This window comes from Vandammella animalimorsus, assembly GCF_002288875.1.
In the GTDB taxonomy this organism is placed as follows: Bacteria; Pseudomonadota; Gammaproteobacteria; order Burkholderiales; family Burkholderiaceae_C; genus Lampropedia; species Lampropedia animalimorsus.
On record NZ_NTBH01000003.1, the window covers coordinates 227435 to 282108 of the forward strand.

50 protein-coding genes and 2 tRNA genes (2 of these 52 running past the window's edge) are annotated in these 54674 nt (G+C 66.2%); 26 read left to right on the forward strand and 26 right to left on the reverse strand.

Annotated features, from left to right (window positions below):
- The 7 genes from hcaB to CLI93_RS06530 form a co-directional block, all read right to left on the reverse strand.
- On the reverse strand, positions 1-140 hold the 5' end (the start) of the coding sequence (hcaB, locus tag CLI93_RS06500; RefSeq protein WP_095542132.1) for a 3-(cis-5,6-dihydroxycyclohexa-1,3-dien-1-yl)propanoate dehydrogenase. Its footprint begins 673 nt before the window's first position; 140 of the gene's 813 nt are visible here — the first part of the coding sequence; its start codon is at positions 138-140; its stop codon lies beyond the left edge, outside the window.
- Positions 141-152: 12 nt separating this feature from the next.
- The gene (locus tag CLI93_RS06505) at positions 153-716 is read right to left on the reverse strand and encodes a 3-phenylpropionate/cinnamic acid dioxygenase subunit beta (RefSeq protein ID WP_095542133.1); all 564 of its coding nucleotides are present in this window, start codon (positions 714-716) and stop codon (positions 153-155) included.
- Positions 713-2131, reverse strand: a complete 1419-nt coding sequence (locus tag CLI93_RS06510; protein WP_095542134.1) for an aromatic ring-hydroxylating dioxygenase subunit alpha — start codon at positions 2129-2131, stop codon at positions 713-715. Before CLI93_RS06510 ends, CLI93_RS06505 begins: the two co-directional genes overlap by 4 nt.
- Before the next feature lie 22 nt (positions 2132-2153).
- Positions 2154-2501, reverse strand: a complete 348-nt coding sequence (locus CLI93_RS06515) for a non-heme iron oxygenase ferredoxin subunit (protein ID WP_095542135.1) — start codon at positions 2499-2501, stop codon at positions 2154-2156.
- 25 nt (positions 2502-2526) lie between these two features.
- A complete protein-coding gene (locus tag CLI93_RS06520) occupies positions 2527-3366 on the reverse strand; it encodes a DODA-type extradiol aromatic ring-opening family dioxygenase (RefSeq protein WP_095542136.1) in 840 nt (279 codons plus the stop codon).
- A 92-nt stretch (positions 3367-3458) separates the two neighbouring features.
- Complete coding sequence (locus tag CLI93_RS06525; protein WP_095539988.1) at positions 3459-3755, reverse strand: extradiol ring-cleavage dioxygenase; 297 nt, start codon at positions 3753-3755, stop codon at positions 3459-3461.
- A gap of 4 nt (positions 3756-3759) precedes the next feature.
- Positions 3760-4578, reverse strand: coding sequence for an alpha/beta fold hydrolase (locus CLI93_RS06530; RefSeq protein WP_238944928.1), 819 nt, complete (start codon positions 4576-4578; stop codon positions 3760-3762).
- Positions 4579-4738: 160 nt separating this feature from the next.
- Here CLI93_RS06530 and CLI93_RS06535 point away from each other — a divergent pair, with 160 nt between their 5' ends.
- On the forward strand, positions 4739-5407 hold the full coding sequence (locus CLI93_RS06535) for a TetR/AcrR family transcriptional regulator (RefSeq protein ID WP_095542180.1): 669 nt from the start codon (positions 4739-4741) through the stop codon (positions 5405-5407).
- A gap of 42 nt (positions 5408-5449) precedes the next feature.
- Here the strand turns inward: CLI93_RS06535 and CLI93_RS06540 are convergent, their stop codons facing one another.
- From CLI93_RS06540 to CLI93_RS06560, 5 genes are all read right to left on the reverse strand, one after another.
- Positions 5450-6001, reverse strand: coding sequence for a retropepsin-like aspartic protease family protein (locus CLI93_RS06540; protein WP_172424250.1), 552 nt, complete (start codon positions 5999-6001; stop codon positions 5450-5452).
- 42 nt (positions 6002-6043) lie between these two features.
- The gene (locus CLI93_RS06545; protein ID WP_095542139.1) at positions 6044-6493 is read right to left on the reverse strand and encodes an NUDIX domain-containing protein; all 450 of its coding nucleotides are present in this window, start codon (positions 6491-6493) and stop codon (positions 6044-6046) included.
- Positions 6493-7491: an ATP-binding protein gene (locus tag CLI93_RS06550; protein WP_095542140.1), complete on the reverse strand. Its 999-nt coding sequence runs from the start codon at positions 7489-7491 to the stop codon at positions 6493-6495. The genes CLI93_RS06545 and CLI93_RS06550 overlap by 1 nt, the downstream gene beginning before the upstream one ends.
- Entirely contained in the window at positions 7488-8735 is a 1248-nt protein-coding gene (argJ, locus tag CLI93_RS06555; protein ID WP_095995905.1) for a bifunctional glutamate N-acetyltransferase/amino-acid acetyltransferase ArgJ, read from the reverse strand. The genes CLI93_RS06550 and argJ overlap by 4 nt, the downstream gene beginning before the upstream one ends.
- Positions 8736-8894: 159 nt before the next feature.
- On the reverse strand, positions 8895-9782 hold the full coding sequence (locus CLI93_RS06560) for a LysR family transcriptional regulator (protein WP_095995910.1): 888 nt from the start codon (positions 9780-9782) through the stop codon (positions 8895-8897).
- 108 nt (positions 9783-9890) lie between these two features.
- On the opposite strand from CLI93_RS06560, the gene CLI93_RS06565 reads away from it, so the two are divergent.
- From CLI93_RS06565 to CLI93_RS06580, 4 genes are all read left to right on the forward strand, one after another.
- Positions 9891-10544, forward strand: a complete 654-nt coding sequence (locus CLI93_RS06565; protein WP_143326990.1) for a hypothetical protein — start codon at positions 9891-9893, stop codon at positions 10542-10544.
- On the forward strand, positions 10541-10777 hold the full coding sequence (locus CLI93_RS06570; protein ID WP_095995907.1) for a DUF2798 domain-containing protein: 237 nt from the start codon (positions 10541-10543) through the stop codon (positions 10775-10777). The genes CLI93_RS06565 and CLI93_RS06570 overlap by 4 nt, the downstream gene beginning before the upstream one ends.
- A 110-nt stretch (positions 10778-10887) precedes the next feature.
- Complete coding sequence (locus tag CLI93_RS06575) at positions 10888-12765, forward strand: glutamine--tRNA ligase/YqeY domain fusion protein (protein ID WP_095995908.1); 1878 nt, start codon at positions 10888-10890, stop codon at positions 12763-12765.
- A 24-nt stretch (positions 12766-12789) separates the two neighbouring features.
- The gene (locus CLI93_RS06580) at positions 12790-14427 is read left to right on the forward strand and encodes an AIPR family protein (protein ID WP_095542145.1); all 1638 of its coding nucleotides are present in this window, start codon (positions 12790-12792) and stop codon (positions 14425-14427) included.
- 50 nt (positions 14428-14477) lie between these two features.
- Here CLI93_RS06580 and CLI93_RS06585 read toward each other — a convergent pair whose 3' ends face one another.
- The 4 genes from CLI93_RS06585 to CLI93_RS06600 form a co-directional block, all read right to left on the reverse strand.
- A complete protein-coding gene (locus tag CLI93_RS06585) occupies positions 14478-15275 on the reverse strand; it encodes an IS3 family transposase (protein WP_095542060.1) in 798 nt (265 codons plus the stop codon).
- A 20-nt stretch (positions 15276-15295) separates the two neighbouring features.
- Positions 15296-15613: a DUF1153 domain-containing protein gene (locus CLI93_RS06590; RefSeq protein ID WP_095542061.1), complete on the reverse strand. Its 318-nt coding sequence runs from the start codon at positions 15611-15613 to the stop codon at positions 15296-15298.
- 726 nt (positions 15614-16339) lie between these two features.
- On the reverse strand, positions 16340-16597 hold the full coding sequence (locus CLI93_RS14815; RefSeq protein WP_143326372.1) for a hypothetical protein: 258 nt from the start codon (positions 16595-16597) through the stop codon (positions 16340-16342).
- A 19-nt stretch (positions 16598-16616) separates the two neighbouring features.
- Positions 16617-17780, reverse strand: a complete 1164-nt coding sequence (locus CLI93_RS06600; RefSeq protein WP_095542147.1) for a Fic family protein — start codon at positions 17778-17780, stop codon at positions 16617-16619.
- A 588-nt stretch (positions 17781-18368) separates the two neighbouring features.
- Here CLI93_RS06600 and CLI93_RS06605 point away from each other — a divergent pair.
- Positions 18369-19220, forward strand: a complete 852-nt coding sequence (locus tag CLI93_RS06605; protein ID WP_095542148.1) for a symmetrical bis(5'-nucleosyl)-tetraphosphatase — start codon at positions 18369-18371, stop codon at positions 19218-19220.
- Between the two features lie 95 nt (positions 19221-19315).
- Positions 19316-21784, forward strand: coding sequence for an endopeptidase La (gene lon / locus CLI93_RS06610; protein WP_095542149.1), 2469 nt, complete (start codon positions 19316-19318; stop codon positions 21782-21784).
- Positions 21785-21943: 159 nt separating this feature from the next.
- On the opposite strand, the gene CLI93_RS06615 is transcribed toward lon, so the two are convergent.
- On the reverse strand, positions 21944-22846 hold the full coding sequence (locus CLI93_RS06615) for a DMT family transporter (RefSeq protein WP_095542150.1): 903 nt from the start codon (positions 22844-22846) through the stop codon (positions 21944-21946).
- A gap of 314 nt (positions 22847-23160) precedes the next feature.
- Here CLI93_RS06615 and CLI93_RS06620 point away from each other — a divergent pair, with 314 nt between their 5' ends.
- Genes CLI93_RS06620 through phnE form a run of 4 tightly spaced genes read left to right on the forward strand, consistent with a single transcriptional unit; the run spans position 23161 to position 26727 of the window.
- Entirely contained in the window at positions 23161-24018 is an 858-nt protein-coding gene (locus tag CLI93_RS06620; RefSeq protein WP_420823113.1) for a putative selenate ABC transporter substrate-binding protein, read from the forward strand.
- Between the two features lie 27 nt (positions 24019-24045).
- A complete protein-coding gene (locus CLI93_RS06625) occupies positions 24046-24930 on the forward strand; it encodes a phosphonate ABC transporter ATP-binding protein (RefSeq protein ID WP_095996001.1) in 885 nt (294 codons plus the stop codon).
- A 16-nt stretch (positions 24931-24946) separates the two neighbouring features.
- Positions 24947-25843 carry a PhnE/PtxC family ABC transporter permease gene (locus CLI93_RS06630; RefSeq protein ID WP_095542153.1) on the forward strand — a complete coding sequence of 299 codons (897 nt, stop codon included), beginning with the start codon at positions 24947-24949 and terminating at the stop codon, positions 25841-25843.
- Between the two features lie 14 nt (positions 25844-25857).
- On the forward strand, positions 25858-26727 hold the full coding sequence (gene phnE / locus CLI93_RS06635) for a phosphonate ABC transporter, permease protein PhnE (RefSeq protein WP_095542154.1): 870 nt from the start codon (positions 25858-25860) through the stop codon (positions 26725-26727).
- A gap of 30 nt (positions 26728-26757) precedes the next feature.
- Here the strand turns inward: phnE and ubiM are convergent, their stop codons facing one another.
- Positions 26758-27927: a 5-demethoxyubiquinol-8 5-hydroxylase UbiM gene (gene ubiM, locus CLI93_RS06640; protein WP_095542155.1), complete on the reverse strand. Its 1170-nt coding sequence runs from the start codon at positions 27925-27927 to the stop codon at positions 26758-26760.
- A 154-nt stretch (positions 27928-28081) separates the two neighbouring features.
- The gene (locus tag CLI93_RS06645) at positions 28082-28483 is read right to left on the reverse strand and encodes a hypothetical protein (RefSeq protein ID WP_143326373.1); all 402 of its coding nucleotides are present in this window, start codon (positions 28481-28483) and stop codon (positions 28082-28084) included.
- Positions 28484-28739: 256 nt separating this feature from the next.
- Here CLI93_RS06645 and htpG point away from each other — a divergent pair, with 256 nt between their 5' ends.
- The 3 genes from htpG (at position 28740) to hpnE (ending at position 33332) form a co-directional block, all read left to right on the forward strand.
- Positions 28740-30773 carry a molecular chaperone HtpG gene (gene htpG / locus CLI93_RS06650; protein WP_095996000.1) on the forward strand — a complete coding sequence of 678 codons (2034 nt, stop codon included), beginning with the start codon at positions 28740-28742 and terminating at the stop codon, positions 30771-30773.
- A 221-nt stretch (positions 30774-30994) separates the two neighbouring features.
- Entirely contained in the window at positions 30995-31840 is an 846-nt protein-coding gene (hpnD, locus tag CLI93_RS06655; RefSeq protein ID WP_095542158.1) for a presqualene diphosphate synthase HpnD, read from the forward strand.
- 34 nt (positions 31841-31874) lie between these two features.
- Complete coding sequence (hpnE, locus tag CLI93_RS06660) at positions 31875-33332, forward strand: hydroxysqualene dehydroxylase HpnE (RefSeq protein ID WP_095995999.1); 1458 nt, start codon at positions 31875-31877, stop codon at positions 33330-33332.
- A gap of 355 nt (positions 33333-33687) precedes the next feature.
- Here hpnE and CLI93_RS06665 read toward each other — a convergent pair whose 3' ends face one another.
- From CLI93_RS06665 to CLI93_RS06680, 4 genes are read right to left on the reverse strand one after another with little or no spacing between them, the layout of a single operon-like run.
- The gene (locus tag CLI93_RS06665; protein ID WP_172425533.1) at positions 33688-37617 is read right to left on the reverse strand and encodes an AAA family ATPase; all 3930 of its coding nucleotides are present in this window, start codon (positions 37615-37617) and stop codon (positions 33688-33690) included.
- Positions 37618-37630: 13 nt separating this feature from the next.
- Positions 37631-38962: an exonuclease SbcCD subunit D C-terminal domain-containing protein gene (locus CLI93_RS06670; RefSeq protein ID WP_095542951.1), complete on the reverse strand. Its 1332-nt coding sequence runs from the start codon at positions 38960-38962 to the stop codon at positions 37631-37633.
- Between the two features lie 33 nt (positions 38963-38995).
- Entirely contained in the window at positions 38996-39388 is a 393-nt protein-coding gene (locus tag CLI93_RS06675) for a chorismate mutase (protein WP_095542950.1), read from the reverse strand.
- Positions 39385-40926, reverse strand: a complete 1542-nt coding sequence (locus CLI93_RS06680; RefSeq protein WP_095542949.1) for an anthranilate synthase component I family protein — start codon at positions 40924-40926, stop codon at positions 39385-39387. The genes CLI93_RS06675 and CLI93_RS06680 overlap by 4 nt, the downstream gene beginning before the upstream one ends.
- 275 nt (positions 40927-41201) lie before the next feature.
- Here CLI93_RS06680 and CLI93_RS06685 point away from each other — a divergent pair, with 275 nt between their 5' ends.
- The 10 genes from CLI93_RS06685 to CLI93_RS06730 all read left to right on the forward strand — a co-directional run bounded on the left by CLI93_RS06685 (position 41202) and on the right by CLI93_RS06730 (position 50194).
- Positions 41202-41531, forward strand: coding sequence for a DUF485 domain-containing protein (locus CLI93_RS06685; protein WP_095542948.1), 330 nt, complete (start codon positions 41202-41204; stop codon positions 41529-41531).
- Complete coding sequence (locus tag CLI93_RS06690; RefSeq protein ID WP_095995998.1) at positions 41528-43222, forward strand: cation acetate symporter; 1695 nt, start codon at positions 41528-41530, stop codon at positions 43220-43222. The genes CLI93_RS06685 and CLI93_RS06690 overlap by 4 nt, the downstream gene beginning before the upstream one ends.
- Before the next feature lie 96 nt (positions 43223-43318).
- Positions 43319-45295 carry an acetate--CoA ligase gene (gene acs, locus CLI93_RS06695; protein ID WP_420823115.1) on the forward strand — a complete coding sequence of 659 codons (1977 nt, stop codon included), beginning with the start codon at positions 43319-43321 and terminating at the stop codon, positions 45293-45295.
- Positions 45296-45407: 112 nt separating this feature from the next.
- Positions 45408-45680 (forward strand): DUF5666 domain-containing protein, encoded by a 273-nt coding sequence (locus tag CLI93_RS06700; RefSeq protein ID WP_095542945.1) that lies wholly within the window; start codon positions 45408-45410, stop codon positions 45678-45680.
- A gap of 59 nt (positions 45681-45739) precedes the next feature.
- Positions 45740-46030: a DUF5666 domain-containing protein gene (locus CLI93_RS06705; RefSeq protein WP_095539843.1), complete on the forward strand. Its 291-nt coding sequence runs from the start codon at positions 45740-45742 to the stop codon at positions 46028-46030.
- 227 nt (positions 46031-46257) lie between these two features.
- Positions 46258-46345: transfer RNA gene (locus tag CLI93_RS06710), tRNA-Leu, on the forward strand.
- 115 nt (positions 46346-46460) lie between these two features.
- A complete protein-coding gene (gene tig, locus CLI93_RS06715; RefSeq protein WP_095542944.1) occupies positions 46461-47813 on the forward strand; it encodes a trigger factor in 1353 nt (450 codons plus the stop codon).
- A gap of 242 nt (positions 47814-48055) precedes the next feature.
- Positions 48056-48682, forward strand: coding sequence for an ATP-dependent Clp endopeptidase proteolytic subunit ClpP (clpP, locus tag CLI93_RS06720; RefSeq protein ID WP_095542943.1), 627 nt, complete (start codon positions 48056-48058; stop codon positions 48680-48682).
- An 85-nt stretch (positions 48683-48767) separates the two neighbouring features.
- Complete coding sequence (gene clpX, locus CLI93_RS06725; RefSeq protein WP_095542942.1) at positions 48768-50054, forward strand: ATP-dependent Clp protease ATP-binding subunit ClpX; 1287 nt, start codon at positions 48768-48770, stop codon at positions 50052-50054.
- Between the two features lie 66 nt (positions 50055-50120).
- Positions 50121-50194, forward strand: a tRNA-Cys gene (locus tag CLI93_RS06730).
- 88 nt (positions 50195-50282) lie between these two features.
- Here the strand turns inward: CLI93_RS06730 and CLI93_RS06735 are convergent.
- Positions 50283-51485: a class I SAM-dependent methyltransferase gene (locus CLI93_RS06735; protein WP_095542941.1), complete on the reverse strand. Its 1203-nt coding sequence runs from the start codon at positions 51483-51485 to the stop codon at positions 50283-50285.
- A gap of 22 nt (positions 51486-51507) precedes the next feature.
- Between CLI93_RS06735 and CLI93_RS06740 the strand changes: the two genes are divergently transcribed.
- Positions 51508-52371, forward strand: coding sequence for an SDR family oxidoreductase (locus tag CLI93_RS06740; protein ID WP_095542962.1), 864 nt, complete (start codon positions 51508-51510; stop codon positions 52369-52371).
- 24 nt (positions 52372-52395) lie between these two features.
- Here CLI93_RS06740 and CLI93_RS06745 read toward each other — a convergent pair whose 3' ends face one another.
- Positions 52396-52653, reverse strand: coding sequence for a hypothetical protein (locus CLI93_RS06745; RefSeq protein ID WP_124856064.1), 258 nt, complete (start codon positions 52651-52653; stop codon positions 52396-52398).
- A gap of 135 nt (positions 52654-52788) precedes the next feature.
- Here CLI93_RS06745 and CLI93_RS06750 point away from each other — a divergent pair, with 135 nt between their 5' ends.
- Entirely contained in the window at positions 52789-53967 is a 1179-nt protein-coding gene (locus CLI93_RS06750; RefSeq protein ID WP_095542939.1) for a DUF72 domain-containing protein, read from the forward strand.
- Between the two features lie 66 nt (positions 53968-54033).
- Here CLI93_RS06750 and CLI93_RS06755 read toward each other — a convergent pair whose 3' ends face one another.
- Positions 54034-54674: the 3' portion of a methyltransferase domain-containing protein gene (locus tag CLI93_RS06755; protein ID WP_095542961.1), read on the reverse strand. 253 nt of this gene lie beyond the right edge of the window; only the last 641 of its 894 coding nucleotides appear in the window; the start codon falls outside the window, past its right edge; the stop codon is at positions 54034-54036.

Sequence of the window (54674 nt, forward strand, 5' to 3'; positions counted from 1 at the left end):
AGCGAGGCCACGTGCTCGTCGCTGCGCACCAGCGCGCCCACGCCGCGCGCGCCTTCGTCCAGAAATCGCTTGAGCACGGCGCGCCCGATGCCTGAGCCAGCCCCTGTGACCAGGGCCACATCATCTTGAAGCCATTGCATGCCGACCTCCGCTTACAAGAAGGTGTTGAGGTTTTTGGACATGAACAGCGATTGCGTGATGAGGATGGTGCGCCGCGCCAGCCGCCAGCCGTCCTCGGTTTCGCGCCAGAGGTCTTCGCGGCGGCCCACCAGCATGTCGTTGTCGGCCTCGCCCCGGCTGCGGTAGTTGACGAAGTTGGAATGCACGCGGTATTCGCCCTCGACTTCGGTGCGAAAGCACTCCACATTGCTGATGACGTGCACGCAGCGCGTGGCCGGGTCTTCGGCCCAGGCCGATGGCTGCTTGAAGCGCGAGACGCGGATGGTCAGCTCGCGCAGGCTGTCGTCGTAGTACGCGCCGCGCCCGGGCTCCCAGGCGCCGAGCTTGTCGGCGCGGCGGCGGTTTTCCACGGCGGGCATCCAGTAGTGGATGTCTTCGGCCATCAGGGCCAGCCATTGATCCCACTTTTCCTCATCCAGCAGGCGCGCTTCGCGGTAGAGCAGTTGCTCAATGCGGCGCGCCAGTTCGGCGTCCACGGGGATTTCGGCGGGGGCGGCAGCGGCTGTGCCGGGGGTGTTGGTGGCGGGCTTGTTCATGCGGCCTCCTGCGGGGCGTCGTGGTGGAAGGCGGATTCGTCCAGGCGGTTGGGGTCGCGCACGGGCACGTCGGCCCAGCTTTGCGCTTGCATCAAGTCCAGCCAGCGGCGGTAGAAGGCGCGCTGGTTGGCTTCGTTGACCTGGTTGCGATAGACGTTGCAGGGCAGCTCGGTGTCTTGCAGGCGCGTGCCCAGTCCCAGGCCCATGTACAGGTTTTGCTGGCGGGTGAGAAAGCCGGCGTTGGTGCGGGTGGAGAACTCGAAGTTCTCGCCATCGTCCATCTCGAAAATGCCGCTGGGCGAGAAGGTCAGCATGGCCCCTTTGCGCCAGCGCTCCTTGATGTCCTGCGGGGCGGATTTGTTCACCAGCGTCCAGGTGTGCAATTCGATGCGGCCCGGCCCGCGCGGTTGCCAGACGCGGAAGGTGTTTTGCCCCGGCAGGAACGACATGTTGGGAAACACGCTGCACGAGGAGATGGCGCCAATCATCTTGGAGCGCAGCTCGCCCAGGCGCGCGGCCACGGTGGGCTGGATGCCGTAGAGGTATTTGCGCAGCTCCTTGTCGCCCAGCGTGGCGCAGTTGCCCACGGTGTCGAGGTTGAACTCCCAGCCGTGGCCGTTGTGGTTGACGTGGAAGGAGTGCTCGTCCTTGTACACCTCGGCCACGGCGCCGCCGAGCACGGCGCGGGCGGCGCTGTCGTGCGTCCACAGCGCGTGGTAGATGTCGCCAATGAAGTTTTCGGTGGGTACCTTCCAGTTGCAGTGGATGACCGATTTGACCGGGCCGCCGACGAACTCCGTGCCCTGGCCGTCCATGTCCAGCATCACATCCAGGTAGTAGCGGAAGTCGCCCAGGTATTCCGACAGCGGCGGAGCGTTCGGGTCCATGTTGCCGAAGACCAGCCCCTTGTAGGAGGCCACTTGCGCCACGGGGTGCAGGCCGTGCTCGGCGCTTTTCATGCCGCTGGCGTCGAACAGCTCTTGCCCGGCCATGCCTTTGAGCGCGCCGTCGATGCCAAAGCTCCAGCCGTGGTAGTTGCACACGAAGCTGCGGGCGTTGCCAAAGTCGCTGAAGCTGATGCGGTTGCCTCGGTGCGGGCAGGTGTTGAGAAAGGCCTTGAGGCTGCCATCGCGCTGGCGCACCAGGATGACGTGGTCTTCGGCCATGTAGGTGGTGAGGAAGTCGCCGGGCTTGGGCAGTTGCGATTCATGGCCCAGGAACAGCCAGCAGCGGCCAAAGATTTTCTCCAGCTCTTGCTGATAGACCAGATCGTCCCAGTACACGCGCCGCGATAGGGTGCCGCGCTCGAAATCGGCCAGTTGCTCCAGGTTGGGCAGCGGCGGCGTGCAGGCCGGTTGCAGCAGGCGGTCGTGCGTGCAGTTGCCGCTGCAAGCTTTGTCGTGGGTGGTGCTCATCGTGGTGTCTCCGTCTTTGGGGTCAGATGGATGCCTGGCTGGCATCCGAAGGCTGGGAAAGATCGGCGTGGATTTCGTCGCCCTCTTCGATGATCTTGTAGGTCTGCAAATCCACCTCGCAGGGAAAGCCCATGGCCTGCCCGGTGGGGATGTGGAACATGCCGTCATGCACCGGGCAGGCGATCAGGTCGCCATCGACGATCTCGCCCTCGGACAGCGAGGCCGTGGCATGGGTGCAGGTGTCGTGCGTGGCGTAGAACTGGCCTTCGACGCGGTACACGGCAATAGGGCAGCCGCTGGGGCTGACGACCTTGCGCACCTGGCCGTCTTCCAGTTCGTCACGGCGCATCAGAAACACTTTTTGGCTCATGATTGGCTCTCCTTTGCATGCTTGATCAATGGGCTTGCATGTGCACAAAACCCAGGCCAGTGACCCATTCCGGCACGGGGGCGTAGTCGATCAGCTCGCCCGTGTAAGGGCCGGCGGCAGCCATGGCGCACAGCCAATTGCGGATTTCCATGCCGCCGTTGCCGCCTTCGGCCAGGATGTATTCGTCCGTCAGCGCGGCCATGCCGTCCACATCGCCGCGCAGGGCGAAATCGAGAATGCGGCGGTCAAAAGCCTCGCTGACCCGGCCCATTTCTGCCGTGCCGACCCAGTGGCTGAGACCGCCGCTGCCGATGACGGCCACCCGCACGTCTTCCTCGAAGGCTTCCACGGCCTGGCGAATGCCGCGCCCCACCTGGGCCGCGCGCGCCAGCGTGATGTAGGGATCGACGCCAGAGGCCAGATAAACAGGCACGGTGCCGATGCTCTGGCCCGCCTCACGCGCGGGCTTGATGATTTTTTGCTCTGGAATGGCGATGGCGTGATCGACCGTCAGGGCGCGCGCCACGGCCCAATCCAGACCGTTGGCGCGGCCATGCGAGGCGATGAAGCCCGCCAGCGCCTCGTGCGCGGGGATGGTTTCGCGGCGCAGGCCGGGGAGTTGATCCAGCGGCCCATCCACGTCGCCCGTGCCAATCAGAAAAGCCGGCAGGCACGAAGTGCCAAACAACATGTAATGGTCGGAGCCGACCACGACGACGGCATCGGCCTTGAGCGCGGCCAGACGCTGCGCGCATTGCTCAAATGCGCCCCACATGCGATCGCGGATTTCCTGCGTGGGCGCTTGCGGCGCCACAAACATCACCGGGTCATGCGGCACCAGAAAGCCGCCTACGATTTTTCCCATGGTTCACACCTTTTTTACGGTACAGTGGCCCCTGCCTTGCAGCGCCCTTTGGGGCGCTGCTGGCATTGAGCAATACAAAAATGGGGGGTGGCTTACTGCTTGATGGCGGCGACGTGCACGGCCTCGCCATCGGCCACGGGGCGCAAAGCCCGCATGTACTGGCGCATGTCACGCGTGGGCGCCAGTTCTTGCCAGAAGCCCATGGTCAGCATGGGATTGACGCCCATTTGCTGTAACGCGGCCACGTCAAAGCCCTTGAGCAAGCTGCGTTCGTGCTCGCTCAGCGCAAAACGTGCCAGGTAGCCATCCGCATCCTCGCGAAAGCGCTGCTTGGCGCTTCGGTCTACGGTCAATTGGTGCAACACCCTCTCAATGACATTGCGGCTCATGGCATTACTCGCAGAAGTTGGCAACGAGTTGGAGGAAGTCCGCGCGGCGCTCCGTTTGCACCCAGTGCCCGCAGCGCCCGAAGACGTGCAGATCGGCCGCTGGAATGGTTTGCCCCAGCAGCATGCCGCATTGCAGCGGCACCACGCGGTCTTCACGTCCATGCAGCACCAGTGTCGGCGCCTGGATTTGCGCCAGCGACGCCTCGGGAAAGCCTTTGACCATGGTCACCCCTTCGGTTCGCGGTTTGGGGATGAGCTTTCGCAGCGCGTCCTGCGCGCCAGGGCGGGCGCTGGCCTCGTAGCGGGTGCGCACCATTTCTTCGGTGATGATGCTTTGATCGAAGGGGAACAGGCGCATGGTGCGCTCCATGTTCTCCATCGAAGGCTCGTACTCCCAGGCCGAGCGCAGGCCGGGGGTTTGTTCGAATTCGCCCGCTGGCGTGCCCAGCAGCACCAGCTTGTCCACCCGCTCGGGCTTGAACAGCGCCAGACCGATGGCCAGCGCGCCGCCGAAGGAATTGCCAACAAACGAGGCCTTTTCGATTTGCAGCGCGTCCATGATGCCCAGCAGGTGCTTGGTCCACAGCTTGATGTCGTACTGGTTGCCTTCCTTGAATTCGGTGAAGCCAAAGCCGGCGATGTCGGGCACTACCACGCGGAACTGGCGCGCCAGCTCGGGCATGACTTTGCTCCAGTTCGTCCACCCGGACACGCCAGGCCCCGAGCCGTGCAACAGGAACAAGGGCTTGCCTTGCCCCTCGTCAAAATAATTGGTCTGGTGGTCGGCAGCCACCAGCGTCTTGCCGATTCCATCGTGCTTCATGTTGTTCTCCATACAGATATGTATGTGTATTTTATTGATGGAAAAGCTGTTTGATCCAGCGATTTTTAATAGAGGAATGTACCTAAGTATTTACCACTATCCAATTCACATCCGTATGTGAATGTTGGATTCCTTCTTCGTCCGTCTCCAGGATTTCCGCATGCCTCGCAGTATCAAACCCGCCGACACATCCCCTCAGCCGGCCTTGTCACGCACCGCCGCCCGAGCGCAGAAGCAGGCGCAAAAGAAAGCTTCCCGCCCTGCGCGAGCCCAGCTCACGCCTCAGGACTGGATCGACGCCGCCATGGATTTGCTGGTGCAGAAAAGCATCGATGCCGTGAATGTGGATGCGTTGTCCAAGCGCCTGGGCATCACCCGTGGCAGTTTTTATTGGCACTTCACCGACCGGGAGGACTTGCTGGCACGTCTGTTGGAGAGCTGGCGCGATGCCTCGACCCACCAGGTCATCGTGCGCTTCGAGCGCCAAGGAGCTACGCCCAAGGAGTTGATTGCCGAGTTGCTGTCACTGCCCCAACGCGGCCAATCGGCCAAACGCGCGGCCTCGATCGAACTGGCCATTCGCGCCTGGGCGCGACGTGACGAATTGGCCTACCAGGCGGTGGCTGCGGTCGATGCGCATCGCCTGTCCTACATCGCCCAGTGTTTCGTGGCCTTGCAGTTCGGCCTGCATGAAGCCCAGGCCAGGGCCTTCATGCTCTACAGCTATATCCTGGCCGAGTCGAATGTGGGCGCAAATCTTCCGGAAAGCGTGCGGGCCGAGCGGCGCAGCGCGGTAGAGCGGATTTTGCTGGTGCCGCCAGCGGCGTGACATACCAGCCTGCTGGGCGCAAACTGCAACGCAAGCCTGCTGCTACGGCGCCGGCTGGCGCGGGCGCAGCACCATGGTGCTGTCCTCCATGGTGACGTGGAAATGCCGCAGCACGTTCTGGCCGAGCAGGGCGGGCTCGCCCCGGCCCATGTTCAGGCCTGTGCCGATTTCGACGTTTTCCAGCGTGAAGTGGCCCAGGCGCAGGCTGGCGGCGCGCACCACGCGCCCTTGCCGGGTGCCGTTGGCGGTGCTGAAGGTGGTCTGGCGCCCGCCGTGCAGTTGGGCGGCTTCGGCCAGCGCGTCGCTGACTGAGACCAGGCTGGCGCCGGTATCGACCATGAATTGGACTGGCGCGCCGTTGATGGAGCCTTGTACGTAGAAGTGGCCATCGCGGTGCCGGGGCAGCTGCAGGGCAGCGCCGCCATCGGCGTTGGTGATCTGGACGGCCGGGGCTGGCGCCAGCAGCCTGTCCATCAACAGGTACATGGCTCCGATGACGAGCATCCACGTCAGCCAGATCATCCAAGGGCGCAGCCGCGCCCGGGTGCTGCGCGGCGGCCTGCCGAGCTCTGGTGGAGGCTTTTGGGTGGGCATGCGGACCATGGCCTTGCGGGTGCGTGGCGGCGTTGCAGGTGTTCAGCTGGCTTCTTGCGCCAGCGCATCAAGCACCGGATAGGCGCCGGGCAGGATGGGTGCGACGCTGGGCGGCAGCGATTGCCAGGCAATTTGCTGGCCTTCGCGCATCTGGAATTGGCCGCGCCATTGGCGCACCTTGCACCAGTGCAGGCGCACCTGCGCGTGTTCGTAGTCGTGCTCGGTGGTGCGCCAGATTTGCACCGGACCGATGTGAATGCCCAGCTCTTCCTCGAACTCGCGCCGCAGTGCCTGTTCGACGCTTTCGCCAGGTTCGATTTTTCCGCCAGGGAATTCCCAATATCCGGCATAGGGCTTGCCGGCTGGGCGGGTGCCGAGCAAAAAGCGTTGGTTGGCGCCCTGGCCTTGCAGCAGGATGCCGACGGCCACTTCGACGCGGGCAGCAGCTTGGGGCGCAGGCGCAGGGTTGTGTGTTGGGTGGTCGTCGTGCATCAGCGTGGCTTCTGGCTGCTGGCGCGCCGGGCCGGCTTGGTGCTCGGCGCGCTCTGGGTGTTGGAGGCGCTGCGCCCAGCTTTGGCGCCTTGGCTTTTGGGAGCGGCTTTGCGCTGGGGCTTAGCCAGGCCGTGGCGGCCAACGTAGTCACGGGCGAATTGCCAGGCCACGCGGCCGCTGCGCGAGCCGCGCTCCAGCGCCCAGATCAGGGCCTGCTGGCGCGCCTGGGGCAGTTGCTTGGCCGGGCAGCCCAGCTGGCGCAGCCACAGCTCGGCAATGACCAGGTATTCGTCCTGGCTGAAGGGGTAGAAGCTCAGCCACAGGCCAAAGCGCTCGGAGAGGGAGATTTTTTCCTCCACGGCCTCGCCGGGGTGGATTTCGCCGTCCTCACCGCGTTGGCCGTGCAGGTTGTCGGCCATGGTTTCGGGCAGCAGGTGTCGGCGGTTGCTGGTGGCATAGACCAGCACATTGGGCGTGGCTGCGGCGATGGAGCCGTCCAGGATGGACTTGAGCTCCTTGTAGCCGCGCTCGCCTTCGTCGAAGCTCAGGTCGTCGCAATAGACGATGAAGCGCCAGGGCGCTGCAGCCAGGATGGCCACGATGTCGGGCAGATCGACCAGATCGCTTTTGTCCACCTCGACCAGGCGCAGCCCCTGCTGGGCAAATTGCGCCAGGCAGGCGCGCACCAGCGAGGATTTGCCGGTGCCGCGCGCGCCGGTAAGCAAGACGTTGTTGGCCGGCTGGCCGGCCATGAACTGGCGCGTGTTGGCCAGCAGGCGCTCTTTCTGGTCGCCCACTTGCAGCAGATCGTCAAAACGCATCAGCGCCAGGTGCTGCACGGCTTCGAGCACGCCGCCGCCGCTGGCCTGACGGCGGTAGCGCCAGGCCAGGGCGCTGCCCCAATCCTCGGGCGCTTGCAGCGGGCGGGGCAGGATGGCGTCGAGCCGGTCGAGCAAGCGCTCGGCCTTTTGCAGCACGTGCAGGAATTGTTCGTTCATGAGCGGTAGTCGGCGTTGATGCTGACGTAGTCGTGACTGAAGTCGCAGGTCCAGACCGTGTCCTCGGCCTGGCCGCGACCCAGATCCACGTGCACGGTGATGTCGCTTTGCTGCATGACGCGCTGGCCATCTTCCTCGCGGTATTCGGCGCGGCGCCCGCCGTCCTGCACCACGTGCACATCGCCCAGGTGCATGGCGATGCGGTTTTGATCCAGGTCGGCAATGCCGGCGTAGCCCACTGCCGCCAGGATGCGACCCAGGTTCGGGTCGCTGGCGAAGAAGGCCGTCTTCACCAGGGGCGAATGGGCAATGGCATAGGCCACCTGTGCGCACTCGGCGCGGGTCTTGCCGCCGCTCACGCGCACGGTGATGAATTTGGTGGCGCCCTCGCCATCGCGCACGATGGCTTGCGCCAGCTGCTGGGCCACGCTGCGCAGCGCTGCATACAGGGCCTGGCCGTCGGCGTCGTCCAGCGTCTGCACCGGCGTGTTGTCCGCCTGGTGCGTGGCCACCAGCATCATGCTGTCGTTGGTGGAGGTGTCGCCATCGACGGTGATGCGGTTGAATGACTCGTCGGCCAACTGCCGCGCCAGCGGCTGCAGCAGCGCCGGGGCGATGGCGGCATCGGTGGCGATGAAGCCCAGCATGGTGGCCATGTTCGGGCGGATCATGCCCGCGCCCTTGCTGATGCCGGTGACGTGGATGGTCTTGCCACCCACCACGGCCTTGGCGCTGGCTGCCTTGGGCACGGTGTCGGTGGTCATGATGCCTTGCGCCGCCTCCAGCCAGGCCGCGGGGCTGGCAGCCTCGGGCTGGCGGGTTTTTTCCAGCAGCGCTGGCAGCGCGGCCTCAATGCGCGGCAGCGGCAGCGGCTCCATGATGACGCCGGTGGAAAACGGCAGCACCTGCTCGGGCGCGACGCCCAGCAATTGCGCCGCCGCCGCCGCCGTGGCCTGCGCCGCTGCGAGGCCGGGCGCGCCCGTGCCGGCGTTGGCATTGCCGGTGTTGATGATGAAGGCGCGAATTGGCTGGCCCGCCCCCAGGTGCTGCTGGCAGACCTGCACCGGCGCGGCGCAGTAGCGATTCTGCGTGAACACGCCGGCCACGCTGCTGGCCTCGTGCAGCACAAAGGCCGTCAAATCCTTGCGCTGCGCCTTGCGGATGCCAGCCTCGGTCACGGCAATGCGCACGCCGGCAATGGCCAACAGATCATCGGCCTGGGGGACATTCAAATTCACGGGCACAGGGCTTACCTCATCAAGAAAAACCGCCATTGATCTGGCAAAGCGGCCATTATCTGGCAGAAGCGTTGCGCGGCTGGCGCGGCTGGCGCGGATGCAAAACACGCTTTAGGGCCTGTTCACACCATGTAAGGAGATCGCGCCACGGCCTGCATTCATGGCTTACTGCCCAAGGCTGCTGCTGGAGGAGAGCGCCTGCACCAGAAAATCCGCCACGGCACGCACCTTGGGCGAGCGGCGCACATCCTCATGCATGACGAGGTACAGGGCTTGTTCGTGCCTTTCTGGCTGCGCGCCATGCAGGGTGACGGCAGTCAGCTCCTGGCCTGCGGCCACGCTGTCCACGGGCAGCAGACCAACCCCCAGACCCGCGGCAATGCCTTGCCGTATGAGCTCGAAGTCATTGCAGGCCAGCAGCACTGGCCCGTTGCCGATGGTGTCCTGCGCCCAGCGGCTCAAAGGGTTGTGGGTGGAGAGCGTGAGAAAGCGCCAATCGCTTCGCGCCGTTTGGCGCAGGTACTCGGCTGCGGCGTAAAAGCCGAAATGCAACTGACGCAGGCGGCGCACCACCAGGTCAGGGGCTTCGGGGCGTTGCAGGCGCAGCGCGATATCGGCCTGGCGCTGGTGCAGATCGTGCAGCTCGGTGCTGCTTTGCAGCCGCAAGGCAATGCCTGGCTGCGTGGCGTAAAAGCGCGCCAGCCTTGGCAGCAGCAGCCAGCGTAGCACCACCGGCGGCGCCGTCACGGTCACTTTGGTGATGGCTTGCCGCTGCCCATGCGCCAGGCGCTGAAAGGCCCGCATGTCCTTGGCCAGCTCCCGCGCATGGGCGTACAGGCGCTGGCCGTCTTCGGTGAGCCAATAGCGCTTGCCGATGCGGTCGAACAAGCGCAGGCCCAGGCAGTCCTCCAGCTGCGCCACCCGGCGCGACACCGTGCTGTGCTGCACATCCAAGGCCTCTGCGGCGGCCGTGAGGGTTTCCTGCTCCACCAGGGTGACGAAATGCCGGACATCGTTCCAGTCCAGCCCGGTGGCGCGCAAATCGGCGGGCATGTGGTTCATTGCGAAAAAATCATCAACGATTGCCAATTTAACTTGTTTTATTTGAAAAACGATCGTTGCACACTGCCCTGCGTGTTTCATGACTGCGGAGGCTGAACAATGAAAAAACCTTGGCTTTGTTGGACGGCAGGCCTGTGCCTGGCCTGCCAAGTGGCGGCAGATGCGCCCGCAAGCCCCGTGGCTTGCGGCCTGCACGCCGTGCCCGATGTCTACACACCGGCCATGCAAGGGTTTGTGGCGTCCTTCGTGCCTGCGGGCCATCACGAAGTGCTGCGGCGCTGCGTGTCGGTCGATGGTGAAAGCGCTGAGCCCATTCGCTGGCAGGCACAGCCGCCCCTTGCACTGGGAGGCGAGCATGTCAGCCTGCTGTGGTCGCCCAAGGGTCATCTGCAAGGCTTTGCCGACATGCGCCTGCTAGACGCCGATGCCCCCTTGCCGGGCGAGGATGAGGCCCGGGCGGCGGCTGACGCCTTTTTGCGCGCCCATGCCCCCGATTTGCTGGGCAAGCGCGAGCTGCACTGGATCAGGCCGCACGATGAAACCGTGCTCAAGGGTGGCCGGTCGTACAGGCTGCGCGGCATGAAGGTGAAGATGCGCAACCGCAGCGATGGGCGCTGGTTCTGGGTCATCGTCGGTGCGCAGGGCCGGCCCATCGTGTTCGAGCGCGACATCGTGTGGCTGAATTTCCCCGGCAAGCGACAAACGGAAAAATGGCTGCATGACGATTGGCTGGCGCAGCGGGGGCGGCCATGAAGAAATTGCCGAAGAATTACGCTGGCATTGCCTTTTCCTTCTACGCCTCGGCCATCATGGTGCTGATCGTCAGCGGCGTGCTGGTGGCGCTCAACACCGGCGTGGATGCGGCCTATCTGACGCGCCTGGGGCGCTCCTACCTCATCACCTGGCCGATTGCCTTCATCAGCCTGCTGGCGGTGCGCCCGCTGGTGGTGCGGCTGGTGGCCTGGACGACCGGCAGCGGGCCATGAAAAGCTGGCATGGCGCCTGGCTGCGAGCAGCGCCACGGCCTGGAGCCTGGCGAAATTTCGTCCCTGTGTCAGGCGCGGCAACGCAGGCGCCGTCCCTACAATCGGCGCCTATGAACACATCCACTACCCCTGAAAGCGCTGCGCCCGTGCAGGGCGAAGGCGCAGAGACCAAACCCAGCAACTTTCTGCGCCAGGCCATCGAGCACGATCTGGCGCAAGGCACCTACGCCCAGCGCCGCTGGGGCGGCAGCCCCGGCGATGCCGCGCACCATGCGGCGGGCATGGCCGATCCCGCGCCGGTGCGCATGCGCTTTCCGCCCGAGCCCAACGGCTATTTGCACCTGGGCCACGCCAAAAGCATTTGGTTGAACTTCTCGCTGGCGCAAGCCTATGGCGGCGCTTGCCACCTGCGCTTTGACGACACCAACCCCGAGAAGGAAGAGCAGGAATACGTCGATTCCATCCGCGAGCTGGTGCAGTGGCTGGGCTACGACACCGGCTATGCCGACGTGCCCGGCCAGCCCGGCGTGGTGCAGCCGCATGTGTATTACGCCAGCGATTATTTCGACTTCATGTACCGCGCCGCCGAGTACCTGATCGAAGCCGGGCACGCCTACGTGGACGAGCAAACGCCCGAGCAAATGCGCGCCAACCGGGGCGACTTTGGCACGCCTGGCGTCAACAGCCCCTGGCGCGACCGCAGCTCGGCCGAGAACCTGGCGCGCTTTCGCGAGATGCGCGATGGCCAGCACCCCGATGGCAGCATGGTGCTGCGCGCCAAGATCGACATGGCCAGCCCCAACATCAACATGCGCGACCCGGCCATCTACCGCATCCGCCGCGCCACCCACCACAACACGGGCGACAAATGGTGCATCTATCCCATGTACACCTTCGCCCACCCCATCGAGGACGCGCTGGAGCAAATCACCCACAGCATCTGCACGCTGGAGTTTGAAGACCAGCGCCCCTTCTACGACTGGCTGCTGGCGCGCCTTGGCGAAGGCGGCCTGCTGCACAGCCCGCCGCCGCGCCAGTACGAATTTGGCCGCCTCAACGTCGGCCACGTCGTCACCAGCAAGCGCAAGCTGCGCCAGCTGGTGGAGCAAGGCCACGTGGCCGGCTGGGACGACCCGCGCATGCCCACCCTCGTCGGCCTGCGCCGGCGCGGCTACACGCCCGAGAGCCTCAAGCTCTTTGCCGAGCGCAGCGGCGTCACCAAGACCGGCGACGCCTGGACCGACTACGCCGCGCTGGACGCCGCCCTGCGTGACACGCTCGACCCCATCGCCCCGCGCGCCATGGCCGTGCTGGCGCCGGTGAAACTCGTCATCGGCAACTGGGCCGAGGTGTTCGGCAGCGAAGACCACCTGGAACCCTGTGAAGCCCCCGCCCACCCCCATCATCCGGAAATGGGCCAGCGCCGCTTTCACCTCGGCCGCGAAGTGTGGATCGAGCGCAGCGACTACGAAGAAACGCCGCCCAAAGGCTTTTTCAGGCTCTATCCGCCGCAGAAGGCGGCGGACGGCGCCATGACGCCGGGCAACAAGGTGCGCCTGAAATACGGCTACGTCATCGAATGCACCGGCGCCGACAAGGATGCCCAAGGCCGCGTCACCCAGGTGCACGCCCGCCTCATCCCCGGCACCAAGAGCGGCACCCCCGGCGCCGACAGCGTAAAGGTCAAAGGCGTCATCACCTGGGTCGGAGCCGCCGACGGCCAGCGCGCCGAAGTGCGCCTGTACGACCGCCTGTTTACCGAAGAACACCCGGACGCGGGCGGGCGCGACTTTCTCAGCGTGCTCAACCCCAATAGCCTGCAAACCGTGCAGGCCATGGTCGAGCCGTCACTGGCCAACGCGCAGCCCGAGGATCGCTTCCAGTTCGAGCGCCACGGCTTCTTCGTGGCCGACCGGCACGAGCACCAGCCGGGCGGGCCGCTGGTCTTCAACCGCACGGCGGGGTTGAAGGATTCGTGGGGTAAGTGATAAATCGGTCAAAAAGGATGAAATATGAGCACCATTCTTAGTCAACGCATTAAAAACTTTATTGAGGCCAATATAATGGATCACATTTACCTGGATTGTCGAAAAGGAAAAGATGATTCGCAAATATATTCACGCGGCCTTGTGGCTATTGCGATTTCTGAATTGAGTTCACTCCCGTACCAGAGTATAAGCCAATATATTGTAGATGGAGTTGGGGATAATGGAATAGATGGGGTTTATTATGATAAGAATAAAAATCGATTAATTTTTATTCAGGCAAAATGGTCAAACAAGGGGACATCAACAATAGAAACCGGGGACATGCATAAATTCATTTCCGGAATCTATAAAGTATTGAATGTGGATTGGGTAAAGTTTAATGAGCGATTTAAGCCAATATCTCATGAGATTGAGCAGGGTATTAAAAAAGATCCCCAAATATACGCTGCAGTCATCTATAACAGCGAAAATCCAATCAGCAAGGATTGTCAGGATATTGTAAATAAATTTTTATCCGATAACAATACGGACGCGGAAGAGGTTGTGAAATTTGATGTTTTTAATACAACAAAAATTATTAGATCAATCAAGAGATCTAAGTCTGGCGCCTCAACCGATGTTGAGCTAAATCTTTTGCAATGGGGAGAGCACAAAGAGCCCTATTACTCAATATACGGAAAGGTGTCCTGTGCCGATGTGGCTGAATGGTATAACCAGTACGATAGAGCATTGTTCACAGAAAATATTCGCGACGCAATTCCAGAAAGTGAAATAAATAGTCAGATTGAAAAATCTCTTGTAGAGAGTCCAGCAGACTTTTGGTATTTAAATAACGGACTCACCGCGATAGCGAGTAAGATTTCTAGAAAGAGAATAGCCTTGGGAGACTTGAAAGAAAGTTCATACTGGAACATCGAGAACATTAAAATTGTTAATGGTGCGCAAACGACAAGTTCTATTTTTAATGCTTCTAGACGCAATCCCAAGGCGGTAGCGCAGGCATTTGTTCAGATAAAGATCGTCTCGTTGGAAGAAACCCCCTTGGAGCTCTCAAATCGCATTACAACGGCAACAAACACACAGAATAAGGTTGAGCCCAGAGATTTTCTTGCTTTGGAGGAAGCGCAGAATGGCCTGGCTGAGGCATTTCAAAAAATTGGTGTTACGTACTGCTTTCGGCGAAGTGACAAACCCACGGGTTCTGATAGTGGTTTGGATGTTGAGGAGCTTGCATTGATGCTTGCTGTTTCTAGCGAATCAATGTCAGATGTCGTAATGGCGAAGCGAAATCTTGGTGCTCTTACTGATCCCAAAGCGCACTACCAGAAATTATTTGCATCAATCCCTAAAGCCTCTGAAGCATGGGAAAGAATACAGATTTTAAGAAAAATTCGCATTATGCTTGATGATTATACGAAAGATCAAAAAGGCAGGGATCAGCAAATTCTCGTGCATGGAAATAGATTTATAGAAAATATTCTTATTAAGCACGTGTCAGCCCCCCATGACCGTCATTCGATATCAAAGGTCCACAGCGAATTGAGAAATGTAATCTCAGAGGATTATCCGGATGCCTATTTGGCGGTTTTATTTAAAAATACAAAAAAATGCCAAAACATGATGGATAAAATATTGTTTAGGCTAAATCCAGTAGCAGATTAGTCTAAAATGATCTGCCAAGAATTGTATTGACCCAGCAGAACCTGCACAGGTCAGGCCGCTAAAGCATAAGCCTCAGCGGGCGTCTTCATGCCCAGCGCCTGGTGAGGACGCTGGTGGTTGTAAAAGCCGATCCAATCGCCGATCACGCGGTTGGCGTGCTGCAGGGTTTCGAATCGGTGGCGGTGCACGCATTGGTCTTTGAGCGTGCGGATCACGCGCTCGATCATGCCGTTTTGCTCAGGGCTGTATGGGGTGATGAACTCCTGCTGCAGGCCATAGCTCTTGACCAGGGCTGTGTAGCTGCGGCTGGTGAACACCAGGCCGTTGTCCGATCTCAGCAGGAACGGGTGCTTGACCTTGCCCAGGCAGCCGTAGCGGGCGATCAGCGCCTGCTCCAGCGCTGCCTCGGCGGTCTTGGATCGGCCGCTGCGGCTGAGGTGCCAGCCCAGCAGCTCGCGGCTGTAGCAGTCGATCACCAGGGCCAGCCAGGCCCAGCCATCACGGCCTGTCCACACCCGGCACAGGTCAGTCGACCAACGCTCATCAGGCGCTTTGGCCACGGATGGCAAGGCCTGGATGCGTGGCCTGAAGCCCACCGGGCGCTTGCGCACCTGCCAGCCCAAGATCTGGAAGATGCGCTGCACGGTGTTCTTGTTGAACCCGAGCAGGTGCGCTACCGTGCGGTAGCCGAACGACGGGTTCTCTTCGATCATCGCCTTGATCGGCTTGACGAACTGCTCCTGCACCTTGGGCGCGGCTTTGGTGCTGCGGTAGTACACCGTGCGTCGGGGTATCTCGAACCACTGGCACAGCTTGACCAGGCTGACCTTGAACCCGTCTTCAGCCAATCCCTACGGAAGGCTGAGGATCATTTCTCGTCCTCGTTGCCCAGCAGGGACGCCAGCTTTTTTCTGGCACGCAGCTCCAGCATGGCTTGGCCGTAGGCCTCCTGCAGCTCACGCAGTTGCTTCTCGTACTGCTCCTTGATTTCCAGCGGCTTGGTACGCAGGGCGTTCTCCATGCCCCGCTTACCTTCATCGACCCACTGCTCCACCTCGCAGGGGTTCAGATCGAAAGCCCGGCTAGCCTCCGAGACTGTCGTCTTGCCCTGGATGATGTCCAGGACCAGGGCCGTTTTACGCTTGGCCGTCCAGCGCTTGATGTCGTCTTCCATCAGGGTGCTCATCGTCGTTTCCTTCAACATTAACTCCTGTGCAGGTTTTCACTGGGTCAATACAGAATTGGGGTTCGATGGGCATTTTTACGCACCACTGGCCGATGATTGGGTATTTTCCAAAAATCGCACAAAGGCCAAGCGCGCCTGATCGCCAAATGCAGTCAGAAGCAATTGCACGTCCAAGACGCTCAGACATGGGCACGAATCAACCCCACAGCTGCAGAGCCGAAAGCCTGATTCCGCCGCCACACCAGCTCCAAGCCGCGCTGCGAAGTCCGCCGAGCGTGCGCAGCGCCTGGCCGATGCCTTTGGCCAAACCGTACCCACCGTTGCCACCAGCTCGCGCAGACCCTCACGCACAGTTACGACGAAGCGCTAAGCGGATGCCCATTCCGGTAGAGCGGGCGGCCCAGCCCGCTTTCGGGGGCTTCAAGACCGGACCGCACCTTCCTGGTGCGGTGTGCTTCAGAGCCTCGGCGCCGGTCATGACACGCCTCCTGTGACGCAGCCAGCGCAAGGCGCCACAAACCACGCCAGCGGCCAAAGCTCTGTCAGGTGCTGCGCCGGTTTCAGCCATGCGCGAATTTTTTGGCGTGATGGCTTCGCACGGCCTGAAGCGGGGCACTGATGCCACTTCACGCTTCACCGCCGATACGCTGGCCTCTGTGCCAACGGGGCATCAACGCACAAGATGCCGCGGGCTTGCTGAAGCGGATGGCCTTCCTGCACGCCTTGTCAGCATGCCGCGTTGTTGGCGCTGGTGTTTGAAGGCAGGCACTGGCGATCCGCCCGCGCCCGTTGCGTCGTGACGGTGGCCGGGCGCGGCACGCGCAACTTCAGCCAGCGCGGCTGGGGCTGCGCCCACTTTCCATGCAGCAATCCCACACTGCCGATGGCCGCCGCCGCAGCAACGGCGCGAGCCTTGTCGGCCTTGATGTAATGACCGCTTCTAGCTTCTATTCTGATAGCTGTTTGCGCCTGTCTGCCGGGCATTGGCGCCTTCTTGTTTTATTCATGATGGCGCTGCACCGCCGTCTTGTGGCGCCACGATCAACCGATACCGCGTGCCCCGGCCCTGGCCGGTGCGCTGCAGCAGGCCGCGCCCGGCCAGGTCGCTGAGTTCGCGCCAGGCGGTGGCGCGTGAGACGCCGGTCAGGTTGACGTATTTCTCCGTACTCAAGCCGCCAGCAAAACCGTCGGGGCCGGCGTCGAACAGGCGGCCCAGGGCTTTGCGCTGCGCGGGGCTCAGGTCAGGGTGGGCGGCCTGCAGGGTGGACCAGAAGGCGGTTTTGCCGAGCGCGGCCTGGATGTGGCCGGCCGCGGCCTCGCTGGCGCGCTGCACGCAGGCGGCGAACCACTGCACCCAGGGCGTGACGTCCAGATCGGGCCGGCCGGTGGCGGCCTGCAGTTGCGCGTAGTAGTCGGCGCGCGCGGCCAGCAGCTGGGTGGAGACGCTCATCAACCGCTGCGGGCTTTGCAGGTCTTGCGCCAGCGCCAGCTCGGCCACGGCGCGGCCGATGCGGCCGTTGCCGTCTTCAAACGGATGGATGGCCTCGATCCACAGGTGGGCCAGCGCGGCGCGCGCCACGCCGTCGATGGCGCCCTGGCTGGCGTTGAACCACGCCAGCCAGTCGGCCATGTGCGCGGGCACGTCGGCCGAGGCGGGGGCCTGGTAGTGCAGCAGGTCGGGCCGGCCCAGGCGGGGGGTGACGATTTGCATGGGCTCGGGGTGCGTGCGCCAGCCACCGGTGACGATGGGCGCAAGGCCGCTGCGCCCGGTGGGAAACAGCGCCGCATGCCAGGCAAACAGGTCGGCCGCGGTCAGCGGGCGCTGCCATTGGATGACGGCAGCTTGCAGCACGTCGAGCGTGGCCTCGGTGCGCGCATCGCGCGCGGCGGCGCTGGTACCGGGCAGGCCGAGCCGGCGCGCCACCGAAGCGCGCACCGAGTTGACTTGCAGCACCTCGCCCTCGATCTGCGCAGTGGCAATGGCTTCTTGCGTCCATTCGCTCAGTTGCAGCTCGGCCAAATCGATCAATTGCAGGTGGCTGGCCAAGCCGAGCAGGCGACCCTGGGCCAGGCGCGCAGCGGCCAGCGCGGGCTGTACGGCCTGGGCGTCGAAATGCAGCGCCGGCCAGTGGGGCGACTGCCAGATCCAGCGGGATGGGGATGGCATGAAGCGTATTCTAGGCTTTATCGCCTCATTAATGAGGCGATAAAGAGGGGTTTGCGCTTCAACACCTGAAGCTGCGCACCGGTCGCCTTATTTCCGCTGCCACGCAGACTCTAGGCTGCGTAGTGCACGCCCGTTGCGCGTGCGCAGCGTTTGACCGATGCGTTTGGGCTGCACAGGGGCCGCGCCGCGTGCCTGCTCAGAGGGCTTTGTGGGCGCTGGCTGATGCTGAGCCACGTTCAGGGTTCATCTTCGCCCTCACTATATGCACTGGGAGGTGCGCTGAGTGACATGCTCGGTTCTGTCGCCCCGTGGGCCCTGGCTTTGCAGCCCACCCCGACCTGGGACCAGCGCGTGATTGGCGGGGACTTTGAAGGCAGGCCCTGAAAATCTGTTCAAAATCTCTGAGCGGCAGGCAGTGAAGTGGAGTTGGGCTTTCTGTGGCGCTCGTAAAGCCTTGCGGGGCCGTCTGCGCTATTTGTGTTCCATGGTGGTCTTGCTGTCCACCCCTTCTTGGCCATTCATGCCGAGATCTTGAACGGGCTCTGAGAAGAGCCACTCTGCCAATTCAATCACCAAGGACACGAGCCCATGGCGATTTATTGCATCGGTGACATCCAGGGCTGCGACAGCGCCCTGCAGCGGCTGCTGGATCAGGCCGGCTTTTCCCCCAGCCGCGACCATGCCTATCTGCTGGGCGATCTGGTCAACCGCGGCCCCGAATCGGCCGCCGTGCTGCGCCGCTGCATGGCCACCGATGGGGCCATCTCGGCCATCCTCGGCAACCACGACCTGCACCTGCTGGCGCGGCACTACAAGGCGCGCAAGAAAAACAAGCGCGACACCCTGGGCCAGGTGCTCAAGGCCCCCGATGCCCAGGCCATGCTGCACTGGCTGCGCCATCAGCCGCTGGCGCGCTGGGTGGAGGGCCTGGACGAGCCGCTGCTGCTGGTGCACGCCGGCGTGCTGCCGCAGTGGACGGCCCGGCAGGCGCTGGCGCTGGCCGCCGAGGTCGAGGCCGTGCTGCGCGATGAGCCCCGCTGCATCGACTTCATGCACAGCATGTACGGCAACACCCCCGATGTGTGGGACGATGCCCTGCAAGGCACCGACCGGCTGCGCGCCATCGTCAATGCGCTGACGCGGCTGCGCTTTTGCACGCTGCGCGAGGGGCGCATGGACTTCAGCAGCAGCGAAAGCGCCGCCCACGCGCCCGAGGGCTGCGTGCCCTGGTTCGACGTGCCCTGGCGCGCCAGCGCGGACACCATGATTGCCTTTGGCCACTGGTCCACGCTGGGCCTGCAGGACCGCGACAACGTGCTGGCGCTGGATACCGGCTGCGTCTGGGGCGGCTGCCTGAGCGCCATGCGCTTTGGCGGCGCCAGCCTGGCGCAGCGCGAGCTGCTGCAGGTGCGCTGCGAGGCCGCGCAGACCCCAGGCTGAACCGACACCGGGCCAGCCGCCGCAAGGCGCTTGAAACAGGCCACAATGCCCTTATGTGCAGCCCACTTGCCCTTTGGGCTGCGTGAAGGAATGCCATGACCGACCAAACCAATCCCCTGTCCGTTGACGACCAGACCCCTGGTGAAGACACCCTGCCGCTGCTGCCGCTGCGGGACGTGGTCGTGTTCCCCGGCATGGTGGTGCCGCTGTTCGTTGGCCGGGCCAAGAGCATCAAGGCGCTGGAGCTGGCCATGGGCCAGCAGCGGCGCATCGTGCTGGTGTCGCAGAAATCGGCCTCGCTGGATGAGCCCAAGGCCGAAGACCTGTTCGAGATTGGCTGCACTGCGGGCATCGTGCAAATGCTCAAGCTGCCCGATGGCACCGTGAAGGTGCTGGTCGAGGGGCAGGAGCGCGTGCGCCTGCACGATGTGACTGAGCTCGAATCGCACTTCCAGGCCCAGGCCAGCGTGCTGCGCGCCGATGCGCCCCAGGCGCCGCAGCAGGAGCTCGAAGCCCTGCGCCGCGCCGTGATGCAGCAGTTCGAGCAGTACGCCAAGCTCAACAAGAAAATCCCGCAGGACATTGCCGCCTCCATTGCCGGCATCGACGACGCCAGCCGCCTGGCCGACACCATCATGGCGCACCTGCCGGCCAAGCTCGAGGCCAAGCAGGCCCTGCTCGAAACCCTGGACGTGGGCCAGCGCCTGGAGGCGCTGCTGCAGCAGCTCAACGCCGAGGTGGACATCCTGCAGATCGACAAGCGCATCCGCAGCCGCGTCAAGCGCCAGATGGAGAAAAACCAGCGCGACTTCTACCTCAACGAGCAGGTCAAGGCCATCCAGAAGGAGCTGGGCGAGGGCGAGGACGGCGCCGACATCGAGGAGCTGGAGAAGAAGCTCGACAGCGCCAAGATGAGCGCCGAGGCGCGCAAGAAGGCCGAGGCCGAGCTGAAAAAGCTCAAGCTCATGTCTCCCATGTCGGCCGAGGCCTCGGTGGTGCGCAACTACCTGGACGTGCTCGCCGGCCTGCCCTGGTCCAAGAAGACCAAGATCAAGAAAAACCTGCAGCTGGCCGAGAAGATCCTCAACGAGGACCACTACGGCCTGGAGAAGGTCAAGGAGCGCATCCTGGAGCACCTGGCCGTGCAGCAGCGCGTGGACAAGGTCAAGTCGCCCATTCTCTGCCTGGTGGGCCCGCCTGGCGTGGGCAAGACCTCGCTGGGCCAGTCCATCGCCAAGGCCACGGGCCGCAAGTACGTGCGCATGGCCCTGGGCGGCATGCGCGACGAGGCCGAGATTCGCGGCCACCGCCGCACCTACATCGGCGCCATGCCCGGCAAAATCCTGCAAAACCTCAGCAAGGTCGGCACGCGCAACCCGCTGTTTTTGCTCGACGAGATCGACAAGCTCGGCGCTGATTTTCGCGGCGATCCGTCCAGCGCGCTGCTGGAAGTGCTCGACCCGGAGCAGAACAACAGCTTCTCCGACCACTACGCCGAGGTCGATTTCGACCTCTCGGACGTGATGTTCGTGGCCACCTCCAACAGCATGAACATCCCGCCGGCGCTGCTCGACCGCATGGAAGTCATCCGCCTCTCGGGCTACACCGAGGACGAGAAATTCCACATCGCCCAGCGCTACCTGCTGCCCAAGCAGGTCAAGAACAACGGCATCCAACCCGGTGAGCTGGAGGTGAGCGAAGCCGCCATCCGCGACATCGTGCGCTACTACACGCGCGAGGCCGGCGTGCGCTCGCTCGAGCGCGAAATCTCGCGCATTTGCCGCAAGGCCGTCAAAGGCATCCAGCTCAAGCAGATGCAAGCGCCCGTGCAGGTCACGGCGGAGAACCTGGCCGAGTTCCTGGGCGTGCGCAAGTTCACCTACGGCCGCGCCGAGAAGGACGACCAGATCGGCCAAGTCGTCGGCCTGGCCTGGACCGAGGTCGGCGGCGACTTGCTGACCATCGAGGCCCAGACCATGCCCGGCAAGGGCAACGTCACGCGCACCGGCTCGCTGGGCGACGTGATGAAGGAATCGGTCGAGGCCGCGCGCACCGTGGTGCGCAGCCGCGCGCTGAAGCTGGGGATTGCGCCGCAGGTGTTCGAGAAAAAGGACATCCACATCCACGTGCCCGATGGCGCCACGCCCAAGGATGGCCCCAGCGCTGGCGCGGCCATGGCCACGGCCTTCGTCTCGGCGCTGACGGGCATCCCGGTGCGCGCCGACGTGGCCATGACTGGCGAGATCACGCTGCGCGGCGAGGTCACCATCATCGGCGGCTTGAAGGAAAAGCTGTTGGCTGCGCTGCGCGGCGGCATCAAGACGGTGCTGATCCCCGAGGAAAACGTCAAGGATTTGCAGGAAATCCCCGAGAACGTGAAGAACGGCCTGGAGATCATCCCCGTCAAATGGTTCGACCAGGTGTTGCAGCACGCCCTGGTGCGCCAGCCCACGCCGCTGTCCGAGGACGAGGTGGCCGCAGCCGCCGCATTGCCAGCCACGGCCAGCGCGGCGGCCGAGCAGGGCGCGGCCGGCGGCGGGATGATCGACATCGTCTCGCACTGAGTGTCGATTCTGGTTGCTTGCACAGGCCCGTATGGCAAGCCCTGCGGGCCTTTTGCTTTGGGTGTTTTTGGTCGGTGCGCAGGCCCAGCGCCGGCACAGGCAGAAGCGGGGCTCTGTCCGGCGGGCCATCGCTGCGCTGTCTGTCTGGCTGGCTGGCTTTCAAGGCATGTGCCTTGCCTTGTTCCATTGGCACAGTGCAAGCCCGGCCAGGATGCACAGCGCGGCGGCCAGGTGGTAGTGCATGAAGGGCTCGTTCAGGAGGGCGATGCCCATCAGGCCGCCGCTCAGGGGGATGAGGTGCGTGAACACGTCGGCGCGTGCTGCGCCCACGGCGGCCACGCCCCGGCTCCAGAACACATAGGCCAGCCAGGAGGGGAAGACCACCAGATAGGCCAGGCCCAGCGCCTGCGCCGCGCCCCAGGGCCAGCCGCCGCCGGGCTGCCAGGCCGCCAGCAGCGCGGGCCAGGCGGCGGGCAGCAGCGCCAGCGCCCCCAGCCAGGACGAGAGGGTGACGAAGCTCTCGCTGGACAGCGCCTTGGGCCGGATGCGCAAAAAGGTGCAGTACACCGCCCAGCTCAGCACCGCCGCCATGGCCCACAGGTCGCCGCGCGCCAGCGCCCCTTGCGCCAGCAGGCTGGGCAGATGGCCTTTGGAGAGAATCAGCAGCACGCCCAGCGTGCTCACGGCAATGCCCAGCAGCGCGCGCGGGCGCAATGCATCGCCGAAGAACAGCCGGCCCAGCAGCATCACGATGCAGGGCGAGGCGGCCATGTAGATGGCGCTGCGCACGGAGGTCACAGTCTGCAAGGCCAGGTACAGCGTGACCGGAAAGGCGATCTGCCCCAGCGCCGCCAGAAAGGCCAGACGCCCCCAATCGCTGGCGCTGCGCGGCCACTCGGCCAGCACGCGCCGCCCGAACACCAGGCTGAGCAGCAGCGCCGTGCCAGCCCAGCGCAGGGCCGAGAGCAGCATGGGGTCGATGCCCGCCACCAGCACCCGGCCCACGACGTAGTTGCCGCCCCAGAACACGGCGGCCAGCGACAGCAAGAGGTAGTAGGGCATGGGCAGGCTGTGTGTGCTTCACAAGGGGGCCTAGCATGCCGCCGTCCGCGCTGCGCTGCCAATGCCGAAAACCCGCAGGCCAGCGCACAGCCACAGCCCCTGTGGAAGGTGCCAAAGTGCCGAAAGGGCGCAGCTACAATCGCGCCCTTTCGGAGGGGCTGCACGGATCGCCGCGTGGTTTCGTGTCGGCCTTGTCTTGCCATTTTTGAAGGGGTGTGCAGATGGCTGAGCAAGCGCCAAACCCAGCTGCGTCTGGGTCTGTTTTTCACTTTTCCGCAACCCGTGCCGGCCTGGCGCGTCGCACCAGTCGTGCGTTGGGTGGCTGGGTGCGTGGCCTGGGCCTGGCGGCCGTGCTGGGCTTGGCGGCAGTGGGCGCACATGCGCAGCAGGTGTTGCGCGTGACGGCCATCCCCGACGAGTCGCCCACCGAGCTGGCGCGCAAGTTCGAGCCCCTGGGCCAGTACCTGCAGCAGGAGCTGGGCATGGCGGTGCAGTGGACGCCGGTGACCGATTACGCCGCCGCCGTGGAGACGCTGGCCAATCGCAAGGTGGATCTGGCCTGGTTTGGCGGCTTTACCTTCGTGCAAGCGCAGCAGCGCTCGCAGGGCAAGGCCGTGCCGCTGGTGCAGCGCCAGGAGGACGCGCAGTTCCGCTCGGTGTTCATCACGCGCGCGGGCAGCGGCATCGAGTCGCTGGCCGATCTCAAGGGCCGCACGCTGGCCTTTGGCTCGCAAAGCTCCACCTCCGGCCATCTGATGCCGCGCCACTACCTGCTGGCGCAGGGCATCAACCCCGATGCCGATCTCAAGCGCGTGAGCTTCTCCGGCGCGCACGACGCCACCATCGCCGCCGTGGCCAGCGGCAAGGTCGATGCCGGGGCGCTGAACATTTCGGTGTGGGAGAAGTTCGTGGCCGAGGGCCGGGTCGATGCCAACCAGGTGCGCGTCCTCTACACCACGCCCGCCTACCACGACTACAACTGGACGGTGCACGCCGAAATGCCGGCCGAGTTGCAGGAAAAAATCCGCCAGGCCTTCCTCAAGCTCGATGCGGCCGAGCCGGCGGGCAAGGCCATCCTGGAGCTGCAGCGCGCCACGCGCTTCATCCCCACCGAAGCGGCCAATTACGACGGCATCCGCGCCGCAGCGCAAAGCGCCGGCCTGCTGCGCTGAGCCGTGCACGCTGCCACTGCCGCTGCCATGACCGCCGCCCCACAGGCACCAGCAGCACAGGCACAGGCCCCGGCCCTGGCCTTGCGCGATGCCAGCATTGCGCCCGCTGGCGCGGCCCAGCCCTTGCTGTGCGGCCTGCGGCTGCAGATCGCGCCTGGCGAGCAGGTGGCCCTGATTGGCGCCAGCGGCTCGGGCAAGAGCACGCTGATGCTGGCGCTGGCAGGGGCTTGGCCACTGCAGGCCGGTGCGCTGCACTGGTATGGGCAAGACCCCTGGCAGCTGCCGCGCAGCCAGCGGCAACGGCTGCGGCGCGAGATGTTTTATGCCCCCCAGGTGCCGCCGCTGCCGCCGCGCCAGCGGGTGGTTGCAGCGGTGCTGGCCGGGCGCCTGCCGCACATGGGGCTGGCGGCCAGCTTGCGCACGCTGTGGCACCCGCGCCGGGCCGATGCGCAATGGGCGCAGCAGGCGCTGCTGGCGTTGGATCTGCCCGACAAGCTCTGGCAGCGCGTGGACCGGCTCTCTGGCGGCGAGCGCCAGCGCGTCGGGCTGGCGCGGCTGCTGGCATCGCAGGCGCGCTGCTGGCTGGTCGATGAGCCACTGTCCGCGCTCGACCCCAGCCGCGCGCAGCAGGTCATGCAGGTGCTGCGGCAGACGGCCCGCCAGCGCGGCAATACGCTGCTGTGCAGCCTGCACCAGGTGGACGCGGCGCGGCGCTTTGCGCGCGTGTTGGCCCTCAAGGATGGGGCCATTGCCTACGATGGCCCAGGCAGCGGCCTGAGCGATGCGCTGCTGCTGCAACTCTATGGCAGCACGGCGCTGGACGATGCCCCGGCCGATGTGCAGGCCGCCGTACAGGCCCAAGCCGCGCCCTCGCCCGCATCCGTCTGGGCCGGCCCTGCGCCCTGTGGTTGAGCCAGCAAAGCCCGTGATGACTGAGCAGGCCCACACTGCCCGCACGGCCCGCGCTGCCCAGGCCGCGCCCCGTGGCGCATCCCCGGCAGCTGCCGATGCCGGGCGCGACCCGGCCTGGCTGCGGCGCTGGGCTGCGCTGCTGCTGGCGCTGGCCGTGCTCTGGCCCGTGCTGCGGCTGACGGAATTTCGACCCTGGCAGATGCTGGATGCGCACAGCCTGCAGGCCACGGCCAGCTTTTTGGCCAGCTTCGTGCCGCCGCGCCACGATTGGGCGTTTGTCTGGCTGCTGGCCAAGGAGGCCTGGCGCACCATCGCCATCGCCACGGCGGGCCTGGCGCTGGCCTGGCTCATCGGCGCGCCGCTGGCGCTGATGGCCAGCGCCAGCCTGTCCATCAGCGCCAGCGAGGGCGCGGGCCGCATGGCCGCGCTGCCGCGGTTGCTGCGCCAGCTGCTGCGCTGGCTGCTGGTGGCCCTGCGCTCCATCCCCGAGCTGGTCTATGCCTTGCTGCTGGTGCGCGTGACCGGGCTGGGGCCTACGGCCGGCGTGCTGGCCATTGCCATTGCCTACGGCGGCATGCTGGGCAAGGTCTATGCGGAAATCCTGGAAAGCGCCGATCCGGCCCCGACCCAGGCGCTGCTGCGCGCCGGCTGCGGGCGCCTGCAGGCGTTTTTCTGCGGCACGCTGCCGCAATGCGCGCAGGAGCTGGCCGGCTACACCGTCTACCGCTGGGAGTGCGCCGTGCGCTCGTCCGTCGTGCTGGGTTTTGTCGGCGCCGGGGGCCTGGGTCAGTTGCTCGACAGCGCCGCCAAGATGTTTGCCGGCAACGAGGTCAGCGCCACGCTGCTGGTGTTCATCGGGCTGGTCTGGCTCAGCGACGGCCTGAGCGCCTGGCTGCGCCGGCGGCTGGCTTGAATCGAGGCAGGCGCATGGGCTTTGCATCCAGACCACATGACGCAGCCGCGCCGGGCCAGACTGGCGCCGAACTGCCGCTGCCGCCCCGGCCGCGGCGCAGCCTGTGGACGATCCTGGCGCTGCTGGCCCTGGCGGCCCTGGTCATGGCCAGCTTTGTGACGCTGGACTTGCAGTGGCGCGATCTGTTTTCGGCGCAGGGCCTGGGCGCGATGGCGCAATTCGTGCGCGGCTTCTTCCCGCCCGAGACAGGGCCGGTCTTCTTGTGGCTCACGGCGCGCGCCGCGCTGGAGACGCTGGCCATGTCCCTCTTGGGCACGGCCCTGGCCGCAGTCGGTGGGCTGGCCCTGGCGCTGCTGGCCAGCGGCGCGCCCGCCCAGGCTCGCGGCCAGCGCAGCGGCCGCATGGCCCTGCGCGGCCTGGCGCTGGCGATCTTGAACCTATTGCGCGCCGTGCCCGAGCTGATCTGGGCCGTGCTGCTGCTCATCGCCGCCGGCCTGGGGCCCATGGCCGGCACGCTGGCGCTGGCATTGCACACCAGCGGCGTGCTCGGGCGGCTGTTTGCGCAAAGCCTGGAAAGCGCCGCCCCGGAAGTGGCGCAGGCCCTGCGCCTGCGCGGCGCAGGCGCGCTGCAGACCTTCGCCTGGGCGACCTGGCCGCAGATCGCGCCGCAGCTGCTGTCCTACACCCTGTACCGCTGGGAGAACAACATCCGCGCCGCCACCGTGCTGGGCATTGTCGGCGCGGGCGGCCTGGGCCAGATGCTCAGCTACCACCTGGGGTTGTTTCACATGCGCGAGACCGGCACCGTGCTGCTGGCCATGCTGCTGCTGGTGGCCGTGGTCGATGGCAGCTCCTTTGCCATCCGCCGCGTGATGGCGCGCTGAAATGCCCCAACAGGCCTTCCAACAGGCCTTTCAGGTCTGCGTCAGGTGCCGCGCCAGGGCCTTGCGAAATGGCTGCACGGCCTGGGCCATGCGCAGCGCGCCGCCGCGCAGCCACTGGGCCGGTGCGGCATCGTTGGTGTAGAGCCGGGCGATGGCATTGGTGGCCTGGTACAGCGGCCAGGTGGCGGCCAGGTGGCGGCGCTCGTAAGCCTGGAGAAACTCCTGATCGGCCAGATCGCGGTTGCGGCGCTTGGCCAGCCACAGCTGCTCGGCCAAGCGCTGCTGGCTTTGCAGGCCGAAGTTGAAGCCGTGCGCGGTGATGGGGTGCATGCCCACGGCCGCATCGCCAATCAGCGCAAAACGCGGCGCCACAAAGCGCTGCGCGTACACGCCCACCAGCGGGTAGGTGTGGGGCTCGCCCTCCTTGTGCATTGCGCCCAGGCGGTGCGCAAAGCGCCGCGTGATGCTGGCGGAGAAGGCTGCATCGTCCAGCGCCAGCTCGGCCTGCATGGCCTCGGGCTTGAGCGTGAGCACCACATTGCTGCGCTGGCCGTTGAGCGGCAGCAGCGCCAGCGTCTGGCCCTGGTCGAACCATTGCCAGGCCACGTGCTGGTGCGGCAGCTCGTGGCTGAAGCGGCACACCATCATGGTGCGCGCGAAATCGTGCGTGGCCGCGGCAATGCCCATCATGCGGCGGGTTTGCGAAAAGCGGCTGTCAGCGGCCACCACCAGGCGCGCCGTCAGGCTGCGGCCATCGTCGAGCTGCAGTGTGTGGCGCTCGGCCCCGCAGCGCAGGCCGCTCACGCCCACGCCGCCGATGAGCTGCACCTCGCTGCGCGCCTGCACGGCCTCGAACAAGGCCTTGCGGATCAGGTGGTTGGGCACGAAATAGCCCAGCTGCGCCACGCCCGCGACCTGCGCGTCGATGCGCAGCGCAAACAGCGATGGGCCGTTGAACACCTGGGCATCGCGCAGGGCGCTGACCTGCTCGGGGTCGATGCGCTGCCAGGCGCCCAGCTCCTGCAGGATGCGTTGCGAGGCGTGGGTCAGGGCGATCTCGCGGCCATCGAAGGCCGGCTCGGCCAGGGCCGTCAGCGGCTGGCGGTCGAGCACGGCCAGGCGCAGGCCGCTGCCTTGCATGGATTGGGCGAAGGCCAAGCCCACCGGGCCGGCCCCTACGATGGCAATGTCAACGTGCATGGGCAAGTGCGGGTGTGAGAACAGAATGCTTGAGCGTGCGGCCAGCGCGGGCCGCTGCGCATGATAGCGGCGCGGCGGCCATGCAAAAGCCCCGGGCCGCCGTGCAGGGGGTGCAGGCAGGCCAGGGGCCGGGTGCGCCGCAGAGCGGCTGCGCTCAGTTGTACCAGCGCTGCGGGTCGCGCGTGTAGTGCTGGCTGCTGGGCGGGGCGGGCATGCGCTCGTAGGTGGTCAGCACGCCGCGCTGTTGCCAGGTCATCAGCACCGGCTTGCCGCGCTGCGCCATGGCCGCGCCGAGCAGGTTTTCACGGAACAGGCCGCCGCCGCGCACGCTGCCGGTGATGCGCACATCATTGCCGCCGCGCACGCGCGCCTCGCAAAAGCGCGGGTCGGTGTGGGCGTCGCAGCGCTGCAGCGCATTGGCCTGCAGCTGGCTGTCCGAAGGCGCGCGCGCAGGTGTGCGCGCCAGTGTGGGCTGGCTCCAGGCCGCGCACAGCAGCGCGCCCAGCAAGAGGCCAGCGGCCGAGCGGGTCAGGCGATGCGATGGTGTTTTTGACATAGGTGTTCCTCCTTGGGTGCGGGATTGCTCTCGTGCTTGTGTCGGGCATTCTAGTGGCGCTGCCCTGCAATGGCGATACAAATTCAAACAATTGTCTTGTGGCGGCATCAGACCTTTCTTTGAGCAGGCTCAGAACACTGGGCCGTGCCCCTGCCTTGAAAAGCCTGTGCGCGGCCTCAGATGGCCACGGTCGTGGCGCGCGCTGCGCGCTGCTGCCCCTTCCCCCATTTCTTCCCCATCGATTCCTTGTGACGCCATGAGCACGAAAAAACATGCTTTCCAGGCCGAGGTGGCCCAGGTGCTGCACCTGGTGACGCACTCGCTGTACTCGAACCCTGAAATCTTCCTGCGCGAGCTGATCTCCAACGCCGCCGATGCCTGCGACAAGCTGCGCTTTGAGGCTCTGAACGACAGCGCGCTTTACGAGGGCGATGCCGAGCTGCGCGTGCGCATCCACTTCGATGAGCAGGCCAAGACCCTGACCATCGAGGACAACGGCATCGGCATGAGCCTGCAGGAGGCCATCGACAACCTGGGCACCATCGCCAAGAGCGGCACGCGCGACTTTGCCAGCCGCCTCAGCGGCGATGCGCAGGCCGATGCGCAGCTCATCGGCCAGTTTGGCGTGGGCTTTTACTCGGCCTTCATCGTGGCCGAGCAGGTGGTGGTGCAAACGCGCCGCGCCGGCCTGCCCGCCAGCGAGGGCGTGCGCTGGAGCAGCCAGGGCACGGGCGACTTCGAGGTCGAGACCATCGCGCGCGCCCAGCGCGGCACCAGCATCACCTTGCACCTGCGCGACAGCGCCAGCGAGTTCCTCAACGGCTGGAAGCTGCGCTCGCTCATCAACAAATACTCCGACCACATCAGCCTGCCCGTGCAGATGCAACAGGAGCAATGGCAGGAGGCCGAGCAGGAAGGCCAGCCCGGCGCCATGGTCAAGACCGGCGAATGGGAGACCGTCAACCAGGCCAGCGCGCTGTGGGCGCGGCCCAAGAAGGACATCAGCGCCGAGCAGTACATCGAGTTCTACAAAAACCTCAGCCACGACTTCGAGGCGCCGCTGGCCTGGAGCCACAACAAGGTCGAGGGCGCGACCGAATACACCCAGCTGCTGTACCTGCCGGGCAAGGCCCCGCACGACCTGTGGAACCGCGACAAGCAGGCTGGCCTGAAGCTCTACGTCAAGCGCGTCTTCATCATGAACGAGGCCGATGCGCTGCTGCCCTCTTACCTGCGCTTTGTCAGCGGCGTGATCGACGCGGCCGATCTGCCGCTGAACGTCAGCCGTGAAATCCTGCAGGAAAGCCGCGACGTGCGCGCCATCCGCGACGGCAACACGCGCCGCGTGCTGGGCATGCTCGAAAGCCTGGCCGAGGAGGATGCAGCCGCAGCGCCCGCGCAGCCCACGGATCAGGCAAATCAGGCCGAGCAGGCCGGTGACGTGACCGACGTGGTCGATAAGAACGCCCCGGCCGCCGATGCCGCCCAGCCGCAGGGCGAAGGCAAATACGCGCGCTTTTACGCCCAGTTTGGCGCCGTGCTCAAGGAGGGCCTGGGCGAAGACTTTGCGCACCGCGAACGCATTGCCCGCCTGCTGCGCTACGCCTCGACCCACAGCGACAGCCCCAGCGTTGGCCTGGCCGACTACAAGGCGCGCATGAAGGACGGGCAAAAGGCCATCTACTACATCACCGCCGACAGCCTGGCCGCCGCCAAGAGCAGTCCGCAGCTGGAGCTGTTCCGCAAAAAAGGCATTGAAGTGCTGTTCATGACCGACCGCGTGGACGAATGGGCCATGGGCTTTGTGCACGAGTTCGACGGCACGCCGCTGCAATCCATTGCCAAAGGCGCGGTGGATCTGGGCGAGCTGCAGGACGAAGCCGAACGCCAGGCCGCCCAGGCCGCGGCCGAGCAGTACCAGCCCCTGGTCGAGCGCCTCAAGACCGTGCTCAAGGGCAAGGCCGAAGACGTGCGCGTGACCACCCGCCTGGTCGATTCGCCCGCCTGCCTGGTCGTGCAGGACGGCCAGATCAGCAACCAGTTCGCGCGCCTGCTCAAGCAGGCCGGCCAGGCCCTGCCCGAGACCCTGCCGGTGCTGGAAGTCAACCCCAGCCACGCGCTGGTGCAGCGCCTGCAGGCTGCGCAGGACGCCCAGGCCGAAGGCGGCGACTTCGAAGACCTGGCGCACGTGCTGTTCGACCAGGCCCTGCTGGCCGAAGGCGGCCTGCCAGACGACCCGGCCGCCTACGTGCAGCGCATCCACCGCCTGCTGCTGGCCCCTGCGGGCTGAGTAGAGCCCCCTACTGCCTGCTGTCCCGGCACGCAGGCAGTGGGGCGCCTTCTTTGGCCCCCTTTTCTTGGCGAGACAAGAAAAGGAGGTGCGCCGCCGGGCGCATATCCTGGCCTGGGCGCTCCAAGCCTGCACAGTCGGCCGTGACAAGGGCGCGGCCAGCCCCCTGCCAGCCTCATTCAGCCCTTGGCGCCACAGCCATCGTGTGACAATCGCGCCCCATGAGTCCACAGCAGTACGTCGCGCACAAGGCCGCCGCATCGGGCAGCAGCTTTTACTACGCGTTCCGTTTTCTCCCGGCGCCGCGCCGCGCGGCCATTACGGCCTTCTATGCGTTCTGCCGCGAAGTGGACGACGTGGTCGATGAAGTCAGCGACGCCGGCGTGGCCGCCAGCAAGCTGGCCTGGTGGCGTTCCGAAGTGGCCAATGCCTACGCCGGCCGGCCCAGCCACCCGGTCATGCAGGCGCTGATGCCCGCCGCGCAGGACTGGGGCATCGAGGCCGCACACCTGCTGGCCATCATCGAAGGCTGCGAGATGGACCTGCAGCAAACCCGTTACCTGGACTTTGCAGGCCTGCAGCGCTACTGCCATCTGGTGGCCGGCGTGGTGGGCGAGGTCGCCGCGCGCATCTTCGGCCAGACCCAGGCGCAGACCACGCAGTATGCGCACACCCTGGGCCTGGCCTTTCAGCTGACCAACATCATCCGCGACGTGGGCGAGGACGCCATGCGCGGGCGCATCTACCTGCCCGTGGCCGAGCTGCAGCAGTTCGAGGTGCGCGCGCACGAAATCACCCAGCGCAGCTACTCGGAGCGCTTTGCCGCGCTGATGCGCTTTCAGGCCGAGCGCGCGCACCGCCTCTACGACCAGGCGCTGGCGCTGCTGCCCGAGCAGGACCGGCGCAGCCAAAAGCCCGGGCTGATGATGGCGCACATCTACCGCACCTTGCTGCGCGAGATCGAGCGCGACCAATTCCAGGTGCTGCACCAGCGCATCCAGCTCACGCCGCTGCGCAAGCTCTGGCTGGCCTGGCAGGTGCAGGCGCTGGGGCGCATGCCGCGCTGAGCCGCGCGGCGCAAGGCGCAAGCAAGGTAGGCCAATGGCGGGGGCAGCAACAGCGCAGGCCGGGACGTTGGCAGGGCTGCGCCTGGCCGTGGTCGGCGCGGGCTGGGCCGGCCTGGCCGCCGCCGTGGCGGCCAGCCAGGCCGGCGCGCAGCTGACGCTGTTCGAAGCCAGCCGCCAGCCTGGCGGGCGGGCGCGCAATGTGGCGCTGGCCGGCGCGGGCGGGCAGCCCGCCTTGCGGCTGGACAACGGCCAGCACATTCTGATCGGCGCCTACCGCGCCAGCCTGGGCTTGATGCACACCGTGGGGCTGGACGTCGCGCGCTGCCTGCAACGCCTGCCGCTGGATTTGCGCGATGCCCAGGGCCAGGGCCTGGCCCTGCCCGCCTGGCCCAGCCGGCTGCCTGCGCCGCTGCAGGCGTCGGCCCAGGCCTTGGGCACGGCCTGGGCGCTGCTGCGCGCGCAAGGCTGGGGCTGGGGCGAGCGTCTGGCCCTGCTGCGCCGCCTGCAGGCCTGGCAGCGCGCTGGCTTTGCCTGCGCGCCCACGGCCAGCGTGGCCCAGCTGTGCGCCGGCCTGCCGCAGGCGGTGGTGCAGCAGCTCATCGAACCGCTGTGCACCGCTGCGCTGAACACGCCACTGGCCCAGGCCAGCGGCGCGGTGTTCTTGCGCGTGCTGCAAGACAGCGTGGCTGGCGGGCCGGGCAGCGCCGACCTGCTGCTGCCTACAGTGCCGCTGGGCGACTTGCTGGCCGAGCCGGCATGGCGCTGGCTGCAGGCGCAGGGCGCGCAGCTGCGCCTGGGCCAGCGCATCAACCAGTTGCAGCCTGTGGCAGACAGTCAAGCAGGCGCAGGCTGGCTGCTGGACGGCCAGCGCTTTGACGCCGTGCTGCTGGCCACCCCGGCGGGCGAGGCCCTGCGCCTGCTGCGCCCGCTGGCCGCCGAAACCGCGGCCGGGGCCGGGGCGGCGGCCAGCGATTTGCGCAGCTGGCTGCAACAGGCCCAGGCGCTGCGCCACGAGGCCATTGGCACGGTGTTCCTGCGCGCAGCAGATGTGGATACGACCCCGCCATCGCCCAGCCTGTTGACGCGGCCCATGCTGGCGCTGGCGCCTGGCGGCGTGGCCCAGTATGTGTTCGACCGCCAGCAATTGACGGGCGAGCCCGGCCTGCTGGCCTGGGTGGCCAGCACCCTGGATGCGGCGCTGGACAAGGCCGCGCTGACGCAGCGCGTGCTGGCCCAGGCCCAGGCCCTGCCCGGCCTGGCAGGGCGCCGCTGGCAGCCCGTGGCCAGCATCATCGAAAAGCGCGCCACCTTCGCCTGCACGGCCGGCCTGCAGCGCCCCGGCCAGCAGCCTTGCAGCGCCTGGCCCCGGCTGCTGGTCTGCGGCGACTACGTGCACGGCCCCTACCCAGCCACGCTGGAAGGCGCAGTGCGCAGCGGCCAGCAGGCCGTGGCCGCGCTGTGCCGTGCAGTGGCTGGCGCGCACAGCGCCTGATGCCGGGCTGGCCATCCGCGTCTTTGCTTGCATGGCTTTTGCAAAGATTGCGCCTTGTAGTTGCCGACCGCTGTGGGTTGGAGTGCCGGGGCCGGGATGTGCGCCCGGCGGCGCACCTCCTTTTCTTGTCTCGCCAAGAAAAGGAGGCAAAAGAAGGCGACCTCGCTGCCTGCGACCCCGGCGCTGCGCGCCGGGGTCGCAGGCAGAAGGGGGGCTCTGCCCGGGCCATCGCTGCGCTCGGCCCTTGGCTTGGGGTGCCTGATGGCAGGCGGTGGCGATGAGAGCCGATCCTAAAAATGTGAACAAGGTGCGGGCCGGCCTGTGACCCATGGCGCGCAGCGGGCTGGCGTGTGCATCACTGCGCCGCGCGGCGCTTGCTGGATGGGGCGGGCGGCGGCGCGGCTACGGCCGAGCAGCCCGGGCCGCTGAGGCGGCTGTGGCCGCCGGGCAGGGGCGTGAGCACGATTTGCGTGGCGATGCGCTCCTTGAGGGCCGGCACGTGCGAGATCACGCCGATGAGCTTGCCCTCCAGGCGCAGGCTGGCCAGCGTGTCCAGCGCCGTCTCCAGCGCCTCGTCGTCCAGCGTGCCAAAGCCTTCGTCGAGAAACAGCGCGTCCACGCGCACGTTCTGGCTGGCCATGTGCGACAGGCCCAGCGCCAGCGCCAGGCTGACGATGAAGCTCTCGCCGCCCGAGAGGTTCTTGGTCGTGCGCACCAGGCCTGCCTGGTCGTTGTCGATCACGTTCAGCTCCAGCGGCTGCGCCGGGTCGCACACCAGCAGGTAGCGCCCGCTCATCTTCTGCAGCTGGCGATTGGCCTGGGCCACCACCATGGCCAGGCTCAGGCCCTGCACGAAGTGGCGGTACTTTTTGCCATCGGCCGAGCCAATCAGCGCGTGCAGCGCCTCCCAGCGCAGGCATTCGCGCTGCTGCGCCTCGATGGCCTGGCGCTGCGCCTGCTGCTGATCGGCCAGGCGCTGCTGCTCGGCCAGGCGGGATTTGAGCGTGCCCAGCGCCTCCAGCGCCTGGCGCTGCTGCGCGGCCAGCTCGGCCTGGGCCTGCTGCAGGCTGGGCAGCGGCGGGGGCTCGTCGGGGCGCTCGGCCTGCAGGGCGCTGCGCTGCGCTTGCAGCGCCTGCTGCTGGCTGTGCAGGCGGGCCTGTTCGATGCGCAGCTGCTCGGCCTGCTGGGTCAGCTGCTGGCGTTGGGCGGGCGGCAGTGTGGCGGCGCGGTAGGCGGCCTCATCGGCAAAGCCGCGCGCCTGTAGCTGCGCGGCGAACTCGGCCGCCTGTGCGAGCAGCTGCGGCGCGCGATCGGCCTGGGCCTGCTGCAGCGCCTGGCAGCGGCTTTGGTGTTCGAGCTGTGCGGCCTGGGCCTGCCGCCAGTGCCGCTGGGCCTGTTGCAGCGCCTGGGCGGCGGCTTGGCAATCGGCCTGCAAACGCTCGGCCTGGGCCGTTGGATCCTGCGTGCCGAACAAGGCCTGACGCTGCGCCTGCAGTTGCTCGGTGGCCTGTTGCAGAGCCTGGCACTGGTTGCGCTGCTCGGCCCATTGCGCCTGCAATTGCTCGGCATGCTGGGCCTGCTGCGCAATGCGCTGGGCCAGGGCGGCGAGCTGCTGTTGCAGCGCGCCATGTTGTTGTTGCAGCAGCAGCCATTGCGCGCGGCGCTGCTCCAGCGCCTGCAACAGTGCCTGCAGGTTTTGTTGATCGACCTCGTCCGCGTCGGCCAAGGCCTCGGTGTGGTCTTGGGCCGCAGGATGGGGCGCGGCGGCCCAGCAGGGCAGGGCGTGTTGGTCTGGCAGGCTCTGCAGAGCCTGCCGCAATGCCTGCCGCTGCGCGGCCTGCGCCGCCTGCAGGTTGTGCAGGGCCTGCTGCCGTTGTTGCAAGGCGTGCTGGGCCTTGGCCAGCTGCTCGGCTGCGGCATGGCTGGCCTGTATGGCCAGATCGGCGGCCTGGCGCTGCTGCTCCAGCTGGGCGTGGCTGTGGGCGATGGCCTGCGCCAGCTCTTCGGCTTCGGCCAGGCGCTGTGCGCTGGCCTGGCATTGCGCGGCCTGTTCGGCCTGCGCGGCGTGCAGGGCCTGGGCCAGGGCATCGAGTGCGGCGCTGTGCTCCGGCCCCTGGGCGTCGGCCGGCCATTGGGCCAGGCGCTGCAGCAGGGCGGTGGCGGCCTGCTGCGCCTCGCAGGTCGGCGGCGGCAGTGCGGCAGGCGCTGGGGCGGGCGGCCGGGCCAGGGCCTCGTGCAATGCCTGCAGCCTGGCCAGCGCGGCTTGGGCGCGCTGCTGCTGCTGCTGGCTGTGCTGCCGGGCCTGCTGGGCCTGTTCATGGCTTTGGCTGTGCCGCAGTTGCTGCTGGGTGTGCTCGGCGCGGCATTGCTGCAGTTGCGCGCGCGCGGCCTGGATGCGCTGGGCCGTGGCCTGTGGCTCGGGCTGCGGTTGGGCCTGGGCAAAGGGGTGTTCGAGCGCGCCGCACAGCGGGCAGGGCTGGCCGTCCTGCAAGGTGTGGCGCGCTTGCTCCAGGCTTTGGATGCGCAGTTCCAGCTGGTGTTGCTGCTCCAGCAGCTGGTGCTCGCGCTCCAGGGCCTGCAGCTGTTGGGCCAGTTGCTGCTGGCGCTGTTGCGCCTCATGGGCCTGGGCCTGGCAGTGTTGCGCTTGGGTCAGCCCATTGGCGGCGGCCTGCTGGGCCTGGCGGGCTTCGTCGGCAGCGGCCTGGGCCTGGGCCAGTTGCTCCAGGCGGGCTTGCAGGGCGCCGTGGTGGGTGCGCCAGTGGCCCAGCGATTGCTGACCCAGCAACTGGGCCAGCTGCGCCTGCTGCCGGGCCAGTTGCTGCTGCTGCGCCTGCAGCCCGGCCTGGCAGGCCTGCGCTTGCTGCTGTTGCGCTTGCTGGTGTGCTTCGGCCTGGGCCAGGGCCTGTTCAGCCTGGGCCAGTTCGTGGCGCAGGGCGGCGGCCTGCTGCGCGCCTTGCTGCAGCGTGGCAATGCGCTCGCGCAGGGCGGAGAGCTCCTCGACGAGCCGGGCATCGCCGGCGCGCCGCTGCTGTTGCGCCTGCAGGGCCTGCAGCTGCTGCTCGGCCTGGGCCTGCTCCTGCAGGCTGTGCCGGTGTTGCGCCTGTTGTTGCTGCAGGCGTTCATGCAGTGCTTGCAGGGCTTGTTGTTGCTCGCTGAGCTGGCGCTGCTGCTGCTGGCGCTGCCAGTCCAGCGCTTGCACCTGTTGAAGCAGTTCCTGGCTTTGGGCCTGGGTCTGCTGGGCCTGCTGCAGGCGTTGCTCGGCGGCCTGTTGATCGGCCTGGGCCTGCGCCAGTGCCTGCTGCTGCGCGGCGCTGTGCGCCTGCAGGCTCTGCAGCTGCTGGGCGTCGCTGGTTTGGGCCTGGCGCAGCGCCTGCAGCGCGGCGTCGGCGGCGGCCAGCTCCAGCGCGCGCTGCGCGGCGTCGAGCCGGGCCTGCTCGGGTGCAAAGCGCGCCTGCTCGGCCTCCAGGGCTTGCTGGGCGGCCAGCCATTGCGCGTGTTGTTGCTGCAGCTGCTGCAGGCGCTCGCGCCAGGCAATGGCCTGGGCCTGCTCGGCCAGCTGGGCCTGCAGCTGGGCTTCGTGGGCCTGTTGGGCGACCAGTTCCTGTTGCAGCTGGGCCAGCTCCTGGGCCGGCAGCGGCTGCACGCCCTGCAGCGCGGCGCGCAAGGCCTGCAGTTGCTGCTGCTCTTGGCTGTGGCGCGCGTGCACGTGCATGGAGATCTGGCTGTAGATGCCGCTGCCGGTGAGGTGTTCGAGCAGCGGCGCGCGCTCCTCGGGCCCGGCTTGCAAAAAGGCGGCAAAACCGCCCTGGGCCAGCAGCATGGAGCGGGTAAAGCGCATGAAGTCCAGCCCGGTGAGGGCTTCGACGCGCTCGGCCACGCCGCGCAGGCTGCTTTGCAGAATCTGGCCGGTGTCGGCGTTGGCGATTTCGTGGCGCGGCGCTTGCAGCTCGCCCTCGGGCTGCTTGCGCGCGCGGCGCTGGCTCCAGTGGCAGCGCCAGCGCCCGGCCGGGGTTTCGAAGACGACCTCGGCAAAGCATTCGCCGCTTTGGCGCGACATGATGTCGTTGCCGCTCTTGCCGATTTTGGCCAGGCGCGGCGTGCGGCCGTACAGCGCCAGGCAGATGGCGTCCAGCAGCGTGCTCTTGCCCGAGCCGGTCGGGCCGGTGATGGCAAACAGGCCCTCGCTGGCGTAGGCCGGGTGCGTGAGGTCGATGTGCCACTGGCCGCTCAAGGCGTTGAGGTTGCTCAGGCGGATGTGCAGGATGCGCATGGGGCGGTGTGGCAAGGTGCGCGGGCGCTCACTGCGCCTGCGGGTCGGCCTGCTGCAGTTCGTGCAGGGCCTGTGCGTAGGTCTGGCGCAGTGCCGCGCGCTGCGCATCGGGGATGTGGTGCGCGGCCAGGCAGCGCTCGAACACCTCGTGCACGTCCAGCGTCTGCAGGTTTTCGTCGGCCTGGCTGTGCGCCAGCAGCTGCGCGCTCAGGCGCGGCTGGGCGATGCGCAGCACGTCGATGGCCGCATCGGCGGTGGCGGCGGCCACGCGCTGGCGCAGGTCGGGCAGCAGCTCCTGGCCTTCGTAGAGCACTTCCAGCCACAGGCGCGCGCCGGGCGGTGCTTCGGCGTCGGCGGTGGTATCGGCGGCCTGCTGCGCCGGGGCTGGCCGTGGGGCTGGCAGGGGATGTTGCGCGCCCAGCGCCTGCAGTTGCTGGGCGATGGCAGGCCAGTCGCCGCGCACGCGCGCCAGCGGCTGAAAGCGCGGCACGGGCAGCAGCGTGATGGCGCTGGGCGCGGTGCTGGGCGGCGCATCACCACCGGCGCTGGCCCATTGCACCAGGCAGACGCTTTTGCTGTGCGCGGCCTCGCCAAAGCCCATGGCCAGCGGCGCGCCGCTGTAGCGGATGTGGGCCTGGCCGCCCACGGTCTGCGGCACGTGCAAATGGCCCAGCGCCACGTAGTCGAAGGCGGGCGAGAACAGGTCTGCGCCAACTTGGGCCAGGCTGCCAACGTACAGATCGCGCACGCCGTCGCCGTCCAAAGTCTGGCCGCCGCTGGCAAACAGGTGGCCCATGGCGACGATGGGCACGGGCCGGCCCAGCGCGGCGCGGCGCGCCAGCGCGGCCTGGGCCACGGCGGCGTAGTGCTCGGCCAGGCCCTGCAGCAGCTTGCGCTCCTTGTCCTGCGGGCTTTCGCCTGGCTCGGCGCTGCGCAGATCACGCTCGCGCAGATAGGGCACGGCGCAGACGATCAGCTGCGCCTGGCCCTGCGCGTCGTGCAGCGTGAGCACTTCCTGCTCGGCGCTGGCGCGGGCCTGGCCGACGACGTGCACCTGCAGCGCCTGCAGCAGCTCGCGCGGCGCGTCCAGCAGCGAGGGCGAGTCGTGGTTGCCGGCGATGACCACGGCATGGCGGCAGCGCGCGGCGGCCACGCGGTGCAAAAAGCGGTAGTACAGCGCCTGGGTGGCGTTGCTGGGCGTGCCGGTGTCGAACACGTCGCCGGCCACCAGCAGCACGTCGATGGCTTCGCGCTCGACGGTGCCGGCCAGCCAGTCCAGCCAGGCGGCAAATTCCTCGTGCCGCCGCCGCCCGAACAGGTTGCGGCCCAGGTGCCAGTCCGAGGTGTGCAGCAGCTTCATGGCCGCAGGCCGAAGGCGCTGGGGCAGGGCGGCTCAGCCCTGGGCATGGCCGGCTGCTGCACCGGCGGCGCTGGGCGCGCGCAGGCGCTCGAACTCGCGGTGCTCGTAGGCGATGTAGGCCTCCATCATGCTGCGGTAGATGGCTTCGATCAGGTCGGGCTGGCCGCCTTCGGCCAGTGCGCGTTCGCGCACGCGCGCGACGATGAAGGCGATGCGATCTTCATCGCGCACCTGCTGCCGCGTGGCCTTGATGCGCGCGGCCTGGGTCATGTAGCCGCCGCGCTCGACCAGCAGCGGCACGAGGATGTCGTCCAGCGCGTCGATGCGCGCACGCACCTGGGCCATGTCGGTGCAGTGGGCGGTGCGCTCGATGGCCGGGCGCGCGTCGGCGGCTGCGGGGCCGGGGGCCGGGCAGGGGCTGTTCATGTGTCAAATCCTTCTTCTACCAGTTCGGCCGCGCGCAGCAGGGCGCGGGCCTTGTGTTCGGTTTCGCGCCATTCCATCTCGGGCACGGAGTCGGCCACGACCCCGGCGGCGGCCTGCACATACAGGGTCTGGTTCTTGACCAGGCCGGTGCGGATGGCGATGGCCACATCCATGTCGCCAGCGTAGCTGAGGTAGCCGCAGGCGCCGCCGTACAGGCCGCGCTTGACGGGCTCGAGCTGGTCGATCAACTCCATGGCATGCACCTTGGGCGCGCCGGTGAGGGTGCCGGCCGGAAAGCAGGCCTTGAGCACGTCGATCGGCCCCAGGCCGGGGCGCAGCCGACCCTCGACATTGCTGACGATGTGCATGACGTGGCTGTAGCGCTCGACCACGAAGGCCTCGGTCACCTGCACGCTGCCGACTTCGGCAATGCGGCCGATGTCGTTGCGCGCCAGGTCGATGAGCATGACGTGTTCGGCGCGCTCCTTGGGGTCGGCCACCAGCTCTTGCTCGGCGGCCTTGTCCAGCTCTGGCGTGGCGCCGCGCGGGCGCGTGCCCGCCAGCGGACGGATGGTGATTTTCTGCCCGTCCTCGCAGCGCTCCTGGCGCACCAGGATCTCAGGGCTGGCGCCCACCACGTGCAGGCCATCGTCGGCCTGGCCCGGCGGCGTATCCGTGGCGGCGCTGCCGAAGTGGTAGTAGTACATGTAGGGGCTGGGGTTGAGCGAGCGCAGCGCGCGGTACAGCGCCAGCGGGCTTTGCGTGTAGGGCTGCTCGATGCGCTGGCCGATCTGCACTTGCATGAACTCGCCGGCGGCGATCATCTCCTTGGCGCGCGCCACGGCAGCCAAATAATCGTCCTTGGCAAAACGCCGCAGCGGCGCATGGCTGGCGCTGGGCGCCACGGGCGGTACGGTCACGCTGCGCGCCAGCAGCTCGCGCAGCTGGCGCAGGCGGCGCTTGGCGCGGCTGTAGGCCTCGGGCTGGGCTGGGTCGGCCCAGACCAGCAGATACAGCCGGCCCGAGAGGTTGTCGATCACCGCCACCTCCTCGGTGTGCAGCAGCAGGATGTCTGGCAGTTGCAGGTCATCAGGCGGGCAGCTGGCTTGCAGCTTGTGCTCGATGTGGCGCACCGTGTCATAGCCGAAATAACCGGCCAGCCCGCCGGAAAAGCGCGGCATGCCCGGGCGCAGCGCCACTTTGAAGCGCGCCTGGTAGCGGGCGATGAAATCCAGCGGGTTGCCGTGGTCGGTCTCGACCACCTGGCCATCGGTGAGCACCTCGGTGCGGGCCTGCGCGCCAAAGCCGCTGGCGCGCAACACCGTGCGCGCGGGCAGGCCAATGAAGCTGTAGCGGCCAAAGCGCTCGCCGCCGACCACCGATTCGAGCAAGAAGCTGTTGCGCCCGCCATCTTGCGCGTGGGCCAGCTTCAGATACAGCGACAGCGGCGTTTCCAGGTCGGCAAAGGCCTGCGCCATCAGCGGGATGCGGTTGTAGCCCTCGCGGGCCAGGCTTTGGAATTCCAGTTCGGTGATCACGGACGCGGGCTCCTTGTGGGCGGGCGGCGGGCGATGGGGGTATCAGGGGGCGAAGTAGTGTAGTGGCAAAGCGCGGCCCCAGGCTGGCGCAGTCCTGGCTGCGCCGTTTGGCGTGATTTGGGTAATCCCTTAAGACTAAAGTCGTCTGGCGGCCCCAGGGGGTAGGCCGCTAAATTGGTGCTTGCCCGAATGCTGCGCCGGCACTGTGTGTCTGGGATCCAGGGCGGCGCTGTTTGGCGGCATTCGGTCTGACAACGATGAGATTGGAGACTGCCATGAGTGCCTTGCACAGCCACGCTGCGGACCCGATGGTCCAACGCATCGAGAACAACCCCAACTACCAGCTGCTGCGCCGCAAGCGCAATGGCTTTGGCTGGACGCTGACGATTCTGATGTTGCTGGTCTATTACGGCTACATCGGCCTGATTGCGTTCGACAAGTCTTTCCTGGCCAAGCCCCTGGGCACGGGGGTGACGACGGTGGGCATTCCCATCGGCCTGGGGGTGATCGTGTTCACGATTGTGATCACGGGCATTTACGTGTACCGCGCCAATACAGAGTTCGATGCGCTCACCCGCAAGGTTCTGGAGGAGGCGCGCCAATGAATGCACTGGGTTTTTGCTTGACAGCTGCGCAGGCCCGCCAGGCCGCGCTGGGTGTGGTGCTGGCCGCGGCCTCTGCAGCGGCCTGGGGCGCTGGCGGCGATCTGGGCGAGCTGCAAAAGCAGTCCACCAACTGGACGGCGATCGTCATGTTTGGCGTGTTCGTTGCAGGCACGCTGTGGATCACCAAGTGGGCGGCGGCGCGCACCAAGTCGGCGGCCGATTTCTACACCGCAGGCGGCGGCATCACGGGCTTTCAAAATGGCCTGGCGATTGCGGGCGATTACATGTCGGCCGCGTCCTTTCTGGGCATTTCGGCGGCAGTGATGGCCAATGGCTATGACGGGCTGATTTACTCCATCGGCTTTTTGGTGGGCTGGCCGGTCATTACCTTTTTGATGGCCGAGAAGCTGCGCAACCTGGGCAAGTTCACCTTTGCCGATGTGGCGGGCTATCGCTTCCAGCAGGGGCCGATCCGCGCCTTTGCCGCCAGCGGCACGCTGGTGGTGGTGGCCTTCTACCTGATTGCGCAAATGGTGGGCGCGGGCCAGCTCATCAAGCTGCTGTTCGGGCTGGATTACATCTACGCCGTGATCATCGTGGGCATTTTGATGATGGTGTACGTGCTGTTTGGCGGCATGACGGCCACGACCTGGGTGCAGATCATCAAGGCCTGCCTGCTGCTGGCGGGCGCGAGCTTCATGGCCTTCATGGTGATGCAGGCTTATGGCTTCAGCTTTGAAAACCTGTTCAAGGCCTCGGTCGAGGTCAAGGGCTCGAACTCCATCATGGGGCCGGGCAATTTCATCAAGGATCCGATCTCGGCCATCAGCTTCGGTATGGCGCTGATGTTCGGCACCGCGGGTCTGCCGCACGTGCTGATGCGCTTTTTCACCGTGCCCAACGCCAAGGAGGCGCGCAAGAGCGTGTTCTGGGCCACGACCTGGATTGGCTACTTCTACATCCTGACCTTCATCATCGGCTTTGGCGCCATCGTGCTGGTCAGTGCCAACCCGCAGTTCCTCGATGCCAAAGGCGGCCTGATCGGCGGCAGCAACATGGCGGCGGTGCACTTGGCCAATGCCGTGGGCGGCAACGTGTTCCTGGGCTTTATCTCGGCCGTGGCCTTTGCCACCATCCTGGCCGTGGTGGCGGGGCTGACGCTCTCGGGCGCTTCGGCGGTCTCGCACGATTTGTATGCCACGGTGTTCAAGCACGGCAAGGCCGACAGCGCGGCAGAGCTGAAGGTCTCGCGCATCACCACCTTGGTGCTGGGCGTGGTGGCGGTGCTGCTGGGCATCGTGTTCGAGAAGCAAAACATCGCCTTCATGGTTTCGCTGGCCTTTGCGGTGGCGGCCTCGGCCAACTTCCCGGTGCTGTTTCTCTCCATCCTGTGGAAGGACATGACCACGCGCGGCGCGGTGATCGGCGGCTTCTTGGGGCTGATCTCCTCGGTGGTGTTGACGGTGCTCTCCCCCTCGGTGTGGGAGGCCGTGCTGGGCAACGCCAAAGGCTCGGCGCCCTTCCCCTATGCTTCACCTGCGTTGTTCTCGATGACGCTGGCCTTCATCGGCATCTGGCTGTTCTCCATCACGGACAAGAGCCGCAATGCCCAGGCTGAGCGCGCCGCCTTCCCGGCGCAGCAGGTGCGCTCGGAAACGGGCCTGGGGGCTGCCAAGGCTTCCTCGCACTGAGGCCGCAATGAGATGAAAAGCGCTGGGCCTTGCCAGCGCACGCAGTCCGGCGTGGGCCAGCAGCCCCGCCGGACTGTGGCATGTGATTTTTTAATGATGTCAACGATTGAGAGAGGTATTGCCATGAGTCCACAAGACCTGTACCCCGTCAACCCGGCCCTGGCCGGCCCGAACACCATCACGGCCGAGAAGTACCAGCAGATGTATGACGAATCCGTCAACGACCCTGCGGCTTTTTGGGGCAGGATGGCCAAGCGCCTGACCTGGTTCAAGGAGCCCACCGTCATCAAGGACACCAGCTTCGACCCCAACCACTTCCACACCCGCTGGTTTGCCGATGGCGAGCTCAACGTCAGTGTCAACTGCCTGGATCGCCACTTGGCCGAGCGCGGCGACAAGGTCGCCATCATCTGGGAGCCTGACAGCCCCGACACCCCGGCGCAAAAAGTCACCTACCGCCAGCTCTACGAGCGCGTGTGCAAGCTGGGCAACGCGCTGCGCAAGCTGGGCGTGCAAAAGGGCGACCGCGTCACCATCTACCTGCCCATGGTGCCCGATGCCGCCGTGGCCCTGCTGGCCTGCGCGCGCATTGGCGCCATCCATAACGTGGTGTTCGGCGGCTTCTCGCCCGGCTCCGTGGCCGACCGCGTGCGCGACAGCAGCGCCAAAGTCATCATCACCGCCGATGAGGGCCTGCGCGCCGGGCGCAAGGTGCCGCTCAAGGCCAACGTGGATGCGGCCTTGCAGCAAGAAGGCACGGATACGGTGGAGAAAGTCATCGTGCTCCAGCACACCGGCGGCGACGTGACCATGCAGGCCGGGCGCGACCTCTGGCTGCACGAGATCACCGCCAGCGAGAGCGCCGCGTGCGAGCCCGAGCGCATGAACGCCGAAGACCCGCTGTTCATCCTCTACACCTCCGGCTCCACCGGCAAGCCCAAGGGCGTGGTGCACTCCACCGGCGGCTACCTGGTGCATGCCAGCCTCAGCCACGAGGCCGTCTTCGACCTGCGCGAGGACGACATCTACTGGTGTACTGCCGATGTGGGCTGGGTCACCGGCCACAGCTACATCGTCTATGGCCCGCTGGCCAACGGCGCCACCTCGCTGATTTTCGAGGGCGTGCCCAGCTACCCGGACGGCTCGCGCTTCTGGCAAGTGGTGGACAAGCACCAGGTCACCATCTTCTACACCGCGCCCACGGCCATCCGCGCCCTGATGCGTGACGGCGACGAGCTGGTAAAGAAAACCTCGCGCCAAAGCCTGCGCCTGCTGGGCTCCGTGGGCGAGCCGATCAACCCCGAAGCCTGGCGCTGGTACCACGACGTGGTCGGCAACGGCAAGCTGCCCATCGTCGATACCTGGTGGCAGACCGAGACCGGCGGCTTCATGATCGCGCCGCTGCCCGGCGCCACCGCCCTCAAGCCCGGCTCGGCCACCAAGCCCTTCTTTGGCGTGCAGCCCGCGCTGGTCGATGCCGAAGGCCAGTTCATCGAAGGCGAGGGCGAGGGCAACCTGGTCATCCTCGACTCCTGGCCCGGCCAGGCGCGCACCGTGTTCGGCGACCACCAGCGTTTCATCGACACCTACTTCAAGGCCTACCCCGGCATGTACTTCACCGGCGACGGCTGCCGCCGCGATGCCGATGGCTACTACTGGATCACCGGCCGGGTGGACGACGTCATCAACGTCAGCGGCCACCGCATCGGCACCGCCGAGCTGGAAAGCGCCCTGGTGCTGCACGACAAGGTGGCCGAAGCCGCCGCCGTGGGCTACCCGCACGACCTCAAGGGCCAGGGCATTTACGTCTACGTCACCCTGGTGGCGGGCGTGGAGGGCACGGACGAGCTGAAAAAAGAGCTCATCGCCCACGTGCGCAAAGTCATCGGCCCCATCGCCACGCCCGACCACCTGCAATGGGCGCCCGCCCTGCCCAAGACGCGCTCGGGCAAGATCATGCGCCGCATCCTGCGCAAGATCGCCGAAAACGCGCCCGAGCAACTGGGCGACACCAGCACGCTGGCCGATCCCTCGGTGGTCGATTCCCTGGTCAGCCAGCGCCTCAATACCTGATGGGCCATCGCTGCTGCGCCAGGGCGCGGGCAAGTGACTACAATTTCACCGCTTGTGCGGCAGGCTGCCTGCCTGCCGCAGCCTTCCATTGCTGAGGAAAGGAGAGTCCACCATGCCCAGCACGATGCAAAAAGTCCGCGCCGCGACATTGGCCGCTCTGACGGTGGCCGCAGGCGCTGCTGCGGCCGAAACCATGAAGGGCCGCGTCGATGCCATTGATCCGGGTGCGCAAACCATCCAGCTCAATGGCATTACCTTTCAAACCACTCAGGCTACGCAGTACCAGGGCGTGGCGGGGCTAGGCCAGCTCAAGCCAGGCGATCGGATCACGATCGAGTTCTCGCGCGACGGGGCCCAGTACGTGGTGCAGGCCGTCTCCAAGTGAAGCACGCAGCGCGCCGGGTATGGCGTGCGCAGCAGTACCCAATCCAAAAAGGGGGTGACATGAAATCCATCTTGAACAAAACCCATCTGGCCGTGCTGGCCAGCGTCGCGCTGGCGGCCTGCGCCACCAGCTCGTTTGCGGAAACGCTCAAAGGGCGCATTGACGTGGCCAATCAGAGCAACAAGACATTGGTGGTGGCAGGCATCACCTTCCAGACCAATGCCGAGACCGATTACAGCGAAGAGCTGCAGGCCTTCGCCAATCTGAAGCAGGGCCAAAAAGTCAGCGTCGAGTTCGACCGCTCGGGCAGCAATGTCTATACCGCCAAGCGCATCACGCTGGAGGAATGAGCCCTGCTTCTTCTTCGGGCTGGGCTGAGCCGCGCGCCGTGCGGCTTGGCGCCTTGAAACCGCCATCTGGCATGTGCCTGGTGGCGGTTTTTTCATGTCCTGAGAAAGGCCTGCTCCAGGGGCTTTGGCGCGGGCGCAGTCAAACCTCTGTAGAATCTTGCGGTTTTACCGCGAGCAAGGCGGGCCTTGCCTTGGGGGCTTTTCCCTGGGCGGCGGCGAAACACCGTGCGCGGGTGGCGAAATTGGTAGACGCACCAGGTTTAGGTCCTGACGCCAGTTGATGGTGTGGGGGTTCGAGTCCCCCCCCGCGCACCACCGATGGATTGCAGCATTGGCAAGCTGCAGACATCCACGAAATCCTGTTGTGCAGGCAAGGCAATGCGATTGCGCCCGGCCGCCTGCACCTGTATCCCCTTATAGGACGATTCCCATGGCTGTGAATGTTGAAGTACTGGAGAAACTCGAGCGCAAGATCGTGCTGAACGTGCCTGTCAGCACCATCGAGCAAGAGGTGCAGGCGCGCCTCAAGCGTCTGGCGCGTTCCGTCAAGATGGACGGCTTCCGCCCCGGCAAGGTGCCGCTGTCCGTGGTGGCGCAGCGCTACGGCGGCTCCGTGCAGTACGAAGTGCTCAACGACAAGGTCAGCGAGGCCTTCAACCAGGCTGCCAACGAGGCCCAGCTGCGTGTTGCCGGCCAGCCGCGCATCACGGAAAAGGAAGGCGCAGCCGAAGGCTTCATTGACTTCGAAGCAGTGTTTGAAGTCTTCCCCGATGTGAAGATTGATGGCCTGGGCGATCTGGAGATCGAGCGCGTCAACGTGGAAGTGGATGAAGCGGCCATTGAGCGCACTTTGGACATTCTGCGCAAGCAGCGCCGCACCTTCGCCCAGCGCGGCAAGGACGATGCCGTGCAGGACGGCGATCGCGTCACCGTCGACTTCGAGGGCAAAATCGATGGCGACCCCTTCCCCGGCGGCAAGGCCGAAGGCTTTGCCTTCATGGTGGGCGAAGGCCAGATGCTCAAGGAGTTTGAGGACGCCGTGCGTGGCATGAAGGTCGGCGAGAGCAAGACCTTCCCGCTGGCCTTCCCGGCCGACTACCACGGCGCCGATGTGGCCGGCAAGACGGCCGATTTCCTCGTCACCGTACACAAGGTCGAGGCCGCCAACCTGCCCGAGGTGACCGACGAATTCGCCAAGTCTCTGGGCGTTGAGGCTGCCACCGTGGCCGCCCTGCAGGACGACATCCGCAAAAACCTGGAGCGCGAAGTCAAATTCCGCGTGCGTGCCCGCAACAAGCAGGCCGTGCTCGATGCCCTGTTGACCAAGGCCGAATTGGATCTGCCCAACGCCAGCGTGCAAAACGAAATTGCCCGTCTGGAGCAGGGCGCGCGTGAGGAGCTGCGCATGCGCGGCATCAAGGATGTTGGCCAATCGCCTATCCCCGCGGAGATTTTCCGCCCGCAGGCCGAGCGTCGCGTGCGCCTGGGTTTGGTGGTGGCCGAGCTGGTGCGTGCCCACGATCTGCAGGCCAAGCCCGAGCAGCTGCGCGCCCACATCGAGGAGCTGGCCGCCAGCTATGAAAAGCCCGAGGAAGTGGTCAAGTGGTACTACGCCGATCGCCAGCGCCTGGCCGACGTCGAGGCCGTGGTGATTGAGAACAACGTCACCGACTACGTGCTGCAACAGGCCAAGACGGTGGACAAGACCATTGGCTTTGACGAGCTGATGAACCCCAGCCAGCCCGAGCCGGCTGCCGAGCAGGGTGAGGCCGAAAAGGCCTGAGGAGCCTATTGCCATGCCGCCCCTGCCGGGCGTGCACGCCAGCGCCGCCATGGCGTTGGCGCCATTCATCCCAAGGGCTTGTGTCTTGCCGCACAGGCCCTTATCTATTGGGGCAACAGCCGTCGTGGGCCTCAGGCCTATGCTGACCATTGGCGCATGGGCCATCGTGTACCATGCCCGCTGATTGCACGGCCTGCGCCAGGTGCGCAGGCCGTGCACAAGCCTTTTTTCCAGGAGCCACCATGACCCTTTTCGAATCCAGCCGCGAACCCAGCCGCAATCTGGGGCTGATCCCCACCGTGATCGAACAATCGGGCCGGGGCGAGCGTGCCTTTGACATCTACTCGCGCCTGCTCAAGGAGCGCGTGGTCTTTCTTGTCGGCGAAGTCAACGACCAGACCGCCAACCTGGTGGTGGCGCAGCTGCTGTTTCTGGAAAGCGAGAACCCGGACAAGGACATCTCGCTGTACATCAACAGCCCCGGCGGCAGCGTCACGGCCGGCATGTCGATCTACGACACCATGCAGTTCATCAAGCCTGACGTTTCCACCATGTGCCTGGGCTTTGCCGCCAGCATGGGCGCCTTCTTGCTGGCCGCTGGCGCCAAGGGCAAGCGCTACTCGCTGCCCAACAGCAAGGTCATGATCCACCAGGTGCTCGGCGGCGCGCGCGGCCAGGCTACCGACATTGAGATCCACGCCCGCGACATCCTGCGCACCAAGGAGCAGATGAACCGCATCCTGGCCGAGCGCACCGGCCAGCCCTACGAGAAAATCCAGCGCGACACCGAGCGCGACTACTTCATGACCGCCGACGAGGCCAAGGACTACGGCCTGGTCGATAGCGTCGTCGAAAAGCGCGGCGGCTGAACAGGCTCTTGGCGCCTCTGCATGGCGCACGCCTGCCCAGGCTGCGCCGACCGCCCCTTTCCCCTCATTCAAAGGCACTGCGCGAATGGCTGACAAACACCGCGCCAATGGCGAAAAAACCCTGTACTGCTCCTTTTGTGGCAAGAACCAACACGAGGTCAAGCAGCTGATTGCCGGGCTCAATGGCTTCATCTGCGATGAATGCCTGGCCATGTGCAATGAATTGGTTCACAGCGAAGCCAGTGAAGCGGGCGCCAGTGCCGATGGCGCCGAGGCCCGCCCAGACTTGCCCACGCCCGCACAGATCAAGGCCAACCTGGATCAGTACGTCATCGGCCAGGACAAGGCCAAGCAGGCCCTGGCCGTGGCAGTCTATAACCACTACAAGCGCCTGTGGCACCGCGACCAGCAAGGCGCTGGCGCGGCCGACGATGGGGTTGAGCTCTCCAAGAGCAACATCCTGCTCATCGGCCCGACCGGCTCGGGCAAGACCCTGTTGGCGCAGACCCTGGCCAAGATGCTCAACGTGCCCTTCGTCATGGCCGATGCCACCACGCTGACCGAGGCCGGCTACGTTGGCGAAGACGTGGAAAACATCATCCAGAAGCTGCTGCAAAGCTGCGACTACAAGGTCGAGCAGGCCCAGCGCGGCATCGTCTACATCGACGAGATCGACAAGATCAGCCGCAAGGCCGACAACCCCTCGATCACGCGCGATGTCTCTGGCGAGGGGGTGCAGCAGGCCCTGCTCAAGCTCATTGAAGGCACCATGGCCAGCATTCCGCCACAAGGCGGGCGCAAGCACCCCAACCAGGACTTTCTGCAGGTTGATACCTCCAACATCCTGTTCATTTGCGGCGGCGCCTTTGCCGGGCTGGAAAAAGTCATCGAGAACCGCACCGAGGCCTCGGGCATCGGCTTTGGCGCGGCGGTGCAGTCCAAGGCCGGCCGCAGCGTCAGCGAGCTGTTTGCCGAGATCGAGCCTGAAGACCTCATCAAGTACGGCATCATCCCCGAGCTGATCGGTCGCCTGCCAGTGGTCACTGCGCTGGCCGAACTCGACGAGGCCGCGCTGGTGCAAATCCTCACCGAGCCGCGCAATGCGTTGGTCAAGCAGTACGCCAAGCTGCTGGGTATGGAAAACGTCGAGCTGGAAATCCGCCCCGAAGCCTTGCAGGCCATCGCCCGCAAGGCCATTGCGCGCAAGACCGGTGCGCGCGGCCTGCGCTCCATCCTGGAGCAGGCGCTGCTGACCACGATGTACGAACTGCCGTCGATGCGCGATGTGCAGAAAGTTGTCGTCGAGGAGGCCACCATTACCGAAGGCGCGCCGCCGCTGTTGATCTACCGCGAGGAGGCCAAGCAGGCCTGAGTCTGCCCGCGCAAGGACCGAGCTCTCTGCGCGGGCCTTGCAACTCGTGTAGAATGCACCGTTTCTGGCGCGGTAGCAAAGTGGTTATGCACCGGATTGCAAATCCGTTTACCCCGGTTCGATTCCGGGCCGCGCCTCCAGACATTTCAAGCCCTTGCTGCATGGCCTGCCGCAAGGGCTTTTTGCTGCATCCTCTGGATGTTTGATGCGGCGCGTCGCTGGGCGCTGCTACAGCGTATGCGTGCGATCCCCGGTGGCAAAGCCTTGCGGCTCCCAGAATGGGCCTTTGCCCAGCATCATCACCTTGAACAGCTCGCCCATTTCATGCTCGTGCAGCAGCTTGGCGGCCATGGCGCGTTCGGGCAGGCTGGCCGCATCCAGCAGCGCTTGGATGCCGCAGTTGATCAAAAAGCGCGCCTGTGAGGTGTAGCCCAGCACTTCCAGGCCGGCTTCCTGTGCGGCCACGGCAATGCCGGTGAAGTTGACGTGGCTGGTGATGTCCTTCTGGCCCACGTCGTGCAGGGGTTGGTCGTCCATGCGGTGCTGGAAGTGGCAGGCCAGCGTGCCGCTGCGGCGCTGCGGGTGGTAGTACTCGCGCTCGCCAAAGCCGTAATCGATCCACAGCATGGCGCCCTTGCGCAGGCGCTCGGCGCAGGTGCGCACGAAGGCTTCGGCCCAGGGGTGGATTTCGGTCAGGTACTCGCAGGCATCCCCCGGCCCCTGCGATGGCAGTGCAGCGCCTGGCCAGGCCTGGGCAGCCAGGTCGCCGGCGCTGGGCTCGCAGGGCGGGCGCAGCGCGCTGGGGCGGTCGGCCCAGGTGAAGGCGCCGGTGGGATCGAGCGCCACGCCCCGCTCGTGCCACTGGCCCTGCTTGCAGGCCAGCAGCTTCACGGGCATGGCGTCGAGCACCTCGTTGCCCAGCAGTACGCCTTCAAGGGTGGGCGGCAGCTCGTCCAGCCATTGCACCTGCGCGCCAAATGCCTCCAGGGTTTGAGCCTGGCGCGCGCGCAGCGCGCCGGAGACGTCGATGATGCAGTAGCGTCGCAGCGGCGCGCCCATGGCCTGCAGCGTGCCCAGCACCTCGCGCGCCAGGCTGCCGTGGCCTGCGCCGAACTCGTACACCGTGTCGGTGCCGCTCACGCGCAGCGCCTGCGCCAACTGCACGGCCACGCAGCGGCCGAACAGCGGCGAGAGCTCCGGCGCGGTGACGAAATCGCTGCCTTCGCCAGCCCCAGCGGATGTGGCGGTGGCAGGCATGGCCCCGATCTTGCGCCGCGCATTGCTGTAATAGCCCAGGCCAGGCTCGTACAAGGCCATTTGCATGAAGGCATCAAAGCCCAGCCAGCCCTGCTGGGCTGCGATGGCCTGGCGCAGTTTGGCCGACAAGGGGCCGGTTACACTCGGCGCGTTTGCGTGTGTTTCATCGTCCATGCCGCGATTGTCGCAGCCCTTCATGCCCCCCAACCCCAGCCCTGCCACCGCTTTGCCCGCCGGCCACGCCAGGCCCACCGTGCTGGTCACCGGGGCCGGTTTGCGCCTGGGGGCGGCCATCGCCGTGCATCTGGCGCAGCAGGGCTGGAATGTGGCCGTGCACTACCGCCACTCCAGCGCCGCCGCGCAGGCCACGGTGCAGGCTTGCCGCGCCGCCGGTGCCGACAGCCATGCGCTGGCCGCCGACTTCGACGACGAGGTGCAAACCCGCGCGCTGCTGCCTGCAGCGTTGGCGCGCTTTGGCCGCGTCGATGCCATCGTCAACAGTGCCTCGCGCTTCGAATTTGACGATGCCAGCGACTTCAGCTACGCCAGCCTGGAGCGGCATCTGCGCAGCAACACGGCCGCGCCCATTGTGCTGGCGCAGGCCCTGCAGGCCCACCTGCAGGCGCGCGCTGCTGCTGCCACTGGCGATGAGGCGGCCACAGCCAGGCCGCAGGGCGTGGTCGTGAACCTGCTGGACCAGAAGCTCTGGAACCAGAACCCGGACTTTCTCAGCTACACCCTCTCCAAGGCGGCGCTGGAAGCGGCCGGCACCATGTTGGCGTTGGCGCTGGCTCCTTGGGTGCGTGTCGTCGGCGTCGCGCCGGGGCTGACGCTGACCAGCGAATTCCTCGACGCCGAGAGCTTTGCGCGCCTGCATCAGCTCAGCCCGCTGGGGCGCTCGTCCACCCCCGAGGATGTGGCCGCCGCCGTGCACTTCGCGCTGAGCAATGCCTCGCTGACCGGCACTACGCTGCTGGTCGATGGCGGCCAGCACCTGATGCGCTTCGAGCGCGATTTCTCCATGATGGCCGCGCCCGGCACGCCGCCAAAGCCGCGTTGACCGCACTGGCGCGCAGCGCATCGCTCACTGCGTGGCCGCCTCCAGCGCGCGCTGCTGCTGCTCCATGGCCGCATCCAGAGTCTGTTGATATTGCTGCCGGACTTGTTCGCCGTAGGCCTCTGGCGTTGTGGCCCTGGTGATGGGCGGCTTTGTCCCTTCTGGTAAGGCCACGCCTCCGCCCGATTGGGGCAGGGCAGGGCGTGCGGTCTGCAGCTGCTGTTTGACCACCAGGCCCGTGATGAGCAGGGCCAACAACAGCCCGGCAAATCCCAACCAACGCATCCTTGTTCTCTCCCTATTGCGTCTGTGCGCATGCGTGTGCCACTGCAGTGTGGCGCTTGCGCCATTGTGCCGTCTGGGCTGAATGCGCGGGACGTGCCATGGGTCGTCTCGGCACATAGCCCTATCATCGCTGCCATGCCCGCCAGCCCGCCACCACAGCAAACAGCCCTGTTCGACGCCCTGCCCTTGCCCGCAGAGCCTGCCGCCCAAGATGCCCAGCAAGCCCGCCAGGCCAGTGACCAGGCAGGCCCTTTGGCCGAGGACGCGCACACGCACACGCAGCGCAAGGCCGTGCCAGCCCGGGGTACGCCGCTGCGGCGCAGCCGTACAGCAGCGGTGCGCGCCGCGCCTGCCGATGCCCGCATACAGGCACTGGCTGCAGCCTTGCCGCCCCGCTTGCGCATGGGCACCTCTTCCTGGCACTTTCCCGGTTGGGCCGGGCTGGTGTGGGAAGGCGACTACGCTGAAAGCCAGCTCTCACGGCAGGGGCTGATCGCCTATGCTGCCCACCCACTGCTGCGCAGCGTCAGCCTGGATCGGGCCTTCTACCGCCCATTGAGCGCCCAGCAATACGCGCACTATGCGGCGCAGGTGCCCCATGACTTTCGCTTCGTCGTCAAGGCCCCGAGCTTGGTTTGCGATGCGCTGGTGCGCGCTGAAGACGGCCGCGGCCGCGCGCCCAACCCGCTGTTTCTCAGCCCGGAGCTGGCGCTGCGCGAATTCATCCAGCCCGCATTGCAAGGCCTGGGCCACAAAGTGGGCGCGTTGGTCTTCCAGATCAGCCCCTTGCCCCGCGCACAATTGGCTGAGCTGCCCGCATTGATCGAACGCATTGGCGCCTTGCTGGCGGCCATGCCGCCGCTGGCGCCCGCGGCGCCCGATGGCGTCCTCGCGCTCGAAGTGCGTGACGCCGCCTTTCTGGCCCCCGGCCATGCGCCGCAATTGGCCCAGGCCTTGCGCGCGGCGCGCCAAGCGAGAGGCAACCCCATCACCTACTGCCTGGGCCTGCACGCCAAAATGCCACCCATTGAAGAGCAGTTGCCGCTGTTGCGCGCCCTGTGGCCAGGCCCATTGGTGTGCCGCTGGAACCTGCACCGCCGCCACGGCGCCTACGGCTACGAAAGCGCCAAGGCCGAATACGCACCATTCAACCGCCTGCAAGACCCCGACCCCGAAACCCGCGCGCACCTGGCCCGCGTCATCAACGGCACCTGCGGCGCAGGCCAGAACGCTTACGTGACCATCAACAACAAGGCCGAGGGCTCGGCCCCGCTGTCGGCGCTGGAGCTGGCGGCGCAGCTCGGGCGCCTTTAAATGAATTGAGCCGTTTGGCGTGCCATGCGTTTCTTGGCCAATCGCGCAAAGGCTGTGCGCAGGCGCTCAAGTTTCGCGGCGGTGTTTTTGCAGGGTCTGGCGCATGTCTGCCAGGCTGATGTGGGTTTGGGCGGCCACGGGCATCGCGGGGGCGGCCTTGATGGCGTGGCCGTAGACGATTTCAAATGTCAGCCCGATGCGGCCTTGCGCGTCGGCCAGGCTTTGCAGGGCCTTGTGCCATTGCGCCAGCCATTGGCGTCCGCGCAGTGCGGCAAAGCGTTGTGGGTGCAGGTTGCGGCCCAGTTCGCGCAGCTCTTGCAGCAGGCGCTCGGTGCTGGTGTATTGCAGCTCGATGCATTCCATGTCCATGACGGGCTCGGCAAAGCCGTTGGCCACCAGCATGTCGCCCAGGTCGTGCATGTCGGTGAATTGCTGCGCAGGCGGCGGCCAACCCAGTTGCTGGTACAGGCTGCGCAGTTGCCGCAGGGTGTCGGGCCCAAGGCAGGAGAACAGCACCATGCCATCGGGCTTGAGCCATTGCGCCCAGCGGCGCAGTACGGCGGGGGGCTGGGCCTGTTGGTGCAGGGCCATGTTGGCCCAGAGCATGTCCAGGCTTTGCGGCGCGGGCTCTTGCAGGTGCACGGCGGCGCGGCCGGCCCAGCGGGCCCAGCGCGGTGTGCGCCAGCGTTGGGCTGCCACGCGTTGCT

What these genes read in the sequence shown, in the direction of transcription:
- acs (WP_420823115.1), top strand. Translation starts at nt 43,319, where the DNA reads ATGTCAACGATTGAGAGAGGTATTGCCATGAGTCCACAAGACCTGTAC.
- CLI93_RS06740 (WP_095542962.1), top strand. Translation starts at nt 51,508, where the DNA reads ATGCCCCCCAACCCCAGCCCTGCCACCGCTTTGCCCGCCGGCCACGCC.
- CLI93_RS06565 (WP_143326990.1), top strand. Translation starts at nt 9,891, where the DNA reads ATGAAAAAACCTTGGCTTTGTTGGACGGCAGGCCTGTGCCTGGCCTGC.
- CLI93_RS06690 (WP_095995998.1), top strand. Translation starts at nt 41,528, where the DNA reads ATGAATGCACTGGGTTTTTGCTTGACAGCTGCGCAGGCCCGCCAGGCC.
- tig (WP_095542944.1), top strand. Translation starts at nt 46,461, where the DNA reads ATGGCTGTGAATGTTGAAGTACTGGAGAAACTCGAGCGCAAGATCGTG.
- CLI93_RS06670 (WP_095542951.1), bottom strand. Translation starts at nt 38,962, where the DNA reads ATGAAGCTGCTGCACACCTCGGACTGGCACCTGGGCCGCAACCTGTTC.
- CLI93_RS06750 (WP_095542939.1), top strand. Translation starts at nt 52,789, where the DNA reads ATGCCCGCCAGCCCGCCACCACAGCAAACAGCCCTGTTCGACGCCCTG.
- CLI93_RS06600 (WP_095542147.1), bottom strand. Translation starts at nt 17,780, where the DNA reads ATGCCATCCCCATCCCGCTGGATCTGGCAGTCGCCCCACTGGCCGGCG.
- CLI93_RS06545 (WP_095542139.1), bottom strand. Translation starts at nt 6,493, where the DNA reads ATGCACGACGACCACCCAACACACAACCCTGCGCCTGCGCCCCAAGCT.
- CLI93_RS06615 (WP_095542150.1), bottom strand. Translation starts at nt 22,846, where the DNA reads ATGCCCTACTACCTCTTGCTGTCGCTGGCCGCCGTGTTCTGGGGCGGC.
- ubiM (WP_095542155.1), bottom strand. Translation starts at nt 27,927, where the DNA reads ATGCACGTTGACATTGCCATCGTAGGGGCCGGCCCGGTGGGCTTGGCC.
- hpnD (WP_095542158.1), top strand. Translation starts at nt 30,995, where the DNA reads ATGAGTCCACAGCAGTACGTCGCGCACAAGGCCGCCGCATCGGGCAGC.
- CLI93_RS14815 (WP_143326372.1), bottom strand. Translation starts at nt 16,597, where the DNA reads ATGCCCGGCAGACAGGCGCAAACAGCTATCAGAATAGAAGCTAGAAGC.
- CLI93_RS06535 (WP_095542180.1), top strand. Translation starts at nt 4,739, where the DNA reads ATGCCTCGCAGTATCAAACCCGCCGACACATCCCCTCAGCCGGCCTTG.
- CLI93_RS06645 (WP_143326373.1), bottom strand. Translation starts at nt 28,483, where the DNA reads ATGTCAAAAACACCATCGCATCGCCTGACCCGCTCGGCCGCTGGCCTC.
- CLI93_RS06700 (WP_095542945.1), top strand. Translation starts at nt 45,408, where the DNA reads ATGCCCAGCACGATGCAAAAAGTCCGCGCCGCGACATTGGCCGCTCTG.
- clpX (WP_095542942.1), top strand. Translation starts at nt 48,768, where the DNA reads ATGGCTGACAAACACCGCGCCAATGGCGAAAAAACCCTGTACTGCTCC.
- CLI93_RS06685 (WP_095542948.1), top strand. Translation starts at nt 41,202, where the DNA reads ATGAGTGCCTTGCACAGCCACGCTGCGGACCCGATGGTCCAACGCATC.
- CLI93_RS06625 (WP_095996001.1), top strand. Translation starts at nt 24,046, where the DNA reads ATGACCGCCGCCCCACAGGCACCAGCAGCACAGGCACAGGCCCCGGCC.
- CLI93_RS06550 (WP_095542140.1), bottom strand. Translation starts at nt 7,491, where the DNA reads ATGAACGAACAATTCCTGCACGTGCTGCAAAAGGCCGAGCGCTTGCTC.
- CLI93_RS06575 (WP_095995908.1), top strand. Translation starts at nt 10,888, where the DNA reads ATGAACACATCCACTACCCCTGAAAGCGCTGCGCCCGTGCAGGGCGAA.
- CLI93_RS06520 (WP_095542136.1), bottom strand. Translation starts at nt 3,366, where the DNA reads ATGGGAAAAATCGTAGGCGGCTTTCTGGTGCCGCATGACCCGGTGATG.
- clpP (WP_095542943.1), top strand. Translation starts at nt 48,056, where the DNA reads ATGACCCTTTTCGAATCCAGCCGCGAACCCAGCCGCAATCTGGGGCTG.
- CLI93_RS06745 (WP_124856064.1), bottom strand. Translation starts at nt 52,653, where the DNA reads ATGCGTTGGTTGGGATTTGCCGGGCTGTTGTTGGCCCTGCTCATCACG.
- htpG (WP_095996000.1), top strand. Translation starts at nt 28,740, where the DNA reads ATGAGCACGAAAAAACATGCTTTCCAGGCCGAGGTGGCCCAGGTGCTG.
- CLI93_RS06630 (WP_095542153.1), top strand. Translation starts at nt 24,947, where the DNA reads ATGACTGAGCAGGCCCACACTGCCCGCACGGCCCGCGCTGCCCAGGCC.
- CLI93_RS06515 (WP_095542135.1), bottom strand. Translation starts at nt 2,501, where the DNA reads ATGAGCCAAAAAGTGTTTCTGATGCGCCGTGACGAACTGGAAGACGGC.
- CLI93_RS06510 (WP_095542134.1), bottom strand. Translation starts at nt 2,131, where the DNA reads ATGAGCACCACCCACGACAAAGCTTGCAGCGGCAACTGCACGCACGAC.
- CLI93_RS06675 (WP_095542950.1), bottom strand. Translation starts at nt 39,388, where the DNA reads ATGAACAGCCCCTGCCCGGCCCCCGGCCCCGCAGCCGCCGACGCGCGC.
- CLI93_RS06505 (WP_095542133.1), bottom strand. Translation starts at nt 716, where the DNA reads ATGAACAAGCCCGCCACCAACACCCCCGGCACAGCCGCTGCCGCCCCC.
- CLI93_RS06525 (WP_095539988.1), bottom strand. Translation starts at nt 3,755, where the DNA reads ATGAGCCGCAATGTCATTGAGAGGGTGTTGCACCAATTGACCGTAGAC.
- CLI93_RS06580 (WP_095542145.1), top strand. Translation starts at nt 12,790, where the DNA reads ATGAGCACCATTCTTAGTCAACGCATTAAAAACTTTATTGAGGCCAAT.
- CLI93_RS06590 (WP_095542061.1), bottom strand. Translation starts at nt 15,613, where the DNA reads ATGAGCACCCTGATGGAAGACGACATCAAGCGCTGGACGGCCAAGCGT.
- CLI93_RS06530 (WP_238944928.1), bottom strand. Translation starts at nt 4,578, where the DNA reads ATGAAGCACGATGGAATCGGCAAGACGCTGGTGGCTGCCGACCACCAG.
- CLI93_RS06540 (WP_172424250.1), bottom strand. Translation starts at nt 6,001, where the DNA reads ATGCCCACCCAAAAGCCTCCACCAGAGCTCGGCAGGCCGCCGCGCAGC.
- phnE (WP_095542154.1), top strand. Translation starts at nt 25,858, where the DNA reads ATGGGCTTTGCATCCAGACCACATGACGCAGCCGCGCCGGGCCAGACT.
- CLI93_RS06560 (WP_095995910.1), bottom strand. Translation starts at nt 9,782, where the DNA reads ATGCCCGCCGATTTGCGCGCCACCGGGCTGGACTGGAACGATGTCCGG.
- CLI93_RS06735 (WP_095542941.1), bottom strand. Translation starts at nt 51,485, where the DNA reads ATGGACGATGAAACACACGCAAACGCGCCGAGTGTAACCGGCCCCTTG.
- hpnE (WP_095995999.1), top strand. Translation starts at nt 31,875, where the DNA reads ATGGCGGGGGCAGCAACAGCGCAGGCCGGGACGTTGGCAGGGCTGCGC.
- CLI93_RS06605 (WP_095542148.1), top strand. Translation starts at nt 18,369, where the DNA reads ATGGCGATTTATTGCATCGGTGACATCCAGGGCTGCGACAGCGCCCTG.
- lon (WP_095542149.1), top strand. Translation starts at nt 19,316, where the DNA reads ATGACCGACCAAACCAATCCCCTGTCCGTTGACGACCAGACCCCTGGT.
- CLI93_RS06570 (WP_095995907.1), top strand. Translation starts at nt 10,541, where the DNA reads ATGAAGAAATTGCCGAAGAATTACGCTGGCATTGCCTTTTCCTTCTAC.
- CLI93_RS06705 (WP_095539843.1), top strand. Translation starts at nt 45,740, where the DNA reads ATGAAATCCATCTTGAACAAAACCCATCTGGCCGTGCTGGCCAGCGTC.